The 57291-nt window shown below is 66.6% G+C and carries 53 protein-coding genes, 1 rRNA gene and 1 riboswitch (1 of these 55 only partly in view); of the genes, 25 read left to right on the forward strand and 29 right to left on the reverse strand.

Features of this window, described 5'->3' with window-relative positions; translation table 11 throughout:
- Positions 1-83 (reverse strand): 16S ribosomal RNA (locus ACFC0O_RS22215); the annotation flags it as partial.
- 498 nt (positions 84-581) lie between these two features.
- Here ACFC0O_RS22215 and ACFC0O_RS22220 point away from each other — a divergent pair.
- Complete coding sequence (locus ACFC0O_RS22220; RefSeq protein WP_375960810.1) at positions 582-863, forward strand: hypothetical protein; 282 nt, start codon at positions 582-584, stop codon at positions 861-863.
- A gap of 82 nt (positions 864-945) precedes the next feature.
- Here ACFC0O_RS22220 and ACFC0O_RS22225 read toward each other — a convergent pair whose 3' ends face one another.
- A complete protein-coding gene (locus ACFC0O_RS22225; protein ID WP_375960812.1) occupies positions 946-1377 on the reverse strand; it encodes a DUF4189 domain-containing protein in 432 nt (143 codons plus the stop codon).
- A gap of 208 nt (positions 1378-1585) precedes the next feature.
- Between ACFC0O_RS22225 and ACFC0O_RS22230 the strand changes: the two genes are divergently transcribed.
- Positions 1586-1996, forward strand: coding sequence for a VOC family protein (locus tag ACFC0O_RS22230; RefSeq protein ID WP_375960814.1), 411 nt, complete (start codon positions 1586-1588; stop codon positions 1994-1996).
- Positions 1997-2052: 56 nt separating this feature from the next.
- Here the strand turns inward: ACFC0O_RS22230 and ACFC0O_RS22235 are convergent, their stop codons facing one another.
- The 8 genes from ACFC0O_RS22235 to ACFC0O_RS22270 form a co-directional block, all read right to left on the reverse strand.
- Positions 2053-3357 carry an RNA polymerase sigma factor gene (locus ACFC0O_RS22235; protein ID WP_375960816.1) on the reverse strand — a complete coding sequence of 435 codons (1305 nt, stop codon included), beginning with the start codon at positions 3355-3357 and terminating at the stop codon, positions 2053-2055.
- Positions 3358-3369: 12 nt separating this feature from the next.
- The gene (locus tag ACFC0O_RS22240; protein WP_375960818.1) at positions 3370-3789 is read right to left on the reverse strand and encodes a YciI family protein; all 420 of its coding nucleotides are present in this window, start codon (positions 3787-3789) and stop codon (positions 3370-3372) included.
- 201 nt (positions 3790-3990) lie between these two features.
- Positions 3991-5613, reverse strand: a complete 1623-nt coding sequence (groL, locus tag ACFC0O_RS22245) for a chaperonin GroEL (RefSeq protein WP_375960820.1) — start codon at positions 5611-5613, stop codon at positions 3991-3993.
- A gap of 235 nt (positions 5614-5848) precedes the next feature.
- On the reverse strand, positions 5849-6148 hold the full coding sequence (locus ACFC0O_RS22250) for a hypothetical protein (RefSeq protein ID WP_364649566.1): 300 nt from the start codon (positions 6146-6148) through the stop codon (positions 5849-5851).
- 46 nt (positions 6149-6194) lie between these two features.
- Complete coding sequence (locus ACFC0O_RS22255; RefSeq protein WP_375960822.1) at positions 6195-6929, reverse strand: Clp protease N-terminal domain-containing protein; 735 nt, start codon at positions 6927-6929, stop codon at positions 6195-6197.
- A gap of 64 nt (positions 6930-6993) precedes the next feature.
- Positions 6994-8082, reverse strand: coding sequence for an NAD(P)/FAD-dependent oxidoreductase (locus tag ACFC0O_RS22260; protein WP_375960824.1), 1089 nt, complete (start codon positions 8080-8082; stop codon positions 6994-6996).
- A 182-nt stretch (positions 8083-8264) separates the two neighbouring features.
- Positions 8265-9164: an RNA polymerase sigma-70 factor gene (locus ACFC0O_RS22265; RefSeq protein WP_375960825.1), complete on the reverse strand. Its 900-nt coding sequence runs from the start codon at positions 9162-9164 to the stop codon at positions 8265-8267.
- 52 nt (positions 9165-9216) lie between these two features.
- The gene (locus tag ACFC0O_RS22270) at positions 9217-9645 is read right to left on the reverse strand and encodes a hypothetical protein (protein ID WP_375960827.1); all 429 of its coding nucleotides are present in this window, start codon (positions 9643-9645) and stop codon (positions 9217-9219) included.
- Between the two features lie 177 nt (positions 9646-9822).
- Here ACFC0O_RS22270 and ACFC0O_RS22275 point away from each other — a divergent pair, with 177 nt between their 5' ends.
- Positions 9823-10632: an alpha/beta hydrolase gene (locus ACFC0O_RS22275; protein ID WP_375960829.1), complete on the forward strand. Its 810-nt coding sequence runs from the start codon at positions 9823-9825 to the stop codon at positions 10630-10632.
- Between the two features lie 84 nt (positions 10633-10716).
- Here the strand turns inward: ACFC0O_RS22275 and ACFC0O_RS22280 are convergent, their stop codons facing one another.
- Genes ACFC0O_RS22280 through ACFC0O_RS22290 form a run of 3 tightly spaced genes read right to left on the reverse strand, consistent with a single transcriptional unit; the run spans position 10717 to position 14254 of the window.
- Positions 10717-11079 (reverse strand): UBP-type zinc finger domain-containing protein, encoded by a 363-nt coding sequence (locus ACFC0O_RS22280; RefSeq protein WP_375960831.1) that lies wholly within the window; start codon positions 11077-11079, stop codon positions 10717-10719.
- A 15-nt stretch (positions 11080-11094) separates the two neighbouring features.
- Positions 11095-12570 (reverse strand): ATP-binding protein, encoded by a 1476-nt coding sequence (locus ACFC0O_RS22285; protein ID WP_375960833.1) that lies wholly within the window; start codon positions 12568-12570, stop codon positions 11095-11097.
- Positions 12571-12580: 10 nt separating this feature from the next.
- Positions 12581-14254, reverse strand: a complete 1674-nt coding sequence (locus ACFC0O_RS22290; protein ID WP_375960834.1) for an FAD-dependent oxidoreductase — start codon at positions 14252-14254, stop codon at positions 12581-12583.
- A gap of 532 nt (positions 14255-14786) precedes the next feature.
- Between ACFC0O_RS22290 and ACFC0O_RS22295 the strand changes: the two genes are divergently transcribed.
- Both ACFC0O_RS22295 and ACFC0O_RS22300 read left to right on the forward strand, forming a co-directional pair.
- Positions 14787-15239: an SRPBCC family protein gene (locus ACFC0O_RS22295; RefSeq protein WP_375960836.1), complete on the forward strand. Its 453-nt coding sequence runs from the start codon at positions 14787-14789 to the stop codon at positions 15237-15239.
- Between the two features lie 48 nt (positions 15240-15287).
- Positions 15288-15971, forward strand: a complete 684-nt coding sequence (locus tag ACFC0O_RS22300) for an SIMPL domain-containing protein (RefSeq protein WP_364649597.1) — start codon at positions 15288-15290, stop codon at positions 15969-15971.
- Here ACFC0O_RS22300 and ACFC0O_RS22305 read toward each other — a convergent pair.
- On the reverse strand, positions 15968-17026 hold the full coding sequence (locus ACFC0O_RS22305) for a beta-ketoacyl-ACP synthase III (RefSeq protein ID WP_375960838.1): 1059 nt from the start codon (positions 17024-17026) through the stop codon (positions 15968-15970). The genes ACFC0O_RS22300 and ACFC0O_RS22305 overlap by 4 nt on opposite strands.
- Positions 17027-17310: 284 nt before the next feature.
- Between ACFC0O_RS22305 and ACFC0O_RS22310 the strand changes: the two genes are divergently transcribed.
- The 4 genes from ACFC0O_RS22310 to ACFC0O_RS22325 all read left to right on the forward strand — a co-directional run bounded on the left by ACFC0O_RS22310 (position 17311) and on the right by ACFC0O_RS22325 (position 22687).
- Entirely contained in the window at positions 17311-18027 is a 717-nt protein-coding gene (locus tag ACFC0O_RS22310; protein ID WP_364649842.1) for a phosphatidylserine decarboxylase, read from the forward strand.
- Complete coding sequence (pssA, locus tag ACFC0O_RS22315; protein WP_375963719.1) at positions 18027-18905, forward strand: CDP-diacylglycerol--serine O-phosphatidyltransferase; 879 nt, start codon at positions 18027-18029, stop codon at positions 18903-18905. Before ACFC0O_RS22310 ends, pssA begins: the two co-directional genes overlap by 1 nt.
- Positions 18906-19008: 103 nt before the next feature.
- Complete coding sequence (locus ACFC0O_RS22320; protein WP_375960840.1) at positions 19009-21243, forward strand: AAA family ATPase; 2235 nt, start codon at positions 19009-19011, stop codon at positions 21241-21243.
- Between the two features lie 88 nt (positions 21244-21331).
- Positions 21332-22687, forward strand: a complete 1356-nt coding sequence (locus tag ACFC0O_RS22325; RefSeq protein WP_375960842.1) for a hypothetical protein — start codon at positions 21332-21334, stop codon at positions 22685-22687.
- On the opposite strand, the gene ACFC0O_RS22330 is transcribed toward ACFC0O_RS22325, so the two are convergent.
- The 5 genes from ACFC0O_RS22330 to ACFC0O_RS22350 form a co-directional block, all read right to left on the reverse strand.
- On the reverse strand, positions 22653-24008 hold the full coding sequence (locus tag ACFC0O_RS22330) for a DUF5933 domain-containing protein (RefSeq protein WP_375960844.1): 1356 nt from the start codon (positions 24006-24008) through the stop codon (positions 22653-22655). The two genes, ACFC0O_RS22325 and ACFC0O_RS22330, sit on opposite strands and share 35 nt — an antisense overlap.
- Positions 24009-24170: 162 nt before the next feature.
- On the reverse strand, positions 24171-25316 hold the full coding sequence (locus ACFC0O_RS22335; RefSeq protein ID WP_375960846.1) for a glutamate--cysteine ligase: 1146 nt from the start codon (positions 25314-25316) through the stop codon (positions 24171-24173).
- A gap of 14 nt (positions 25317-25330) precedes the next feature.
- Positions 25331-26011 carry a superoxide dismutase family protein gene (locus tag ACFC0O_RS22340; RefSeq protein WP_364649621.1) on the reverse strand — a complete coding sequence of 227 codons (681 nt, stop codon included), beginning with the start codon at positions 26009-26011 and terminating at the stop codon, positions 25331-25333.
- Between the two features lie 147 nt (positions 26012-26158).
- The gene (locus ACFC0O_RS22345; RefSeq protein WP_364649624.1) at positions 26159-26740 is read right to left on the reverse strand and encodes a LytR C-terminal domain-containing protein; all 582 of its coding nucleotides are present in this window, start codon (positions 26738-26740) and stop codon (positions 26159-26161) included.
- 37 nt (positions 26741-26777) lie between these two features.
- On the reverse strand, positions 26778-27047 hold the full coding sequence (locus ACFC0O_RS22350; protein WP_375963722.1) for a DUF3263 domain-containing protein: 270 nt from the start codon (positions 27045-27047) through the stop codon (positions 26778-26780).
- Positions 27048-27314: 267 nt separating this feature from the next.
- Here ACFC0O_RS22350 and ACFC0O_RS22355 point away from each other — a divergent pair, with 267 nt between their 5' ends.
- Genes ACFC0O_RS22355 through ACFC0O_RS22365 form a run of 3 tightly spaced genes read left to right on the forward strand, consistent with a single transcriptional unit; the run spans position 27315 to position 29726 of the window.
- Positions 27315-27905 carry a peptide deformylase gene (locus ACFC0O_RS22355; RefSeq protein ID WP_364649630.1) on the forward strand — a complete coding sequence of 197 codons (591 nt, stop codon included), beginning with the start codon at positions 27315-27317 and terminating at the stop codon, positions 27903-27905.
- Positions 27895-28863 (forward strand): GNAT family N-acetyltransferase, encoded by a 969-nt coding sequence (locus ACFC0O_RS22360; RefSeq protein ID WP_375960849.1) that lies wholly within the window; start codon positions 27895-27897, stop codon positions 28861-28863. Before ACFC0O_RS22355 ends, ACFC0O_RS22360 begins: the two co-directional genes overlap by 11 nt.
- A 47-nt stretch (positions 28864-28910) precedes the next feature.
- Positions 28911-29726, forward strand: coding sequence for an exodeoxyribonuclease III (locus ACFC0O_RS22365; RefSeq protein WP_375960851.1), 816 nt, complete (start codon positions 28911-28913; stop codon positions 29724-29726).
- A gap of 15 nt (positions 29727-29741) precedes the next feature.
- On the opposite strand, the gene ACFC0O_RS22370 is transcribed toward ACFC0O_RS22365, so the two are convergent.
- The 4 genes from ACFC0O_RS22370 to ACFC0O_RS22385 form a co-directional block, all read right to left on the reverse strand.
- A complete protein-coding gene (locus ACFC0O_RS22370) occupies positions 29742-30380 on the reverse strand; it encodes a hypothetical protein (protein WP_364649639.1) in 639 nt (212 codons plus the stop codon).
- 166 nt (positions 30381-30546) lie between these two features.
- Positions 30547-32373 carry an acyl-CoA dehydrogenase gene (locus ACFC0O_RS22375; protein WP_375960853.1) on the reverse strand — a complete coding sequence of 609 codons (1827 nt, stop codon included), beginning with the start codon at positions 32371-32373 and terminating at the stop codon, positions 30547-30549.
- 186 nt (positions 32374-32559) lie between these two features.
- The gene (locus ACFC0O_RS22380) at positions 32560-33510 is read right to left on the reverse strand and encodes an oxygenase MpaB family protein (RefSeq protein WP_375960855.1); all 951 of its coding nucleotides are present in this window, start codon (positions 33508-33510) and stop codon (positions 32560-32562) included.
- Positions 33511-33530: 20 nt separating this feature from the next.
- Positions 33531-35447 (reverse strand): acyl-CoA dehydrogenase family protein, encoded by a 1917-nt coding sequence (locus ACFC0O_RS22385; RefSeq protein ID WP_375960857.1) that lies wholly within the window; start codon positions 35445-35447, stop codon positions 33531-33533.
- A gap of 192 nt (positions 35448-35639) precedes the next feature.
- On the opposite strand from ACFC0O_RS22385, the gene ACFC0O_RS22390 reads away from it, so the two are divergent.
- The 4 genes from ACFC0O_RS22390 to ACFC0O_RS22405 all read left to right on the forward strand — a co-directional run bounded on the left by ACFC0O_RS22390 (position 35640) and on the right by ACFC0O_RS22405 (position 41145).
- On the forward strand, positions 35640-36266 hold the full coding sequence (locus ACFC0O_RS22390; RefSeq protein WP_375960859.1) for a TetR/AcrR family transcriptional regulator: 627 nt from the start codon (positions 35640-35642) through the stop codon (positions 36264-36266).
- 74 nt (positions 36267-36340) lie between these two features.
- Positions 36341-37546, forward strand: a complete 1206-nt coding sequence (locus ACFC0O_RS22395; protein ID WP_375960861.1) for a homogentisate 1,2-dioxygenase — start codon at positions 36341-36343, stop codon at positions 37544-37546.
- Between the two features lie 28 nt (positions 37547-37574).
- Positions 37575-38747: a fumarylacetoacetase gene (fahA, locus tag ACFC0O_RS22400; protein WP_375960863.1), complete on the forward strand. Its 1173-nt coding sequence runs from the start codon at positions 37575-37577 to the stop codon at positions 38745-38747.
- 121 nt (positions 38748-38868) lie between these two features.
- Positions 38869-41145, forward strand: coding sequence for an MMPL family transporter (locus ACFC0O_RS22405; RefSeq protein WP_375960865.1), 2277 nt, complete (start codon positions 38869-38871; stop codon positions 41143-41145).
- On the opposite strand, the gene ACFC0O_RS22410 is transcribed toward ACFC0O_RS22405, so the two are convergent.
- Positions 41112-41810, reverse strand: a complete 699-nt coding sequence (locus ACFC0O_RS22410) for a TetR/AcrR family transcriptional regulator (protein WP_375960867.1) — start codon at positions 41808-41810, stop codon at positions 41112-41114. The two genes, ACFC0O_RS22405 and ACFC0O_RS22410, sit on opposite strands and share 34 nt — an antisense overlap.
- A gap of 95 nt (positions 41811-41905) precedes the next feature.
- Here ACFC0O_RS22410 and ACFC0O_RS22415 point away from each other — a divergent pair, with 95 nt between their 5' ends.
- The 4 genes from ACFC0O_RS22415 to ACFC0O_RS22430 all read left to right on the forward strand — a co-directional run bounded on the left by ACFC0O_RS22415 (position 41906) and on the right by ACFC0O_RS22430 (position 47475).
- Positions 41906-43303: a lipase family protein gene (locus ACFC0O_RS22415; protein WP_375960869.1), complete on the forward strand. Its 1398-nt coding sequence runs from the start codon at positions 41906-41908 to the stop codon at positions 43301-43303.
- A 77-nt stretch (positions 43304-43380) separates the two neighbouring features.
- A riboswitch (TPP riboswitch) is annotated at positions 43381-43507 on the forward strand.
- Entirely contained in the window at positions 43499-45166 is a 1668-nt protein-coding gene (thiC, locus tag ACFC0O_RS22420) for a phosphomethylpyrimidine synthase ThiC (RefSeq protein WP_375960871.1), read from the forward strand. It overlaps the preceding riboswitch by 9 nt.
- 182 nt (positions 45167-45348) lie before the next feature.
- Positions 45349-47073, forward strand: coding sequence for a hypothetical protein (locus ACFC0O_RS22425; RefSeq protein ID WP_375960873.1), 1725 nt, complete (start codon positions 45349-45351; stop codon positions 47071-47073).
- Between the two features lie 12 nt (positions 47074-47085).
- Complete coding sequence (locus ACFC0O_RS22430; protein WP_375960875.1) at positions 47086-47475, forward strand: hypothetical protein; 390 nt, start codon at positions 47086-47088, stop codon at positions 47473-47475.
- On the opposite strand, the gene dmpI is transcribed toward ACFC0O_RS22430, so the two are convergent.
- Genes dmpI through ACFC0O_RS22450 form a run of 4 tightly spaced genes read right to left on the reverse strand, consistent with a single transcriptional unit; the run spans position 47476 to position 50403 of the window.
- Entirely contained in the window at positions 47476-47742 is a 267-nt protein-coding gene (dmpI, locus tag ACFC0O_RS22435; RefSeq protein WP_364649677.1) for a 4-oxalocrotonate tautomerase DmpI, read from the reverse strand. It lies immediately after the preceding gene.
- Between the two features lie 33 nt (positions 47743-47775).
- Positions 47776-48678, reverse strand: a complete 903-nt coding sequence (locus ACFC0O_RS22440; RefSeq protein ID WP_375960877.1) for a LysR substrate-binding domain-containing protein — start codon at positions 48676-48678, stop codon at positions 47776-47778.
- A gap of 34 nt (positions 48679-48712) precedes the next feature.
- The gene (locus ACFC0O_RS22445; protein WP_375960879.1) at positions 48713-49720 is read right to left on the reverse strand and encodes a peptidylprolyl isomerase; all 1008 of its coding nucleotides are present in this window, start codon (positions 49718-49720) and stop codon (positions 48713-48715) included.
- A gap of 32 nt (positions 49721-49752) precedes the next feature.
- The gene (locus ACFC0O_RS22450) at positions 49753-50403 is read right to left on the reverse strand and encodes a TetR/AcrR family transcriptional regulator (protein ID WP_375960881.1); all 651 of its coding nucleotides are present in this window, start codon (positions 50401-50403) and stop codon (positions 49753-49755) included.
- An 87-nt stretch (positions 50404-50490) separates the two neighbouring features.
- Between ACFC0O_RS22450 and ACFC0O_RS22455 the strand changes: the two genes are divergently transcribed.
- Positions 50491-51627, forward strand: a complete 1137-nt coding sequence (locus ACFC0O_RS22455) for an epoxide hydrolase family protein (RefSeq protein WP_375960883.1) — start codon at positions 50491-50493, stop codon at positions 51625-51627.
- 119 nt (positions 51628-51746) lie between these two features.
- Positions 51747-52370, forward strand: coding sequence for an NAD(P)-dependent oxidoreductase (locus ACFC0O_RS22460; protein ID WP_375960885.1), 624 nt, complete (start codon positions 51747-51749; stop codon positions 52368-52370).
- A 3-nt stretch (positions 52371-52373) separates the two neighbouring features.
- On the opposite strand, the gene ACFC0O_RS22465 is transcribed toward ACFC0O_RS22460, so the two are convergent.
- Entirely contained in the window at positions 52374-53522 is a 1149-nt protein-coding gene (locus tag ACFC0O_RS22465) for a GTP-binding protein (protein WP_375960887.1), read from the reverse strand.
- 77 nt (positions 53523-53599) lie between these two features.
- On the opposite strand from ACFC0O_RS22465, the gene thiD reads away from it, so the two are divergent.
- The 3 genes from thiD to ACFC0O_RS22480 form a co-directional block, all read left to right on the forward strand.
- Positions 53600-54451, forward strand: a complete 852-nt coding sequence (thiD, locus tag ACFC0O_RS22470) for a bifunctional hydroxymethylpyrimidine kinase/phosphomethylpyrimidine kinase (RefSeq protein WP_375960889.1) — start codon at positions 53600-53602, stop codon at positions 54449-54451.
- A 63-nt stretch (positions 54452-54514) separates the two neighbouring features.
- The gene (locus ACFC0O_RS22475; protein WP_375960891.1) at positions 54515-55756 is read left to right on the forward strand and encodes a glycosyltransferase; all 1242 of its coding nucleotides are present in this window, start codon (positions 54515-54517) and stop codon (positions 55754-55756) included.
- Positions 55757-55885: 129 nt separating this feature from the next.
- Positions 55886-57291 carry the 5' portion of a glycosyltransferase family 39 protein gene (locus ACFC0O_RS22480; RefSeq protein ID WP_375960893.1) on the forward strand. 676 nt of this gene lie beyond the right edge of the window, so only the first 1406 of its 2082 coding nucleotides appear in the window; its start codon is at positions 55886-55888; its stop codon lies beyond the right edge, outside the window.

Genomic DNA, 57291 nt, shown 5'->3' on the forward strand with positions numbered 1-57291 from the left:
CCCGAAGGGCCTTACCGCTCGACTTGCATGTGTTAAGCACGCCGCCAGCGTTCGTCCTGAGCCAGGATCAAACTCTCCGTTGAAGACTCTCAATCGCTGCCGAAGCAGTAATTGGAAGAATTAACCAGAGTCCGAAAACCTTGGCAAAATCAAACGCCAGCAAAAGTATTTGCTGACTAAATGTCCGAACCTCCTCACACGGGGGTGTGGAAGGCCGGAACCAATAAATTATTGGCACTGACATTCATCGACACACTATTGAGTTCTCAAAGAACACACGCACACAGAACTTCGCGGGCTCTTTGTCCCGGTCAGTCTCTGAGGCAACTTTTACAGCTTAGCTCTTACATCGCAGCAGAACCAAATCCGCTGGTCAGTGGAGCTAGTGTGACTGTCAGGCGCTCCTCGTACAACCTCGTTTCCCAGGCCCTTGGGGCTCCGGGTCGGTGTCCGTGTCGCTCTGACCTGGAATAAGTTACGTGTCGCTACGAACGAAGTCAAATCGGCTGGTCAGAGGCTTGAACCGGGCAATCCGAACGAATGGTCTTACCGATGCGCGGCCGAAGCGCACCCTTGTTCGTGTGTACGTCTGCGATTGGTCGATAACGAGCGGTGTCATCGGCGAGTTCGCGGAGCGAATACATCGCGAGGGTGAGGCACAGTGGCGAGTCAGCTGGCTGCCCGGGCGACTGCTCACCCGGGAACAGGCGCTCGCCGCGATCGAATTGGTGGAACTGCTCTACGACACCACCCGAGCGGATGACGCTGACGCCCGCACCGGGATCGCGGCGGCCGCCACCCTGCTCGGCATCCGGCCCATCGACGCCGCGGCCGCACTCTCCGAACGACATCCCGGACGATGACTCCCCCGGCAACGCCGAAGGCCGGCTCACCCAGTGGGTGAACCGGCCTTCGTGGAAACGCGAAAATCAGATCCAGCTGAGATCAGTTCGCGTTACCCGTGCACTTGGAGACAACCAGGATGCCCTGGCTGCCCGCGGAACTCATCGTGCCCGGGCGAGTAGCGCCCGCGATCGCCTGACGCTCGGCCTCGAAGCGGGTCGGCGCGGTGCCCCAGAAGTAGCGCGCGTTCGAACCGGAGGTCTTGGCGACGGCGCCGCAACCATCCTTGAAACGCACCGCGATGTGGCAGTACGTGGAATCGCCGCAGTCGCTGAGCGCGTCGCGGTCCGCCTCTTCCCAGTTCGGGTAGTTGTAGGCGGCGTGCCAGTCCTCGGTGTCATCGGTGTACTCGAGGATGGCGATCGAACCGTAGAGGCTGCCGTCCGGGCCAGCCTCGGCGTTGGCGGACCCAGCGCCAACCATGGCTCCGGCCAGCGTCGCGACGGCGGCCAGGCCCAGGGCAACCTTGCCCATTGCAAACATTCAGTACTCCCCATCAGAAACGGCCTCATTTGCAAGACCGGATCTGATCTTGACCGCTCGTATCACGAAAAGTCCAGCGGAATCTCATTCCCAGGGAACTCATCGGGAATTCAGAGAAAGCTCGAGTGCACCGATTAGTTTCGGCAGGGTCGGACGTCAGTACCGATGTTCCCAGTTCGAGCACAGAAAAGAGCAGCCCATGAGCACCGACCTCGCCCTCACCCACGTCTCACTGCTGGTCGACGACCAGGACAAGGCCCTCGAGTTCTACCGCGATGTCATCGGCCTGGAAGTCCGGCAGGACATGGCGTTCCCCGGCGGCCGCTGGCTCACCGTCGGCCCCGCCGCCCAGCCCACCATCGAATTCATCATCGAGAACCCGGCGATGAACCCCACCCCCGAAGCGTCGGCGGCCGCCGCGGCCCGGCTCGCCAGCGGTGCGCAGGGCACCCTGATCTTCCGCGTCGAGGATGTCACCGCACTGTTCAACCAACTCCAGGAAGCGGGCGTTCGGGTCGACCAGCCCCTCATCGACCAGCCGTACGGCATGCGCGACTGCGGCTTCCTCGACCCGTGGGGCAACCACCTGCGCTTCTCCCAGGTGCTCTGAAACCTATCCGAGAACTCAATACTGTTGCCCTGCAACGATTTACAACGGCGCAGGCATCAATCGAGAGCGGTGACCTTGCGTAACAGCAGGTCCCGCTCTCGGTCGTTCGCGCAGAGTTTCGCGGCCCGCTCGAGCTCATCGCGCGCCTCATCGGTCCGATCCAGGCGGATGAGCAGCTCGCCGCGGACGGCCGGGAGCAGATGCGAATTCGGCAGCGCGTCGGCGGCCAGCAGTTCATCGACGATCGGCAGGGCCGCCGCCGGACCCTGCGCCATCGATACCGCCACCGCACGATTGAGATCGACGATCGGGGACGGCATGAGCCTGCCGAGCGCCTCGTAGAGCAGCACTGTGCGCTCCCAATTCGTGGCATCGACGGTCGGTGCGACGGCATGGCATTCGGCGATCGCGGCCTGCAAGCCATACGCACCCAAACCCCGGCCGAGCTGACCGGCGCGCGCCAATGCGGCCCGGCCGCGGCGGATCGCGGCTCGATCCCAGCGGCGGCGATCCTGATCCTCCAGCAGCACCGGCTCACCGTCCGGGCCGGTGCGAGCCGGAAAACGCGCCGCCGTCAATTCCAGCAGCGCCGAAAGACTGTGCGCCTCAGGCTCATTCGGCACCAGATGGGTCAGCACGCGCGCCAGCCGCCGCGCCTCACCAGCCAGATCGAAGCGGATCAGATCGCCGCCCGAACTGGCCGAGGAGCCCTCGGTGAAGATCAGATAGACCACGCTCAGCACCGATCCGAGGCGTGCCGCCCGCTCGGCGGCGGGCGGCACCTCGAACGGAACCCGCGCCGCCCCGAGGGTTTTCTTCGCCCGGGTGATGCGGGCCTGCACGGTGGCGGTTGGAACCAGGAACGCCTTGGCGATCTCATCGCTGGTCAGACCGCCCACCACCCGCAGGGTGAGCGCCACCCGGGCCTCACGGGACAGCACCGGATGACAGGAGATGAAGATCAGCGCCAGCACATCGTCGTCGATCTGGTCCGGATCCCACAGCACATCGGCATCCGCCGCCGGTTCTGTCGCGGCCGCGCCCGATACGGCCTCGCCCTCACCCAGGTCACGGGCCAGCGCGGAGTACCGCTCATCGAGTGCGGACCTCCGGCGGAAGCCGTCGATCGCGCGGCGGCGGCCGACGGTCAGCAACCAGGCCGCCGGATTGCGCGGCACTCCCTCGCGCGGCCAGGTCACCAGCGCTTCGGCCAGCGCCTCCTGCGCGAGATCCTCGGCCAGCGCGAAATCGCCGGTATAGCGCGCGAGCGCACCGACGATTCGCGCCGACTCGATCCGCCAGATGGCGGCGACGGCCTCGCGGCCCGTGGCGGTGGGCTCGCGGCCTGCGGGATCGGTCATCAGCGGTGTCGCTCAGAGCTGACCGGTGGCCTCACGCCACTTGCGTTCCTTCTGAATCCACTCGTTGTCCTGCGGAAACTCATCGATGGTGGTGACCCGGCGAATCTCGGTCTTGAACCCCGGACCTGTCATCGGCGATCGCTTGGCCCATTCGATGGCCTCCTGCTTGGACGCCACATTCAGGATGTAGAAGCCGCCGAACAGTTCCTTGGTCTCGCCGTACGGACCGTCGGTGATCACCGGGGTTTCGGAGGAGAAGTCGATGACCACGCCCTCGGACGGATCGTCCAGGCCCTCGGCGGCGAGCAGCACACCCGCGCGGATCATCTCGTCGTTGTAGGCGCCGACGCTGTTGATGACCTCGGTGAAATCGGCGGTCATCATGCTTCCCAGCGCTTCGTCGGTGGCCCGGAAAATCAGCATGTACTTCATGGCTCTGTACTCCTCAGGTCGACGGGTCCCGTTCGGACCCTTTCACCACAAGGTCGAATAGGGAAGGACGCGGATCGACACAGCCGGTGAAGTTTTTTCCACGAATTTTTTCGCCGGGTCCGTGACCCGGAAACGCCGGAAGCCGGCTCGCCCGCAGGCGAACCGGCTCCCAGTTCGAAAAGTGTTGCCGGAAGGCAGGACTCAGAAGTCCATGCCACCCATGCCACCGGTCGGGTCGCCCGCGGGGGCGGCCTTCTCCGGCTTGTCGGCGACAACGGCCTCGGTGGTGAGGAACAGCGCGGCGATGGACGCGGCGTTCTGCAGCGCCGAGCGGGTGACCTTGACCGGGTCGGCAACGCCGGCGGCCAGCAGGTCCTCGTACTCGTTGGTCGCGGCGTTCAGGCCGTGGCCGTCGGGCAGGTTGGTGACCTTCTCGGCGACGACGCCGGGCTCCAGGCCCGCGTTGAAGGCGATCTGCTTCAGCGGCGCGGACAGCGCGACGCGAACGATGTTCGCGCCGGTGGCCTCGTCACCGGTCAGCGACAGCTCGTCCAGAGCCGGAGCCGACTGCAGCAGGGCCACGCCACCACCGGCGACGATGCCCTCTTCGACGGCGGCCTTGGCGTTGCGCACGGCATCTTCGATGCGGTGCTTGCGCTCCTTGAGCTCGACCTCGGTGGCGGCACCGGCCTTGATGACCGCGACGCCGCCGGCCAGCTTGGCCAGCCGCTCCTGCAGCTTCTCACGGTCGTAATCCGAGTCCGAGTTCTCGATCTCGGTGCGGATCTGCGCCACGCGGCCCTTGATGGCCTCCGGGTCGCCCGCGCCCTCGACGATGGTGGTCTCGTCCTTGGTGATGACGACCTTGCGGGCCTGGCCCAGCAGCTCGATGCCGGCGGTCTCCAGGGAGAGGCCGACCTCTTCGCTGATGACCTCGCCACCGGTGAGGATGGCGATATCGGCCAGCATGGCCTTGCGACGGTCACCGAAGCCCGGCGCCTTGACGGCGATGGACTTGAAGGTGCCACGGATCTTGTTCACGACCAGGGTCGAAAGCGCTTCGCCCTCAACGTCTTCGGCGATGATCAGCAGCGGCTTGCCGGCCTGGATGACCTTCTCCAGCAGCGGCAGCAGGTCCTTGACGGTCGAGATCTTCGAACCGACGAGCAGGATGTAGGGATCCTCCAGGGAGGCTTCCTGACGCTCCGGGTCGGTGACGAAGTAACCCGAGATGTAGCCCTTGTCGAAGCGCATGCCCTCGGTCAGCTCCAGCTGGAGCCCGAAGGTGTTGCTCTCCTCGACGGTGATGACACCTTCCTTGCCGACCTTGTCCATGGCCTCGGCGATGAGCTCACCGATGGACGAGTCGCCGGCCGAGATACCGGCGGTAGCGGCGATCTGCTCCTTGGTCTCGACCTCCTTGGCGGTGGCGAGGAGGCGAACGGTGACGGCCTCGACGGCCTTCTCGATGCCACGCTTCAGACCCAGCGGGTTCGCGCCGGCCGCGACATTGCGCAGGCCTTCGCGTACCAGCGCCTGGGCGAGCACGGTGGCGGTGGTGGTGCCGTCGCCAGCGACGTCGTCCGTCTTCTTGGCAACTTCCTTGACGAGCTCCGCGCCGATCTTCTCGTACGGATCCTCGAGCTCGATTTCCTTGGCGATGGAGACACCATCGTTGGTGATGGTGGGGGCGCCCCACTTCTTCTCCAGCACGACGTTGCGGCCCTTCGGGCCCAGCGTCACCTTGACAGCGTCGGCCAGGGCGTTCAGACCCCGCTCGAGACCGCGGCGAGCCTCTTCGTCGTACGCAATTGTCTTGGCCATTGCGTTGAGATCCTCCAGATCAGGGGATTGACACGATCTGGCCAGGCGCGGTGCCCGCGACGGACGACCTTGTTGGGCCTCACCGTCCCGACCTAGCACTCACAGGTCAGGAGTGCCAAAGCCATTTCTAGCACTCACACCCCTGGAGTGCAAGGTCGGGGAGGGCGCTGACGCCAGGTCCCGGGGGCTACGCCCCCAAACCCCCGGGAGGGGGATGGGAGATTCCGGGAGTGCGCTAGCGCACCAGACGGTCGTCGACCCGTAGGAGAAGGGCGATCAGGGCGTCGGTGCGGCGTTCCTCGGGGGTGCGCGGCTCGCCCTGATCGATGGTGACCAGTTCGGCGTCGTTCAGCAGGAGCTCGGCTTCGATGCGCATGATGGCCCGGACGAAGGCCGGGGCGATGTCCGGTGGGAGGTCGCCGTTGACGATGGTGCCGCCGTCAGGAGCGTCTTCCATGGAGACATAGGAGAGCGCGCGCACCAGATCGCTGCGCTTTTCCCCGGCAACCAGGTCGGAGATTTCCTCGTCCGCCATACCCACATGGTATCGGGCGTGGCCACTGGGACGGGTGAGGCGGGGTTTATTGCGAGTCTTCGGCCGGAACGGGCAGCGAGGCGAGCAGTTGCGCGAGGTCCTCGGACACGCCCTCCTTCTCCAGACCCAGACCGGACAACACACCGCTACCGGCCTCCGTTTCGAGCAGTGCGAGCAGCAGATGCTCGGTGCCGACGTAGTTGTGGCCCAGGCGAAGTGCCTCGCGGAAGGTGAGTTCCAGAACCTTCTTGGCCTGAGAATCGAAGGGAATCAACGCCGGGATGGCGTCCGCGCTCGCGGGCAGGGCCGCGGTGGCCACCCGGCGGACGGCGTCGACGCTCACGCCCTTGCCCTGAATGACATGCACGGCAAGCGATTCCGGCTCGTGCAGCAGACCGAGCACGAGATGTTCGGGGGTGATCTCGGCATTGCTCGCATCGCGAGCTTCCTCCTGCGCACCGACCACGACCTTGCGGGCGCGCGGGGTGAAGCGGGCGAAACCGGCGCTCGGATCCATGGTCGCGGCGGCCGCGTCGCCCGGGTTCTTCGGGACGAAACGCTTCTGCGCGGCCTGCTTGGTGACGCCCATGCTGCCGCCGATATCGGTCCAGGAGGCGCCGGAGCGGCGGGCCTGATCGACGAAATGGCCGATCAGATGATCGGCCAGGTCACCGAGGTGTCCAGCGAGCACGACCGCGTCGGAGAGCTGTTCCAGGGCGTTGTCGGGGCGGGCTTTCTTGATGCCGTCGATCAGATCGTCGAGGCGGAAGGGATTCGTCATGCGTCAACTGTAGGTTGACCACGCGATTGTGGTCAACCTTTGGTTGACGAAATATTCGGCGAATTCAGGGCTTCGCCGCCATGCGGATCGCACCGTTGACGATCTGCTCCTTGACCCAGGCCCCGGTCCGGCCGGTCAGCACCGTGCGAGCTGGGGAATCATCGGCGCGGACGAATTGGACGACCCCGTCGCGGCGACCCAGGCTGATGCACTGGAGGTGGTAGCGGAAACTCCACGGCGCGGGCGTCTTTCCGGCCAGGCGAGCGGTAAGCGCGGTGGCCGCGTACTTCCCGGTGGGCAGCGCGGTGGCGCACGCCATGCGGAGATCACGCTCGGCGGGACCGGCGACCACCGCGGCATCGCCCGCGACGTAGATCTCCGGATGCGACCGGGAACGGAGTTCGGCGTCGACCAGCACCCGGCCGCGGGCGTCCACCGCCAGGCCCGAATCCGCCGCGACCGCGGGGACCGCGAAACCCGTTGTCCAGAGCACTGTTTCGGCGGGCAGCTGGGTGCCGTCGACCAGTTCGAGACCGCGCGCGGTGACCGCCGCGACCTTCGCACCGGAATGCACTCGCACGCCGAGCCGATCCAGCACCGCGCGAATGTGCTTGTGCGCCTTGGGTGAAAGCCAGGCTCCCGGCTCCTCCGCGCTGACCAGGTGCACCTCCAGATCCGGGCGGGCCTCGGCCAGTTCGGTGGCGGTCTCGATACCGGTGGAGCCGCCGCCGACCACCGCGACGCTGCCGGACAAGGCCGGAATCCGCGCCACATCCTCCGGGGTCGCGATCGGATACGCGTATTCAGTGGCTCCGGGAACCGCGCTGGTATCGGCGTGACTGCCCAGGGCGTAGATGAGCGAGTCGTAGGACACCGACCAATCACCCTCGAGGCGCACGACGCGCTCGGCGGTGTCGATGGTGCGCACCCTGGCCTGCACGAACTCGATACCTTTGCGCTCCAGCAGTTCTCCGAGATCCCAGCGGGCGATCTCCTGCCCGGTCAGCGCCTGATGCAGCCGCACCCGCTCCACGAGTTCCGGCCGCGCGTCGATGACGGTGACGCGCACGCCTTTCGCCTTCGCGGCCTGGCGTGCCGCCGACAAACCCGCGTATCCCGCGCCCAGGACGACGACTCGATGTGCTGTGGTCATGGGACCGACTCCTTCCGGCTGGACCGGCTCTCGCACCGGTTCCGACACCCTCTAGACCGGATAGGGGCGCGATCCCTGACAACCCCGGGGTGTGTGCCGCGTCACCGGGTGTGGATCCCGGGCCACAAGCACGCCGGGATGACGGGGTGCGCGGGGGCGATGGCCCGACGCGGCTGTGTAGGTCAGGCGGTGCGGGAGGCGATGTGGTCGGCGCGCTGGAAGTAGGCCAGTTTGTCGGGGTTGACGACCAAGTGGAGGGCGGATACCTGGCCGTCGGCGAAATCGACGCCGACCACGCCGATAACGGCATCGCCGGTGCGGGCGACCAGGGCGGGCGCGCCGTTGACATCCTCGGCGGTGAGGGACAGTCCCGGGAAATCGCGGGAGAGCAGGCCGACCAGGTAGCGGGCCACCCGGCTCGCCCCGACCACCGCGCGGCGGGCCGCGTTGATCTTGTCCCCGCCGTCCGCGACCGAGACGATATCCGCGGTGAACATCGCTTCCAACGCCCCCACATCACCGGATTGCGCTGCGGTCAGGAACTTTTCGATGAGGGCGTAGGCGTGCGCGGGCGCCGGATCGAAGCGGGTGCGGTCCTCGCGCACGTGCCGGGCGGCACGGCGGTACAGCTGCTGGGAGTTGGCCTCGGACAGCTCCAGCATGTCGGCGATCTCGCGGTGTGCGTAGCCGAAGGCCTCACGCAGTACGAAGACCGCGCGCTCGGCGGGCGTGAGGCGTTCGAGCAGCGTGAGGAAGGCCAGCGAGACCAGTTCGCGCTGCTCCACCGATTCCAACGGGCCGAGTTCGCCCGCACCGGTCGCCACCGGTTCCGGAAGCCACGAGCCGACATAGGTTTCGCGGCGGGCGCGGGCCGAATCCAGGGCATTGCGGCAGATATTCACCAGGATGGTGGTCAACCATGCTTCGGGGGAACGGATTTCGGCGTTGGCACTGCCCGCCCAGCGCAGATAGGTCTCCTGGACGGCGTCCTCGGCCTCGCTCGCGGAGCCGAACATGCGGTACGCGAGCGCGAACAGGCGCGGCCGGTGCCGCTCGAACTCCACCACTGCACCGGCGTCCATGGGTTCACCTGTCCTCGCCCAACCTGATTGGACTTGGACATTACGCCCTGTGCTATTTCGCCGCCCCGATGGCGTTGGCGACGGGGGTGTCGGTGTAGGCCGAGGCCAGGCAGGCGAGTTTGGCGGTGCCGAGGGCGACATTGGGGCTGCCGTCGAATTTGGAACCCGGGTTGGCGGCCAGCACCTGCTGGATGACCTGCTTCTCGGTGTCGCCGTCCAGGTTCCGGAATTCGCCGCAGGTGGTCTTCGCACCGTTGGGCGCGGTGGTCTGCTTGACCGCGGCGGTGCTCGCGGGAGCCGCGGTGGGCGGCTCGACCGGGGCGGCGGGGGTCGAGGCTATCGGGGCGGCGGATTTGACCGCGGCGGAGGTGGACGTTTCCTTGCGTAGCTCGCTCGCATCGGTGGACTTGTCCGATCCACACCCGGTGAGGCCCAGTACCAGCGCGCCCGCGGCGAGGGCGACGATCGCAATCTGTTTCATAACCCTTTTCCGAGACCGTTCGCGCACCGGTCCGGCCCGGCGCTCGCAGCAGAGTACCCGGACACGGCGGGGCGGCGCACCGGGGTGCGAGGCAATCCGGCAGTGCCGGCCATAGCCGTCACGTATCGTCATTACGAGGCGAAATGAGACGAATTACCTTCAACCAGAGGAGGTCTCATGCCCGCACCGAAAACCCCCATCATCTTCGTGCACGGTCTGTGGATGCATAGCGACAGCTGGACCCCGTGGCTCGAATACTTCGACCGCGCGGGATTCGCGACCGTCGCACCCGGCTGGCCCGGCGACGGACCCGATCCCGGCAGCACCCGCGCGAATCCGGACGCGATCGCGAATCGCGGCATCGCGGAGATCACCGACCAGTACGCGAAATACATCGCCGACCTGCCCGCACCGCCCATCGTGATCGGCCATTCCTTCGGCGGCCTGATCGCGCAGCGACTACTGGCACAGGGCAGCGCCATCGGCTGCGTCGCCATCGCACCGGCGCAGTTCAAGGGCGTCTACGCGTTGCCGCCCGCCCAATTGCGCAGTGCCGGGCCGATTCTCGCGCAGCCGTGGCTGCGGTCCAAGACCTGGTCGCATACCGCGGACAGTTACCACCGCTTCTTCGCCAATTCGGTGCCGCGCGCGGAATCCGATCAGCTGTTCGCGCAGTACGCGATTCCGGCTCCGGTGAAACCGCTGTTCCAGGCGGCGCTGGCGAATGTGAGCCCGAAATCCGAGGCAACCGTGGACGTGCTCGCCCCGCGCGGGCCACTGCTGCTGATCGCGGGCACCGAGGACCGCACCGTTCCGGCGGCCATCGTGCAGTCGGAATACACACTGCAGCAGAAGAATTCGGGTGTCACCGAGTTCAAGCTGCTGGAGGGGCGGTGTCATTCGATGGCCGCGGATCACGGCTGGCATTCGGTCGCGGATCTGGCGCTGGAGTTCCTATCCGATCAGAAGCTCGCGCCGCAGGAATGAGTCGCACGCTTCAGTAATGAGCAAAGCCCCTGGGAGACAGTATCTCCCAGGGGCTTTCACACGCCATCGATCGGAGCGGATCGCTCAGTTCAGGTGGCTCTGCCAATCCGCGGGCACCCGCTCGCGCGGGCCGGGGACCGTCTGCGTGGCCGGATGATGGTGCGGCGCGGCCAATTCCGGCCCGTCACCGTACATATCCTCGGTCTGATAGTTGTAGAACCAGGTCTCACCGGGCTCATAGCTCTGCGCGAACGGATGTCCGCTGCTCGCGGCGTGCTTGGAGGCGTGCTGCGACGGTGAACTGTCACAGCAGCCCACATGCCCGCACTGCGCGCAGCGGCGCAGGTGCAGCCACCAGCCCGCATTGGCGTCGCATTCCACGCATCCGGCACCGCTCGGGGGCACACCGGGATCGATGCCCTCGATCTCCGCCGACTTGTCCGACATCATTGGCCTCCTGTATCAGCTTGCCGGGCTTGCTGTTTCGATGTTCTCAGGTGCGACCGCATCCGATGAGCCTTCCAGCGGCAGGCGCACGATGAACCGAGTATCGCCAGGTTCGGATTCCACCCGGATATCGCCGTGATGCTTGTTCACCACGATGCGGAAGGAGATGTCCAGGCCCAGGCCGGTGCCCTCGCCGACCGGCTTGGTGGTGAAGAACGGTTCGAAGATGCGGGTGCGGATCTCCAGCGGCACACCCGGCCCGGTGTCGCCGATTTCCACTGCGGCGCAGTCACCTTCACGATAGGTGCGAATGGTGAGCGTGCCCCGCCCGGCCATCGCCGAGATGGCGTTGTCGATCAGATTGGTCCACACCTGATTCAGTTCCGCGGCGTAGCAGGGCACCGCGGGCAGAGCGTGGTCGTACTCCTTGACCACCTGGATATCGTCACCGATCTTGCGGCCCAGCATGACCAGCGTGCTGTCCAGCAGTTCATGGATGTCGACGACCTGGAAGGGCGCGCGATCCATCTGCGAATACTGCTTCGCCGCGTTCACCAGCGTGGAGATGCGGGTGGTGGAATCCGCGATCTCGTTCATGAGCAGTTCGGTCTCGACGGTGTAGTTGAGCCAGCGGATCGCGCCCTCGAAAACCGCGCCCTCACAACCGGTGAGCGTGCCGTGCACCTTCTCCAGCCAGTCGATATCGAATCCGGCCTGTACGAAGGTCGGCGCGATATCCCAGCCGTTGCGGATATCGTGCGCTTCGAGCCAATCGCCGAGTTCGTCCTCGCGGTCGGCCGCCTCCATGGGCGTGAGGGTGGGAGCCTTGGCCACCTGCGCGGCGGCCTCCTCCTGCAATCCGGCCAGCGCGTCCATGGTCGCGGAGTCGAACTTGCCCTGCGACATCATCTTCAGCTTGTGCCGCATTCCGGCCACGCGTTCGCGCAGGGCGGACGTGGCGCGCACAGCGGCGGCGGCCGGATTGTTCAGCTCGTGCGTCAGGCCCGCCGACAGCGAGCCCAGCGCGAGCAGCCGCTCCCGCTGGCCGATGCGCTCATTGGCATTGCGATTGCCGAAGAAGACGCCCTCCAGCAGATGCACCGCCATCGGGAACCATTCCTGCATCATCTTCGAGAAGACGCCCGCGTCCAGCACGAAGAATTTGGACGGCTTGGTGACGTAGAACGATCCGGCGTAGTGCTGGTCGACCTTATCGCCCATATACGCGGTCCACGCGCCCGAATAGGACCCGTGATGATCGGTGCGGACGAGTTCGATCTCCTCGCCGCCCGACATCTTGGTCAGCCGGACCTCGCCCTCCATGAGCACGTAGAAGCAGGTGCCCGGATCACCTTCGCGGTACACCAGACCGGGTTCGAAGCGTTCGACGCGGCCGTCCTTGCAGAGCCAGGCCAGCTGTTCGTCGTTCAGCTTCTCGAACAGGAATAGGTCCCGCAGTTCCTCGGGATCACAGATCAATGACTGTCCCACGGTTCAACTCCTACTGTTTCGCGATCCAGCGGTGCACCAGCATGACGGCCATCGCGCCCTCACCCACGGCCGATGCCACTCGCTTCGCCGATTCCGACCGTACGTCGCCCGCCACGAAAACTCCGGGAACGCTGGTCTCCAGATGTTGCGGCGACCTGGTCAGCTCCCAGCCCGCGGGCTTGTTGCCGTCGATCATGAGATCGGGTCCGGCGAGCACGTAGCCCTTGTCGTCGCGATGCACCACGCCGTCCAGCCATTCGGTTTCCGGCGCGGCGCCGATGAACAGGAACAAACGCTCGGCGTCGACCTTTTCTTCCACGCCCGTGGCGTTATCGCGCAGCACCAGGCGTTCGAGGTGATCGTCACCGTCGGCGGAGACGACCTCGGTGCGCGCGTGCACCTTGATGTTCGGAATCTGCTCGATCTGCTGAATCAGGTAGTGCGACATGGAATCCACCAGGGATTCCGCGCGCACCAGAATGTGCACGGTGCGCGCGTGCCGGGACATGTAGACCGCCGCCTGCCCGGCCGAATTCGCGCCGCCGACGATATAGATATCCCGATCGGTGCAATCGGACGCCTCGGTCATGGCCGAGCCGTAGTAGACGCCGCGCCCGGTGAAATCGTCAACGCCGGGAGCGGGGTGATGCCGGTAGTTGACGCCGGTGGCGATGAGCACGCTGTGCGCGGAGATGCTGCCGCCGTCGGCGAATTTCACCACTCGCGCCGAACCGCACGGTTCCAGCGAGACCACTTCACGCGCGGTGATGAGTTCGGCCCCGAATTTCACCGCCTGCCGCCGGGCGCGATCGGCGAGCTGCGCGCCGGAGAGTCCGTCCGGGAAGCCCAGGTAGTTCTCGATGCGCGAACTCTGGCCCGCCTGGCCGCCGGTGGCGGTGCGTTCCACCAGCACCGTGCGCAGGCCCTCGGACGCGCCGTACACGGCCGCGCCCAGTCCGGCGGGTCCGCCGCCGACCACGATGAGGTCGTAGAACTCGTCGACGGGCGCGATATTCAGTCCGACCGCCTCGGCGAGCTGCGCGTCGGTCGGCGTGCGCAGTACCTCGCCGCCCTGGTTGATGATCACCGGGCAGTCGTCCTCGGTGGCATCGGCCGCGGTGAGCAGGCGTGCGCCCTCGGGCTCGTCGACCTGGTACCAGCGGTAGGGCAACTGGTTGCGCGCCAAGAACTCCCGCACCTCGGAGCAGCGGGCCGACCAGCGGTGCCCGACCACCTTGGTCTCGGTGACGGGCTTGTGGTCATCGCTGCGCCAGGCGTCGAGCAGCGCGTCGATGACCGGGTAGAGCTTCTCCTCCGGCGGATCCCACGGCTTGAGCAGGTAGTGGTCGAGGTCGACCACATTGATGGCCTCGATGGCCGCGTCGGTGTCGGCGTACGCGGTCAGCAGCACCCGCCGCGCGTACGGGTGCAGGTCCATGGCCTGCTCCAGGAATTCGACGCCGTTCATATTCGGCATGCGATAGTCCGCGATCAAGACCGCGACCGGCTGGCCGCGCAGTTTCAATTCCCGAAGTACCTCGAGCGCGTCCGCGCCCGACTCCGCCCGCAGAATCCGGTAATCGGCCCCGTACCGGCGGCGCAGGTCACGGACCACGGCACGTGAGACGCCCGGGTCGTCGTCCACGCTGAGGATGGCCGGCTTGGCGGCAGCTGGTGAAGTCACCTAACGAGTATGAGCCGCGTAGGCAAGTCGGATCGGTCCTGTATGTCCGCCATGCGCGAACGGTGCTGCGGGGCGGGGCTGCGCTCGAGGGTGCTCACCCGGTCAAATCCGGTGGTGCTGAACCAGATCCAGCTCGTTCGGGGTGAGCAGTCGTTCCAGTCGTTCTTCGGACTGACCATTCGGTTTTGATCGCCCGGGTCGCCGGGGAAGCTGGGAAGCATCGCGCTCATCGAAGGGCAGGAGCGGGACCGTCTCGGCATTTCCGCCGGAGACTCTGGTCTTGCGATGCAGGAGCGAACGCAGTTTCACGGCCGATCACCTCACGTTTCGCATCGGAAGCTGGTGGCCTTGTCTGTTATTTCGTCTATCCCACATTGTGCGCTGCCCATTACATTCGCCAGTACGGCAACACCGGAATGTGATCTAGTTGATTTTCAGTGTTCGGATGGTCGCCCGATGTTCGATTGACCCGATATGTCGGTACAGAACTAGGATTCGTAGTACTGACAGTCACATCTTCTCGGAGGCAGCGTTGCCGAACACTCTCGAAGCCACCATCGACATCGCCGCGGCGCCCGAACAGGTCTGGAACGTAGTCTCCGACCTCAAGCGCATGCCGGAATTCAGCCCCGCGACCGTGCGCATGCAGCCGCTCGGCAAGACCAAGACCGGCACCTGGACCCTCAACCTCAATCGTGACGGGGCCAAGTTCTATCCGACCACCTCGCGGATCGTGCGCTTCGAGCCCAATCGCGCGATCGCCTTCCGGATGAACGAGAACCGCACCATCTGGAGCTTCACCCTGGAGCCCACCGCCGACGGCGGCACCCATCTGGTGCAGCGCCGCGATATCCCCAACGGCGTCAATCCGATCGTGCGCAAGATGATCGACGCCGTCCTCGGCGGCGAACAGGTATTCGAGGCGAACCTCGTCAGCGGTATGAACGAAACCCTCGGCAGGATCAAGCAGACCGTCGAGAAGTGATGTGCGTGTTTACCCCTCGACCGCGGGGCTGATGCGTAGGTTCGCGTTATGCGACGACGTATAGGGATCTGCGCCGCGGCCACCGGACTCGCGCTGCTGCTCACCGGATGTGGTTCCGACGGCGACCGTTCGGTGACGGTGGTCGGCAATGGCAAGGTGTCCGGTGTGCCGGACGTGCTCAATGCCGATCTCGGCGCCGAGGTGAGCGCGGCGGATGTGTCCACCGCGGTCGACGGGGTGAACGACAAGGCCAAGGCCATGACCGACGCCATGGTCAACGCCGGGGTCAAACGCGAGGACGTGAAGACCAGCGAACTCTCCGTGCAGCCCACCTATGGGCCGGAGGGACGCACCGTGATCGGTTATAAGGCAAGCAATTCCGTGCATATCGCGGTGCGCGATCTGCCCAAGGCGTCGGCCATCCTGGACGCGGCGGTGAAGGCGGGCGGCAATGACACTCGCATCTCCTCGGTCGCGTTCGGGCTCGAGGACAATACGAAACTGCTCTCGGACGCGCGGGCGCGCGCCTTCGACGATGCCAAGGCGCGGGCGCAGCAGTACGCGGATCTGGCCGGGCTGAAGTTGAAGAGCGTCAAGACGATCAACGAGGGCAGCAGCGGCGGGCCCACCCCGATGTTGCGCCAGGCCGCCCCGAGCGCCGGTGATTTCGCGCTGGAACCGGGCCAGCAGACGGTGACCTTCGATGTCACCGTCGTCTGGGAACTCGGCTAGCCCTCCCGGGTGCTCAGTTCCGGCTGGCTCCGCCAATTCGGCAGTGTCACAACCTGTGCCGCGTAGGACAGGCCCGCGCCGAAGGCGATGAGCAGGGCGGTGCCGCCGGGTTTGGCATCGCCCTGGCGCAGCAGCGCCTCCATGGCCAGCGGAATCGAGGCGGCCGAGGTGTTGCCGGTCTCCTCGATGTCGTTGGCGAGGGCGCAGTGGTCCGGCAGGTGCAGCACCCGGGCCATGATCTCGATGATCCGCCCGTTGGCCTGATGCGGGATCATGGCGTCCAGCTCATCCGGGGTCAGGCCCGCGCGGTCGATGGCGTCCCGGCAGACCTTCTCCAAAGAGTGTGCGGCCCAGCGGAATACGGCCGTGCCCTCCATGGCGAGATACGGGCGGACGGCGTCGAGGCCCTTCGCGTCGATCTCGCGGAAGAATTCCATCCAGTCCTTGTCCTGGCGGATGGCGTGATGCTGGGTGCCGTCCGAACCCCAGACCGTCGGCCCGATGGCGGGTTCCTCGGACGCGCCGACGATCACCGCGCCCGCACCGTCCGCGAACAGGAACGCGGTGCCGCGATCGGCCGGATTGATGGTGTCGGTGAGCCGTTCCACGCCGATGACCAGGACATTGCGCGCGGTGCCGCCCTTGACCAGGTCCGAGGCCACCGCCACCGCGTGACAGAACCCGGCGCAACCGGCCGAGATGTCGAATGCGGCAATGCCGTTGAGCCCGAGTTCGGTGGCGATCTGCGGTGCCGCGGCCGGGGTGAGTAGCAGCCAGGTCGAGGTGGCGACGATGACGCAGTCGATCGTGCTCGCGTCGATCTCGGCGGCTTCGATGGCGTCACGCGCGGCGGCGGCGCTCATGCTGATGATCGTCTCGTCTTCCGACGCGAAGCGCCGGTTGCGGATGCCGGAGCGGGTCCGGATCCACTCGTCAGTGGAATTGATCGGCCCGGCGACCTCATCGTTGCTGACGATTCGAGCCGGGCGGTACACGCCGAGCCCGAGCATTGCGGTGTGCTCTACCCCGCTGATCGAGGCAATTCGAGCAGCCATGGTGCATCTCCTATGTACTGCGCGTCGAACATGACCTTCATCGGGTTCCCCACCCCCCGCGGGACGCGAATGCCGCAGACATGAGGCCCCCTCATATTAATCGGAACAGCCTCTCATGGTTGTGCGTTCCCTCACAATTCGCCGCCGATGCCGGACCGGTCACCATGGTGTAGGGGACGGAGAACGCGAGTGCTGGGCCACCTTCCCGTATCGTGTGAGCGCGGTGCGCACAGTGTGGATATCGCGGTGCGCAACCCACCTACCCGCGCATGAAAGAGGAGCTTGTGGCCCGCCGTCCCACCCCGCCCGGCACTCCCGAAACCACCGGACTCGGCCACGTCGCCGACCTGGTCCGCTCCGCCATCCCGCCGCTGCACCCGGCCGGTCTGCCCTTCGTGGCGGCCCCGCTCGCGGTCGCCGTGCTGGGTTTCCGGCGTAAGTGGGTGCGGCGCACGGGATTGTTCGCGGCCGCGGCGACCGCGACCTTCTTCCGGCATCCGCATCGGGTGCCGCCGAATCGCCCCGGCGTGGTCGTCGCGCCCGCCGATGGTGAAGTGGCGCTGGTGGATACGGCCGTGCCGCCCGCCGAGTTGAATCTCGGTGATCAGCCGCTTCCGCGCGTGAGCATCTTCCTGTCGGTGCTGGACGTGCACGTGCAGCGCATGCCGATCTCCGGCAGCATCGACAACATCGTCTACAAGAAGGGCGAGTTCCTCTCCGCGGACCTGCCCGAGGCCAGTGACGCCAATGAGCGCAACTGCATGGTGGTGCTGACCGAGAACGGGCAGCGCCTGGTGGTGGTGCAGATCGCCGGACTGCTGGCGCGGCGCATCGTCTGCGAGCCCAAGATCGGCGACAAGCTGTCCATCGGCGAGACCTACGGGCTCATCCGGTTCGGCTCGCGCGTGGACACCTACTTCCCGGCCGGGACCAAACTGCTGGTGGTGCCCGGGCAGCGCACCATCGGCGCGGAAACGGTACTGGCCGAACTGGATTCATGATGGAACAACTCGCGCCGACACCGGCGCTGCGCCGCTCGGCTCGCAATCGCACCGTGCGGCTGCTGCCGAGCATGGTCACCATTCTGGGACTGTGCTCGGGGCTCTCGGCGGTCAAGTTCGCCATGCAGGGTCAGTTGGCGATCGCGCTGGCGCTGGTCGGCGCGGCCGCCATCTTCGACATGCTGGACGGGCGCATCGCCCGCATGCTCGACGCCACCACCAAGATGGGCGCGGAACTCGATTCGCTCTCCGATGCCATCGCGTTCGGCGTCGCGCCCGCCCTGGTGCTGTATGTGACGTTCCTGCACGCGGACAGCATCGGCTGGATCGTCGCGCTCATGTTCGCGGTCTGCATGGTGCTGCGGCTGGCCCGCTTCAACACCCTGATGGACGATGACAGCCGCCCGGATTGGCAGCGCGAGTACTTCACCGGTGTGCCCGCGCCCGCGGGCGCGCTGATCGCGCTGCTGCCCATCGCGCTGTCCGAGCAGTTCGGCGACGGCTGGTGGGTGAGCTTCCCTGCCGTGGCGGTGTGGGTGGTGCTCACCGGCCTGCTGTGTGTGAGCACGCTGCCGACGCTGGCGATCAAATCGGTCTCGGTGGCCCCGCGCACCGCGCCGGTGCTGCTGGTGCTGGTGGCGCTGGCCGCCGCCCTGCTGGTCACCTACCCGCTGATCCTGATGATGGCGCTGGTGGTGCTGTATCTCGGGCATATCCCGTTCGCCGTGCATTCGGCGCGCTGGGTGGCGGCCCGCCCGGAGACCTGGGATCACAAGCCCGCCGAACGCCGGGCGCAGCGGCGCGCCCAGCGCCGCAGGCCGATTCGCAGCATCTCCACCGCGCGCCTGCGCCTGCGCCGCCCGGGCGGACGGCTCTAGTCACACCTGTTTCCGAATGCCCCCGGTTCTCGTGAACCGGGGGCATTCGGCTTTTCGGACCGAGGACGGGTGCTTGCCCGCGCGGTTCCAGCACAATGGTGGCGTGCCCGAACTCTCGTTGACCGCACGACTCAATATTTCCGCCGCCGACGCCCGGAGGGGGTTGGTGCGGCTGCATCCCGAAGCGCTGGCGGCGCTGGGGTTGCGGGAGTGGGATGGGATAGCGCTGATCGGGGCGCGGCGCACCGCGGCGGTAGTCGCCGTCGCACCCGCCGGAACGCCGACCGGGGTGGCGCTGCTCGATGATGTGACGCTGTCGAATGCCGGCGTGCGCGAGGATTCGATGGTCACCGTCGCACCCGCGACGGTATTCGGAGCCAGGCAGATTTCGGTGACCGGTTCCACCCTGGCCACCGGGTCCATTCCGGAGACCACGCTGCGGCAGGCGCTGCTGGGCAAGGTGGTGACAGTCGGCGATACGGTCTCGCTGCTACCCCGCGATCTCGGCCCCGGCACCAGCACTTCGGCTGCGGCGCAGGCGCTTTCGCGGGCGTTCGGAATCGCCTGGACCTCGGAGCTGCTCACCGTGACCGCGACCGACCCCTCCCCCGGGCCGGTGAGCGTGCAGCCCAATAGCGCGGTGGTGTGGGGTCCGGGCATCGCGGCGACGGATTCGCCGCGTTCGCTCATGGGCGATACGGCGGCGCAGGCCCCGGATCGCCGCGATCGCCCGATCGACCCGACGCGTGCGGCCTCGCCCGCACCGGTGACGGCGGTGGCGGTGGCCGATCTGGCGGGCGTGCAGGCGCAGGCCGCCAAGCTGACCGAATGGCTGAACCTGGCCCTGGACGAGCCGGAACTGTTGAAAACCCTTGGGGCGTCCTCACATCTGGGCGTGCTGGTCACCGGCCCGGCCGGGGTCGGCAAGACCACCCTGGCGCGCGCGGTGACGGGTTCGCGGCGGCTGGTGGAGTTGGACGGGCCGTCGGTCGGGGCGACCGAGAGCGGCACCCGGCTGCGCGAGGTGAATCTCGCGGTATCCGATATCTGTTCGGGTGCGGGCGGGGTCCTGCTGATCACCGATATCGACGCGCTGCTGCCCGCGACGGCGGAACCGGTGGCCACGCTGATCCTCGATCAATTGCGGGCGGCGGTGGCGTGTCCGGCGGTGGCCCTGCTGGCGACCACCTCGCATCCCACCGGCGTCGATGCCCGGCTGCGCGGGCCGGAACTGTGTGATCGTGAGGTGTCCCTGCCGCTGCCGACGGCGGCCGTGCGCGCGGCGCTGCTGGAGCAGCTCTTGCGCCGAGCGCCGACCGCGGAGTTGCAACTGGACAAAATCGCCGCGCGCACACCGGGTTTCGTGGTGTCGGATCTGGCGGCGCTGGTGCGCGAGGCAGCGCTGCGGGCGGCGTCGCGGTCGAGCCGGGAGCATTCGGAGCCCATGCTGCGGCAGGAGGATCTCGAAGGGGCACTGGAGGTGATCCGCCCGCTGTCTCGTTCGGGTTCGGAGGAATTGGCCATCGGCTCACTGGGTCTCGACGATGTCGGCGATATGGTCGAGACGAAGCAGGCGCTCACCGAAGCCGTGCTGTGGCCGCTGCGGCATCCGGATTCGTTCGCGCGCCTGGGCATCGATCCGCCGCGCGGTGTGCTGCTCTACGGTCCGCCGGGCTGCGGCAAGACCTTCCTGGTGCGCGCGCTGGCGAGCACGGGTCAATTGAGCGTGCACACCGTCAAGGGTGCCGAGCTGATGGATAAATGGGTCGGCTCCTCCGAGCGCGCGGTGCGTGAATTGTTCCAGCGCGCACGCGATTCCGCGCCCTCGCTGATCTTCCTGGACGAGGTGGACGCGCTGGCCCCGCGCCGGGGCCAGAACAGCGATTCGGGTGTGACCGATCGGGTGGTGGCGGCCCTGCTCACCGAACTCGACGGGGTGGAGCCGCTGCGCGATGTGGTGGTGGTCGGTGCGACGAATCGGCCGGAATTGATCGATCCGGCGCTGACTCGTCCGGGCCGGTTGGAGCGCCTGGTTTTCGTGCCGCCGCCCGATGCCGCGGCGCGCGCGGAAATCCTGCGCACGGCCGCGAAATCGGTGCCGTTGGCGAAAGAGGTGGATCTGCGCAAACTCGCGAAGGATTTGGATGGATATTCGGCCGCGGATTGTGCGGCCCTGCTGCGGGAATCGGCGTTGTCGGCGATGCGGCGCGATGTGGACGCGGCCGATGTGACCGCGTCGGATGTCGCGGCGGCGCGGGCCGCGGTGCGCCCGTCGCTGGATCCGGTGCAGGTGGAGACGTTGCGGTTGTTCGCGGCGCAGCGGGCGGCCTCGGGATAGCCGGAATTGGTAACTGGATCTTCCACTCGAATTGTTAATTAGGCGAGTCGGACTGATCGGTACGCGATAGCACGGTATTTTCACCCAGGTGAGGCCGTATCAGGTAGCGACCGAGACGATCACCGCACTGGTCGCGACGACGGTTGCTGGACTTTCGCTAGCCATGCCGATCGATTTCGGCTGGACCTCCAATACCTCCGCGCTGCAATTGGATCTGATGGCATATACGCTGCCGCGCGCCATCGGTGCGGGCGTGCTCGTCGCCATGATCTCCGCGGTGCTGATCACCACCCTCGGCAGCATTGTCATCGCCTGGTCCACCGCGCTCGGCGGTCTGCTCGCGCTGACCGTGAACCACATCTTCGGGCATGAGAGCCCACCGGTCGGCGCGCTGTCCACCATGAATTTCATCGACGCGCTGGCGGGCGGGCTGGTGCTGGGCTCGCTCGGCGCGGCGGTGCTGCATCACCGTTTGCCCGCGTACGGCTGGACGCTCGGGGTCATCACCAGTGTGCTGCTCGGCTCGGTCAGTCCGATCCCGCATCTGGGCGGGGTGCTCAAGGACGGCTCGGGCGACAGCGCCTGGGAGGCGATGGATATGCCGCCGCTGTGGATGCTGGAGACCGCGCTGGTGCTGGTGGCCATCGGCACGCTGAGCAATCGCAATCGCAAACCGGCCGAACGCCCCTCGATCGAATTGCCGCTGGCGCCGATTCTGGCGGGTGTGGTGCTGGTGCTGGTCACGGTGGCCAGTGCGGAATGGCTGTCGCGGCACGGTGACAGTTTCGCCGGTGTCGGGCTGGCGGTGCTGACCACGGTGGCGACCGCGCTCATCGCGGCCATGCTGCTGCCGGGTCGCGATGGTGAATTGGTGCTGGTGATCGTGGGTTTGGCGGCGGTGGGTTCCTCCGCGCTGGCGGCGGAATTGCCCGCCTGGACCATTCCGGTCGCGGTCGCCATCACGGTGTTCGGCATGTGGTACGGCACCCGCCGGGGTGCGCCGATGACGTGTCTGGTGCTGATCCTGCTGCTCGGCCTGTTCACCGCGATGACCGCGGATTCGGATTGGGCGGTGCTGACGGTCGGCGGTACGGCGGTGCTGGCCTGGCTCACCGGCTACGGATTGACCTCGGCGAACCCGCGTTTCGTGCCGAACCGGGTACTGGCCACCATCATCGTGTTCATTCCGTCGGCGGTGCTGGGCCTGCGCGACTACGTGGCCCGCGGGCACTACGCCATGCAGGATTCCAGCCGGGCGGTGGTGTGCACGGTGGTCTCGGAGGACACCTCCGCGCCCGCGTGGACGGCGAGCCTGATCGTGATCGGCTGCATCGTGGGCCTGTATGCCCTGCGCCGCAATCGTTCCGCGGCGACTCCCGAAGCCGAGGCGAGTGCCGCGGGTACCCCGGTTACCGAGCCACCTGGTTCAGCGGCAGCGGATTGACCGCGGGTTCGGCCGCGAACCAGGTGCGATAGAACAGCGTGACGTATCCGGCGAGCAGGCCGAGGATGACCACTCCGGCGGGTACCGGGTTCTGCGCGATCTCCAGCGACAGGTACCGGTAGCCGAGCAGCAGCAGCGCCACCAGAGCCGCACCGCCCGCGACCAATTGCACGCGGGCGCGATCCCAGCCGCGCTCGGGTTCGCGCAGCGCGGATTCGATGGCCAGGCACAGCACCGCGCCCGCGACCAGATCCGCGCCGTAGTGGTAGCCGAAGCCGAGCGTGGCCGAGAGGGTGGCGATGAGCCAGAAGGTGCCGCCCCAGCGCAGCCAGGTCGGTGCGGGCGCGCCGTCGGCGTCGCGGCGGGAGTGGATGAAGATGGTCAGCGCCCACGCGGTGTGCAGCGAGGGCATGCAGTTGCGCGGTGCGAGGTTGCCGAACGGGAGCGCGCCGGGGTGAAGATCGATGGGCGGCACCACATTCGGCCAGTAGTCGCCGAGCGCGAAGCCCTTGCCGTCCGCGCCGTAGGCGAAGATGGGGCCGACCACGGGGAAGATCACGTAGAACAGCGGGCCGATGAGCCCGACCACCAGGAAGGTGCGAACCAGGTAGTGCCCCGGCCATTTTCCGGTGGTGACCACGCCGCGCAGCTGCCAGATGGTGACGATCATCGCGCCGACGGGCAGTTCGATGTACACCCAGTGCAGGACGAAACTCGCTATCGGCCCGAGGAATTCGAGCACCTGCCCCATCACCCAGGACGGATTGCCGAGGGCGTGGTCGACCAGCACCACGTGTTCGTCGAGCACCTTGGGCCCGGCCATCATGGTGACCATCAGCCAGACTTCGGCGACCTTGCTGGACAGCGTGAGCAGGATGCCGAGCGCGGCGGCGTGCAGGGCATTGCGTTTATCGGTGCCCTCCCAGCCGAAGTTCGCGATCAGCACGATGGCGGTGAGCACGATGACCGGACCGTTGCCCAGGGCCAGCGGTCCGCCGCTGAGGCTGCGCACCACCTGGTAGACCAGGTCGATCCCGGCGGCCGCGCCGACGGCGATGAAGCGCCGTCGCCAGTTCAATCCGATCAGGGCCAGGCCGAGTCCGGCCCACGGCACGGTGACCGATTTGGGGGTGCCCGCGTAGTCCGCCCAGAGGCTTTCCAGGGGGCCGAGGAAGTCATTGCGGGCCGCGACGATCTGCAGTGCGATGAGCAGCACGGGGACGGCGGTCAGCAGCGCCGTGAGCTGGAGGCGCCGCGAGGGCAGCCATGAGGTCCGGCGTGCTCCACCCACCGTTTCGGGACGCGGACCGTCGAGCAACACCGGACCATAGTAAACGCCGTGTGAACGCCAGCCCCCGGGCCCGCTGAACACGAGCGGTCATCCCCGCCGCACAGCTCCCGGTCAGCCCTGGCCAGCGCATACGCCGTTCAACCTGGCGTAACCGAAATCACACCCGCGCGAAACGGGCGCGGTGCGCGAAACCTACTGTGCCAGTTCCTTGACGAGGGAGTCGACGACGCTGACCAGATCGCCCTGATTGGCCGCGGCGACCCGGCGCTGGCGCTGATACGAGGCACCGCGCTTGGGGATATCGGCGACCAGTGCCAGCTCGTTCTCACAGCCCAGGCTCTTGGCGGTCGGTTCCAGCCGGTTCAGCAGTTCCGTCAGGTCATCGGTGACCAGCCGCTCATTGCTCGCGGCGTCGGTGATGATGATGGCGTCCAGCCCGTAGCGGGCCGCGCGCCACTTGTTCTCCTGCACATGCCACGGCGGGATGGTCGGCAGCGTTTCCCCGGCTTCGACGCGGCGGTCCAGATCCACGATGAGGCAGTGGATGAGCGCCACGATGGCGGAGAGTTCGGATCGGCTCGGGGTGCCGTCGCAGATGCGGACCTCGATGGTGCCCCATTTGGGCGCGGGGCGGATGTCCCAGTGCATGCCGCCGATCTGTTCGAACACACCGGTTTTCATCTGGTCGTGCGCGAAAGCCTCGAACTGCGTCCAGTTTTCGAATTGGAAGGGCAGTCCGGCGGTGGGCAGCTGCTGGAACATGAGGGCGCGATTGCTGGCGTAGCCGGTGTCGACGCCCGCCCACATCGGGGAGGAGCTGGACAGCGCGAGCAGGTGCGGATACGACAGCAGCAGGCTGTTCAGGATCGGGAAGACCTTCTCCGGGTGCGAGATTCCCACGTGCACGTGCACGCCCCAGATCAGCATCTGGCGGCCCCACCACTGGGTGCGCTCGATCAGTTCGTCGTAATGCGGACTGCGCGTGAGCTGTTGGGTGGACCACTGCGCGAACGGATGGGTGCCCGCGCAGAAGAGGTCGACGCCCAGCGGATCGGCGGCGCGGCGCACGGCATCCATGGTGGCGTGCAGTTCGTCCACCGCTTCGCCCGCGGTGTCGTGCTTACCGGTGACCAGCTCGACGGTATTGCGCAGCAGTTCCTTGGTGATCTGCGGATGGCCGTCCCACGAGCGGAGATCGCCGCACGCCTCGAAAACCGCTGCGGCCGTGTTGGAAAGGTCGCGCGTCTGCTTGTCGACGAGCGCGACCTCCCACTCCACGCCGAGCGTGGGCCGAGGCGAACTGTTGAAGTGGACCTTCGAAATGCCTGCCCCGGCCATGGTTCACCTATGGGTTATGCGATCACGCCGCAGGCGACGCGAGCGCCAGCGTCACCGGTCGCCAGTGTTTCGGCGTCCGGCCCGGCGGCGCCACCGGCCTGGGTGTATCGACTCGGAATATTGCCGAAGTTGTCCGCACCCGCGTGGATGATCAGGGCCTTGCCCTTGAGCTCGTCCAGTGTCACGGAGTCGGTGGTGGTGACCAGCTTGGCCGTACCGTCGTTCTTGACCTCGAGCGAGGTGAGGTCACCGCTGGCCGGATGGGTATTGGCGTCGCCGGCCTGGAAGTGCCCACCGGCGGAGAGGAAGTCACCGGCAGCGCCGCCGGTGGGTGCCACGGAGTTCGGCTCGCACTTGCCGACCTGATGCACGTGCAGACCGTGGAAGCCCGGCTTGAGGCCGTGCGCCTCGACCGTGACCTCGAGGTGGTTGCCGACCTTGCCGAAGGTGACGGTGCCGACGGCCTGGCCGTTCGAATCCTTCAGCGTGGAGCTGACGGAATCGGTGGGCGGGGTGGTGAGGCCACCGTGTGCCGCGCCCGCCGGTGCGGGAGAGCTGGTGAAGACCGGCGGGGTCGTCCCCTTGACGTCACTCGATTCCTGGCCGTTCGAGCATCCTGCGATGCCGAAGACCGCGACCGCGAGCACCGGGGTCACAGTCCACCAGGACGGGCGACGAGTTGTGGACGGGGCCATCGGGGAACTCCTTTACGAGTCCGAGTTTACGAAAAGCTGGACGGACATGATTACTACTCGGACAAGATGATGCCAGAGCCGTGACCCACTCCCCCGCAGGGGCTGGCGGGGTGTTCGAGCGCCGTGCGGTTGCCGCCGGCAAGCGGGTCAGTTGCCGGTCACTATGACGATGACACCGGGCGGGCTGTCCAGTATTCCGGCGAATCGCGGTTCCGCGGCGACGCCGAGCTGCGCGGCGATGGCCTGCGCGGCGGCCTTCTCGCCGGGCGAAGTGCCGTAGTACACAGTGGTTTTCGGGATGACGCCGGAACCGTAGTTGCCGGTCTCGGCGATATTCCAGCCGTTCGCGACGAGATCACCGGCGGTTTTGGCGGCCAGGCCCGCGACCATGCTGTTGTTGAAAACCCTTACGGGAACGGACTTGTCGACCGCGCCCGCCGGCGGGGTGGTGGTCACCGGGGGCGGGGTGGTGGCCGGCGGAGTGGTCTCCGGGGCGGCGCTGCTCACCGGTGGCGTGGTCACCACCGGCGGCAATGATGATGAAAGTGCCGGTGCGAGTGTGGTACTCGGCACAGTCGTGGAGGGTCCGGTCGAGGCGTCGGCGTCGGAGGAGTCCGAACTCGACAGCGACATCGCGCCGATTCCGGCGAAGACGATTGCCAGCGCGATCAACACCATGGCCAGCGCCCGCAGCGGCGGACCGCCGGACGGCGAATTCGGAGTGCTCACGGCGTGGAGCCTAATCGCTGCGTCGGCTCGGGGCGGTTCACACCTGGAATCCGAGACGGCGTGCGGCCCTGGTCTTCTGACGACTGGCCCGCAACCGGCGCAGGCGCTTCACCAGCATGGGGTCCGCGGCCAGGGCTTCGGGCTTGTCGACGACGGCGTTGAGCACCTGGTAGTAGCGGGTGGCGGAGAGGTCGAACAGCTCCCGGATGGCTTCTTCCTTGGCGCCGGCGTACTTCCACCATTTGCGCTCGAAGTCGAGGATGTCGAGTTCGCGTCGCGAGAGGCCGTGCGCGCCATCCGCGCTCATCGCCGTGGCGCCGGCCGCGCTGTCCGCGCTCACGGAAAGGTCGTCCCCGCTTGCGGAAATGTTCCGGGCCGCTGCGCTGTCCATAGTGCTCCCTCGCCGAGTGGTCACCAGACGAATATGGTGCTTGTGTCCGTCGCCCATTCAACCACGCGGCGCAGACTTCCCGGCGCGTACCGTTCGGCGTGTTTTGGTGAACAAACCCCCGGCGTGTCGGGCTGTCGGAAGGTCGTTTCAAGGGGCCCGTAACCTCCCGGTAGGGTGTTCTACATGGCTATTCTCCCGATCGTCATCGTCGGCGACCCGGTTCTGCACAACCCGACCGAGAAGGTCGAGCAGACACCCGAGGAACTGGCCGAGTTGATCGCGGACATGTACGAAACCCTCGATGCCGCGCACGGTGTCGGCCTGGCCGCCAATCAGGTCGGCGTCCCGCTGCGACTGTTCGTCTACGACTGCCCCGACGAGGGCCCGGACGGCAAGATGGTGCGCCGTCGCGGCGCGGTGATCAATCCGGTGCTGGAAACCTCCGCGCTGCCCGAGACCATGCCCGATCCGGATGACGACGAGGAGGGCTGCCTCTCGGTTCCGGGCGAGCAGTTCCCCACCGGTCGCGCCGACTGGGCCCGGGTCACCGGTATCGACGAGCACGGCGAACCGGTCGATATCGAGGGCGAGGACTTCTTCGCGCGCATGCTCCAGCACGAGGTCGGCCACCTGGACGGCTTCCTGTACGTGGATGTGCTGATCGGCCGCAACGCGCGCGCCGCCAAGAAGGCCATCAAGCGGAACGGCTGGGGCACACCGGGTTTGAGCTGGATCCCGGGCACCGTCCCGGATCCGTTCGGGCATGACGACTGACCCCCCGTCGCCCGATCCCACGCTGCCACCACTCGGACGCCGGGTGGTGGTGCGCTATCGGCTGCCCGAGGGTTATCCACAACCGCTCACAGATGTGATCGGTGAACTCGTCGCGACCGATCCCCTCACCGTGCGCACCGGCGACGGTCAGGTGGTCTCGGTGGCCTGGGATCGCGTGGTGGCGTGGAAGGAATTGGGCCCCAGGCCCATTCGGACCAGTGAGATCCGCGCGCTGGAGGCCGCGGCCGCCGACGGCTGGCCCGGGGTGCGGCGCGCCTGGATCGACGGCTGGCTGCTGCGCGCCGGCGACGGTTACACCGGGCGCGCGAACTCCGCTGTGCCGCTGGGCGGTTCGGACGGTCCCGCGCTGACCTCCACCGAGACCGTGCACAAGATCGGCGAGTGGTACACCGCGCACGGGTTGCCGCTGCAATTGCTGCTGCCGGATCGGCTGGCGCTGGTGCCCGCGGGCTGGCGCACCTGGAGCGAAACCCTGGTGCTGGCCGTCGATATCGCGACCATGGTGCTGCCGCCCGGTCCGCCCATGGTGCGGATCGCGAGTGAGCCCGATGGCGCGTGGCTGTCCATGCATCGGCATCGCGGCGGCGACAACACCATCGGCTCGACGCCGACGGTGGATGTGCTCACCGCCGTGCGCGATGGCGAATTGGGTTTCGCCACACTGGGTTTGCCCTCACCGCTGGCCATCGGCCGGGCCGCGGTCACCACCGCGCCGGACGGCCGCCGCTGGGTCGGGCTGACCTGTCTCACGGTCGCGGCCGAACATCGCAGGCACGGACTCGGTGCGCTGGTGTGCGCCGAACTGATCCGCTGGGGCGCGGCGCGCGCGGCCACACACGCGTACGTTCAGGTGGAGGCCGGTAATGAACCGGCGCTGGCGCTGTACCGCGAACTGGGTTTCGTCGACCACCATCGCTACCGGTACGCCGCGCCCTGAATTTCCGAAAGTACATAGCTCAGTACATATTTCCGAAAGGCTTTGCTGTGCGTCTCGCGACCTGGAACGTGAATTCGATTCGCTCCCGGCAGGATCGGGTGCTGGCCTGGCTGGATCGGTCGGATATCGATGTGCTGGCCATGCAGGAAACCAAGTGCAAGGACGAGCAGTTCCCGTTCGAGGCGTTCGAGGCCGCCGGGTACGAGGTCGCGCATGTGGGCTACAACCAGTGGAACGGGGTGGCCATCGCGTCGCGCATCGGTCTCGACGATGTCGAGATCGGTTTCCCGGAGCAGCCCGGCTTCGATAAGGACGCGGGCGAATCCCTGCTGAGCACACCGGTGGTGGAGGCTCGCGCCATCGGCGCGACCTGCGGCGGTGTGCGGGTGTGGAGCCTGTACGTGCCCAATGGCCGGGCGCTGGACGATCCGCACTACACCTACAAGCTGGAATGGCTTGCGGCGCTGCGCAATGCGGGCGGCAAGTGGCTCGCCGAGGATCCGGACGCGCGGATCGCGCTGGTCGGCGACTGGAATATCGCGCCCACCGACGCGGACGTGTGGTCGCCGGAGTTCTTCGAGGGCAAGACGCACACCTCCGCCCCGGAGCGCGATGCCTTCGAGGCCATGACCGAGGCGGGCTTCACCGATGTGATGCGTCCGTACCATCCGGGGCCGGGCGTCTACACGTACTGGGATTACACGCAGCTGCGCTTCCCCCGCAAAGAGGGCATGCGCATCGACTTCATCCTCGGCTCACCCGAGCTGTCGTCCCGGGTGAGCGATGCGAACGTGGATCGCGAGGAGCGAAAGGGCAAGGGCGCCAGCGATCACGCGCCCGTCGTCGCCGATATCGCGGACTGAGCCGATCGGCTCGGACTAGGCCGGGCGCGTCTTGATGGCGTCCCGGGAGATGAACACGTCGTAGCTGCCGCCGGTGGCGATGACGGCATTGCCGTACGCCGAGCGCACGAACGGCTTGGTGTACCAGGTCTGATCCTTCATATCCTTGAAGAAATCGCCGTCGCCGCCATTGAGGAAGATCTGGTTCTGCTTGGTGGCGATGCCGTCCAGGCGCTGACCGTAGAGCCGGGTGACCTTGTAACCGGAGTTGAAGCCGAGCGCGTTCACCCACGGTTCCAGTTCGACGATATTGGCCTGGAGCACCCACATATCGCCCTCCACTTGGTATTTCAGGTGCTGCTCGTCGTGATCCTTGTCCCCGTAGAGGGTGAGGTCGACGTCCATCAGATGTTCCTGCCCGGCGACGGGCGTGGTCACGATGTGCGCCGCCTTGATCTCACCGGTGAGGCCGAGGAACGTTTGCAACAGGGTGGTGATCCAAAGGATCACCACCGCAACGAGAATCAGCGAGACAGCGCCCGCGCCGCGCCCGGCGATGACTTTGAAGCCCACCTTGCGTGCCTTGAACAGCGCAGTAACCAACAGGGCGATCGCACCGATCGCGAGCACGGCAATCAGGATCTGAATCCAGCCGAAGGACACCGGGAAGACCATGCGGTAGTTGTACCCGGTTCTACCGACACATCACAGCAGGTAGGGCAGAGAAATGGCGTGTTGCGTCGGCGAGTCGCCAAACCCACCGCGCTGAAACACTTCTCAACCCCCATAACAGTCCGACCCCCGCACCTCGGGTGCGGGGGTCGGGAGAGTCGCAGAGAGGTCAGAAAGCCGCTTCGTCCAGCTTCATGATGTCGTTGTCGATGGCCTCGACGACCGCGCGCACGCCGGTGATGAGCGGCAGCTTGTTCTTGGCGAAGAACGACGCCACCGCGACCTTGCCGGTGTAGAAGTTCTTGTCCTTCTCGGCGGCTCCGGCATCCAGCGCCGCCTGCGCGATGGCCGCGTGCTCCAGCAACCGCCACGCGATGACGAGATCGCCTACGGCGTACAGGAATCGGACCGAACCGAGGCCGACCTTGTACAGCTCCTCCGGGTTCTGCTGCGAAGCCATCAGGTACCCGGTCAGCGCCGCCGCCATGGCCTGCACATCGGCGAGGGCGGTGCCGAGGAAGCCGCGCTCGACCTTGAACTGGTCCGGGCCGCCCTCGACGAACTTCTGGATGAGCCCGGCGACGTGCGCCAGCGCCACACCCTTATCGCGAATGATCTTGCGGAAGAAGAAGTCCTGCGCCTGGATGGCGGTGGTGCCCTCGTACAGCGAGTCGATCTTGCAGTCGCGGATGTACTGCTCGATCGGGTAGTCCTGCAGGTAGCCCGAGCCACCCAGGGTCTGTAGCGATTCGGTGAGCGTCTCGTACGCGCGATCGGAGCCGCAGCCCTTCACGATCGGCAGCAGCAGATCGTTGACCCGCTCGGCGGTTTCGGCGTCGATACCGTAATTCGCCTGTGCCACATCGGCGTTCTGGTAGGAGGCGCAGTACATGTACAGCGCGCGCAGGCCCTCGGCGTACGCCTTCTGGGTGGCCAGCGAGCGGCGCACATCCGGGTGGTGGGTGATGGTGACGCGCGGTGCGGCCTTATCGGTCATCTGGGTCAGGTCCGCGCCCTGGACGCGCTGCTTGGCGTACTCCAGCGCGTTCAGGTAACCGGTGGACAGTGCGCCGGTGGCCTTGGTGCCCACCATCATTCGCGCGTTCTCGATGACCTTGAACATCTGCGCGATGCCGTTGTGCTTATCGCCGACCAGGTAACCGACGGCCGGGATATCGCCGCCGAAGGTGATCTCACAGGTGGGCGAGGACTTGATGCCCATCTTGTGCTCGACACCGGTGACCAGCGCGCCGTTCTTCTCGCCGATCGCCATGGTCTCGGGATCGAAGTGGAAGCGCGGCACGATGAACAGCGACAGGCCCTTGGTGCCGGGGCCGGCGCCCTCGGGGCGGGCCAGCACCAGGTGGAAGATGTTGTCGGCGGTATCGCCGACGTCGCCGCCGGAGATGAAGCGCTTCACGCCTTCGATATGCCAGGTGCCGTCGGACTGCTGCACGGCCTTGGTGCGGCCCATGCCGACATCGGAGCCGGCATCGGGCTCGGTGAGCACCATGGTGCCGCCCCAGCGGTTCTCCCAGGCGTGCGCGGCCCAGCGCTGCTGCTGTTCGGTGCCCTCGTCGAAGATCACCTTGTGCATGAGCGGGCCCATGTTGAAGAAGCTGGCCGAGTTGTTGGCGGCCACGATCATTTCCTGGATGCCCCAGATGAGCGCGTTGGGCGCGGGCACGCCGCCCATGTCCTCGGACATGCCGAGACCGGAGTACCCGGCGTCATTGACCGCGGCGACGGTCTTGCGCAGCAGGTCCGGCACGATGATGGTGTTGTTCGCGGCATCGAATTCGACCGGGGTGCGATCGCCTTCGACGAAGGATTCGGCGACCGGGCCCTCCGCGAGCCGCAGCACCTCGGTGAGCATGTCGCGGGCGGTCTCGCCGTCGAGATCACCGTAGGCGCCCGTATCGAGCAGCGCCCCGATTCCCAGTACTTCGAACAAGTTGAACTCGATGTCTCGCAGGTTCGCCTTGTAATGGGACACGGGAATGGCCTCCTCGCCTAGGTCTTCTTTGATCAGAGCGAAGTTTGCCGTACGGCCGTTCGGCTACGCCACCGTAGCCATGAGTGCCGCCGGTCACGTCTTGCTTTTTCGAGAATTGGTCACCTGATCAGCGGGAACCGGTCGCGAAGCGTTCCCGGCCGGTTCCCATTGATCTTGGTAAAGAGGTTACGCGGTGCCCCGCGCGGCACGGCCGTACAGGGCGCGCGCCTGTGCCGGAGTCACCGTGACCGGGTTGGCCGGGACGCCCGCGGCGATGTGCTCGCGGAGCAGGCGGCCGGTCATCGGGCCCAGGACGCCGTGGGCGACACGGACTTTGAAGCGGTCGCTCCTGAGCATGGCCGTCACCAGGCGAACGGCGCGCGGGTACGCCCTGTCGAGAATGCCCGGCTGATCGAAACCGCCGGTCTCGCGCATCCACTTCGGCAGCGACGCGATGGCGGCCGGGGCCACGATGCGACTGCCGATCCACAGCTTCACGCCCTTGGCGCGCGGGGTGAAGAGCAGGTAGTGCATGCCTTCGCGCGCCCGCTCCGAGGTGCACAGCTTGGGCCGCATCATGGCGAAGTACTCGCGCACTTCCTCCCGCGAGGTCGGCACATCGGCGGGCTTGCAGGTCTGCAATTCGGCCGCGGTGACGCAGTCGGCCCAGTACTGCCGCTCCTCCTCCGGGGTCAGCTTGCCCGGCCCGTACATCTCGTAGCATTTGAGCACCGAATGCCAGCCGGTGACGTGGATCCACAGCTGTGAGTCGGGATTGTTTGCGCTGTAACGCTTTCCGCTGATCGGCTCGATGCCGTTCGCCTTGGCGTGCACCTGCATCAGATGTTCGGACGCCTCGATGCACATGCGGCTGTCGCCGACGGCGGCGATCAGGAAATACGCGAAGGTGTGGTCGAGCCGCCCGCGCGGATCACTGTAGATACCGCCGACATCCGCGACCGCCGCCGTGAGCGCGGGATCGAAATGCTCGAGGGTGACCGCGCGCTGGAATCCGATGATCGCGGTCGGTGCGGTCCACACCTTCCAGGTGGGCGAGTCCGGCCCGAAGAAGCCGTAGTCGACCTCCCGGATGGTGCGGGCGGGTGCGTCGAACTGGGGACGCTCGTTCACCGTCATCGTCTGCTCCTTTGCAGCGCTCAGGGGTTCATCTCATACTGCCCTGCGAGGGCTCTGACCTGCTTCAACACGGACTCGAAGCGGGTCGCGTCCGCGATCGGCCTGCGGACCAGATCGAGGGCGCGGGTCTGCTGCGCCTTGGTGGCGGAAGGCTTGGCGCTCAGCGCGACCGCGTGCTTGGAGAAGTCGCGCACGAAGATGTCGAAGAGCTGATCGAGGACCTCGGCGTCGGCTCCGGCGATATCGGCCTGCTCCAGGATGAGCTGGGCGTACGGGACCATCGTGAAGAGTTCGCCGAGACCGAAGAGGAAGTCGACATCCGCCTGCTGCGCGCGAGTCGGGGTGGCCGCGGCCAGCAGGGTCTGCAGGCCGAGGGCCTGCTCCAGGAAGACCGCGACATTCGGGATGTGCGCGAACTTCTCGAAGACCGGACGCCAGTCCGCGAAGCGAATGCGGCCCAGGCCCGAGCTCGGACCCTGCCGCCAGAGGAATTCGTCATCCGCGGCATCGCGCCGGGTCGGCACGGGAGCATATGCGGCACTGGACAATTCATCGCGCAGCTTGGGCACCAGGCTGCCCGCGCGCGGGGTGACGCGGCGGCTGGTCCAGCTCAGCGCCTCGGCGGCGGCGCGGGCCGCACCCTTGGGAGCGGCACCGGGCAGGTAGCGCAGCGCGGCGAGCGCGGCATCGGACGGATGGAACATGTAGTTGGGCATGAACTTCAGCGACAGCGCCATATTCACGTGCACGGTGCCCTCGAGCCGGGGCAGGCCGAACATGCCGACCATGGCCATCGGGAAGTACATATCGTTCTCGAAGCCGCGCGCGGCGATGACATCGGCGAGATCCTCGTAGATCTTCTGCCCGGTGCGGGTGACCGACATCTTCTCGATGGCGCTGACCAGCAGGTAACGCCGGTCGTTCGGGTTGGCCGAGCGCATGTAGTCGATGGCGCGCTCACTGTAGAGCTTCATGCCGATCAGGCGCGCGAAGCTGTCCGCGAGCAGCGATTTCACCTGCGGGAACTCGGTGACCTTGTGCCCGAACAGGATTCGGTTCTCGGCATGGGTGACGGCCTCGTACATGGCGTGCTCGCACGCGCCGACCGCACCGAAGCCGAGGTTGAACTTGCCGACGTTGACGGTGTTCATGGCGGCGTCGAAGGCGGCGCGGCCGGTGTGCAGGATATCGGCCTCGGCGACCGGGTATTTGTCGAGTTCGAATGCGGCGACGTACATCTGGGAGTCGACGACGTTCTTCTGCAGCTTGTAATTCTTGTGCCGGGAGTCGGCGGCGAAGAACAGATAACCCGAGTATTCCTCGTCGGTCATCTTCCGCTGGAAATCGGCGGAGTCGATGATCGGCTTGTCGGCGCGGCGGCCGAATACCGAAACCATCGCCGCCGCATTGCCATTGCCGATGTAGTACTTGCCGCCGGACGCGGTGAACCCGCCGCCGCGCGTCTTCGGCTCCAGGATCATGTCGGTGGAGTACACGTCCGCGCCGTGCGCCTGTTCGGACAGGCCGAAGGCGAAGATCTCACCGGAGTCGAGCGCGGCGGCCGCGCGCGCCTTGGCCTCGGCGTTCGCGCTCTGCCAGATCGGCCCGAGGCCGAGGATGGTGACCTGCCAGACGTACCAGTACTGCATGCCGTAGAAGCCGAGGATCTTGCTCATCATGGCGATGCGCGCGGTGTCCCAGCGCTTGTTCGGATCGCCGTTGCCCTCGGCGGCCGGGGTCAGGAAGGTCGCGAAAACCCGTTCGCTCTTGATGAAGTCGAGGAAATCGGAGTACCAGACGCGGTCGCGGCTGTCGGCGAGCAGCCGGACCTTGCCGTGGCTCTCGAACCAGTTGACGGTGGCGCGCAGCAGTCGACGGGTCTCCGCGTCGAACTCCGCGAACTCATGGGTCTTCGGGTTGAACAGGGTCTCGGTCATCTCGTCTTCCTCGGAGCGGCGGGCGCGGGCGAACCACGGCTTTCCTTCGTGAATGTAGCATTATTATTCACGCCTGTAGGAAATGATCTCGCAACCGCCTCGGCGCACGAAGTTCACATACCGGGCCACCGCGCGCGTATGCCCCGCGACCAGCCGTTCACCTGCTCGTGCGCGCTGCTATGGTCGGTGCTCATGGGCACCGAATCGGCTGTACGACCCCGCCAGCGCGCGCGGCATCTGGGGCCCGAACGCCGCCGTCCGCAGGTGCTCGACACCGCGCTCCAGATCGCCGCCGACGATGGCATCGCGGCGGTCACCATCGCCGCGGTCGCCGACCGGATGAAGGTGACCAGGCCCGTGGTCTACGCCTGCTTCGCCGATCGGGTCGAACTCATCGAGGCGCTGCTGCGCCGCGAGGAGGACCTCATGCTGGCGGGCGTGCTGGACGCGCTACCCCGCCGCCGGGTCGAAGCCGATGAGGCCGTTTTCGTGGAGGGCTTCCGCGCCCTGCTGCACACCACCTCCGCGCGACCCGATGGCTGGCGACTGCTGTACGGCAATCCCGATCCGGCCGTGGCGAGTTCCTTCGGGCGGGCCCGGGAATTGGCCGTGGAGCGCTGCACCCGCCGCCTGCGCCCGACGCTGCGCGCCTGGGGCACCGTCGATGCCGAGCGCAAACTCGCCGCACTGGTCGAATTATGGGTATCGGCCGGGGAGGGAGCGGTGCGCACCATGCTCACCGATCCGGGCGACTGGACCCCGGATACCCTCGGCGAATTCGTCGGCGCGGCGGTGTATCGAGCACTCCGCAACGCCTGAGCAATTCTCCAGCCGCACCGGCAATTCGGTGGCTACGATGGGCAAGGGACCATCAGTCAGCGGGAGGCTCGGCGATGACGTTCTATCGACAGGTCGGGTCGGTGCCGCCCAAGCGGCACACCCAGCACCGGAATACCGAAGGCAAGCTCTACTACGAGGAGCTGATGGGTGAGGAGGGCTTCTCCGGCGACTCCTCACTGCTCTACCACCGCGGATTGCCGCCCGCCATAGTGGATTCCAGCGTCTGGGCGCTGCCCGATCAGACGCTGCATCCGAATCATCCACTGCGGCACCGGCATTTGAAACTGCATGAGCTGTTCCCCGAGGGCAAACCCGCCGAGACCGATATGGTGGACGGACGGCGGCTGATCCTCGGCAATGCCGATGTGCGCATCTCCTATGTCGCGGCGCTGCGCGAATCCCCGCTGTACCGCAATGCCATCGGCGATGAGCTGGTCTATATCGAATCCGGCGGCGGCGTGGTCGAAACGGTATTCGGGACCTTGCGGGTGCATCGGGGGCATCAGGTGCTGCTACCCCGGGCCACCACGCATCGCTGGCTACCCGACGGTCCGGAACCGTTGCGCGCCTACATTATCGAGGGCACCCGGCATATCACCCCGCCCAAACGCTACCTGTCCAAGTACGGGCAATTGCTGGAGCACGCGCCCTATTGCGAGCGCGATCTACACGGCCCTGACGAACCGTTCGAAGCCACCGGAACCGATGTGGAGGTGCTGGTCAAACACCGGCCCGCCGGTGAAATCGTCGGCACCCGCATGATTTACGCATCGCATCCGTTCGATGTGGTGGGCTGGGACGGCTGCCTGTATCCGTTCGTCTTCGATATCGCCGACTTCGAGCCGATCACCGGCCGCGTGCATCAGCCGCCGCCCGCGCATCAGGCGTTCGAGGGCAGCAATTTCGTGATCTGCAATTTCGTCCCGCGCAAGGTCGACTATCACCCGCTGTCGATTCCGGTGCCGTACTACCACTCCAATGTGGACTCCGACGAGATCATGTTCTACTGCGGCGGAAATTACGAGGCGCGCAAGGGATCCGGGATCGGGCAGGGTTCGGTGTCGGTGCATCCGGGCGGATACGCGCACGGTCCGCAGCCGGGTGCGTACGAGCGCAGCATCGGCCTGGAGTTCTTCGACGAATTGGCCGTCATGGTCGACACCTTCCATCCGCTGCGACTCGGCACGGCCGCATTGGCCTGCGAGGACACCGGATATGCCTGGACCTGGTCCGGACGCGGACCGTCGGAATGGATTTGAGGCGACTTGACCCATACGAGAGGTGGATATGAATAGCCGGGTGCGGATCGATATCCCCGAGGGCTCCGGATTCGGCCTGGCACATCTGCCCTACTGCGTATTCCGTCCGCTGGGTGAGGAACCCCGGGTGGGAGCGCGCCTGGGTGACAGCCTGATCGATCTGGCGGTGGCGCTGGATGATCCGATGTTCGCCCAGCCCAGCCTGAACGCCTTCATGACCCAGGGGCCGCAGTGCTGGCGTGAGGTGCGGGAACTGGTGCGGGCGGCGGCCGAGGCCGAATTGCCCAATACCGCAGTGCATTCGGTGTCCGCGGTGCAACTGGATCTGCCCGTCCGCATCGGCGACTACGTGGACTTCTACGCCAGCATCGATCACGCCACCGCCATGGGCCGCATCTTCCGGCCCGATGGTGAAGCGCTGCTGCCGAATTGGCGGCATCTACCGGTCGGCTATCACGGCCGGGCGGGCACGGTGGTGGTATCCGGCACCGAGATCCACCGGCCCGAGGGGCAGTTGCGAACCGATTCCGGCACACCGGATTTCGGCCCGAGCCGACGGCTGGATATCGAAGCCGAGCTGGGGTTTCTGGTGGGCGCGGGATCACCGCAGGGCACCCCGATCCGGACCGAGGACTTCGCCGAGCACGTCTTCGGCGTCGCGCTGGTCAACGACTGGTCCGCGCGCGATATCCAGGCGTGGGAGGGTCAGCCGCTCGGGCCGTTCCTCGGCAAGTCCTTCGCAACCACCCTGTCGGCCTGGGTGACACCGCTGGAAGCCCTGGAACCGGCGCGCATCGCGGTGCCCGAACAGGATCCGGAGCCACTCCCCTATCTGCTGGAGAAAGCGCCGTGGGGTCTGGACATCGATCTCGAGGTGCGGTGGAACGGGCAGCGGGTCTCCACACCGCCGTTCCGGCGAATGTATTGGTCGCCCGCGCAGATGCTCGCGCATATGACGGCCAATGGCGCGTCCACCCGCACCGGGGATCTGTTCGCCTCCGGCACCGTCTCCGGTCCCGAACGCGATGAGCGCGGTTCGTTCATGGAGATGAGCTGGGGCGGCACCGAACCCATCGAATTGGACGGCGTGCAGCGCACCTTCCTGGAGAACGGCGATGAGGTGGTCATCACCGCCACCGCGCCCGCGGCCGACGGCGGGCGTTTGAGCCTGGGCGAGGTCAGGGGTCGCATCACCGGCTGACACCGCCCCATAGCCGATCGATAGCTGATGGATATGGCCATGACCATGGTCACTGTCCATCGCTTCGGCGAGATCTGGAACGCTACCGTTCCGAGGTCCAGACCTCGGAGGATGTGCGTCAATGTTGACCAGTCTCGCCCGGTTCGCCATGTCCCGGCCCCGCGCCGTCCTGGTGGCCGCCCTGTTGCTGATGATCGTGTGCGGTGGCTTCGGCGCCACCGCCAAATCGCATATGGTCGGCGGCGGCTACCTCACGCCCGAGCTGGAATCGGTGCGGGCCAATGACTTCATCGACGAGCACTTCCCGGGCGGCAATCCCAACCTGATCGTCATGGTCACCTCCGACGGCGGGGTGAACAGTCCGGAGTCGCGGCGCGAGGCGCAGAGCATCGCCGATGTGCTCGGCCGGGATTCGAATGTGACCGGCGTGCAGTCCTATTGGACGAACCTGACGGCCCGCCCGGATCTGGCGACCGCGCTGCGCAGCACCGACGGTAAACGCGGTCTCATCATGGCGACCGTGCTCGGCACCGATAACGAGGTGCAGAACCGGGCGGTGGCGCTGAGCGGGCGGCTGGACGGTGATCGCGACGGCGTGCAGGTGCGGGTCGGCGGTATGGCGGGCACCTTCGCCGATATCAATCATCAGGTCGAGAAGGATCTGATCCTGGCCGAGGCCATCGCGGTGCCGGTCTCCGGAATCCTGCTGGTGCTGGTGTTCGGCAGTGTGATCGCGGCGGCGCTGCCGCTCATGGTGGGCTTCTTCGCGATCGCGGCCACACTCGGCATTCTGCGGTTGATGACGCTGTTCATGGACGTATCGATCTTCGCGCTCAATATGACCAGCGCGCTGGGATTGGCGCTGGCCATCGATTACAGCCTGTTCATTGTGAGCCGGTATCGCGAGGAACTCGGCAATGGCCTCGATACCCGGGCCGCGATTCAGCGCGCGGTGCAGACCGCCGGGCGGACCGTGGTGTTCTCCGGGCTGACCGTGGCGCTCGCATTGGCGGCGCTGGCGGTGTTCCCGCAGCCGTTCTTCAAATCGTTCGCCTACGCGGGCGTCGCGGTGGTGGCGGCCGCCGTCGGCGCGGCGGTACTGCTGTTGCCCGCGGCGCTGATCCTGCTGGGCGATCGCGTGAATGCCTGGGATCTGCGCAAACCCCTGCGGCGCGTGCTCGGTCGCGGCGAGCGGACCGCGGTGCGACCGGAGGACAGCGGCTGGTACCGGCTGGTTTCCGGGGTGATGAAGCGTCCGCTGCCGGTCGCGGTGGCGACCACCGCCATTCTGCTGTTGCTCGGAACCCCGTTCCTGTCAGCGCATTTCGGCACCCCGGACGATCGGATGATCGGCACCTTCGCCTCCAGCCGCCAGGTCGGTGACGCGGTGCGCGAGGATTTCGGTGCGAATATGGCCTCCAGCGCGGTGGTGGTACTGCCGGGATTCCACGGCGACACCACCGAAATCCGCCAGTACGCCATGGAATTGGCGGCCGTGCCCGGTGTGCCCGCGGTGCTCTCCAGCGACGGCGTGTACGCCAACGGTGATACCGGCGTGCGCAAGGTGGCGGCGGGCATCGCGCAGATGGCCGGACCGGATGGCGCGTATCTGTCCGTCGGCACGAAGGAAGCGCCCTTCACCGAACAGGGCAAAGCCCAACTCCGTGCCCTGCGCGCGGTTCCGGCTCCCGGCGCGGTGCTCTTCGGCGGCGCGGCGGCGCTCAACGAGGACACCATGGATTCGGTCATCTCCCGGCTCCCGCTGGCGGCCGGTTTGATCGCGGTGATCACGCTCATCCTGCTGTTCCTGTTCACTGGCAGCGTGGTGCTCCCGGTGAAAGCGCTACTGCTGAACGTGCTTTCGCTGACGGCGACCTTCGGCGCGATGATCTGGATCTTCCAGAGCGGCCATCTCGCCGGTGTACTCGGCTTCACCCCCACCGGCAGTCTCGACCTGTTCATGCCGATCCTGATGTTCTGTCTGGCCTTCGGCATGTCCATGGACTACGAGGTCTTCCTGCTCTCCCGCATTCGCGAGGAGTGGCTCGCCTCCGATCGCGGCGCCGCCGCCAATACCCGCTCGGTCGCCCTCGGCGTCGCGCGCACCGGCCGAATCTTCACCGCCGCAGCGGGTTTGATGGCGGTCGTACTGCTCGCGGTCGCCACCTCCGAGGTGACCGCCATGAAGCTGTTCGGCATCGGCCTGGCACTCGCGGTGATCGCCGACGCCACCGTCATCCGCGGACTGCTCGCCCCGGCGCTCATGCGTCTGATGAGCACCGGCAATTGGTGGGCCCCCAAACCGCTCGCGGCGCTGCACAAGCGGATCGGGCTCGAAGAGGAGCCCGCGGAACACGCTCCCGCTCAGTCGGTTTCGACCCCGGTACTGGTCGACTGAGCCATCCGGCCGGTGTGCACGACGGCGATGAATCGGGTCAGATCCTCGGTGAGGGTCTCCACCGAATCCTGATTCCCGCCGTCGTCGTGGTGGTGCAGCCAATCCGCAACGAGTTCGAACATGCCGCCGATGGTGGCCAGGCAGAGCGCCAGCCCCTGCCGCTCGGTGAGCGAATCACCCTGGGGCCATTGCTGATTCAAGAAGGCCGCACCCCAGCGCCGGTTGCTTCGGCGCTGCGCCTCGACCGCGGGTGAGATGCCGCCCGCCTCACCGAAGGTCACCTTGGCCAGGCGCGGGTCGTCGGCGATGGCGTGCACGAAGGCCGCGACGAGGGCGCGCATGCGCTCATCCCAGTCCCGCCCGGCGGTTTCGGCGGCCGCCGTGGCGACCCGTTGCTGGATCTGTTCGGTGATCTGGGTCAGCAGCGCGGTGTAGCAGGCTTCCTTGCTCTCGAAGTGGTCGTAGAAGCCTTTGGTGCCGACGAATGCCGCCTGGCAGATCTGTTCGATGGAGGTGCCCGAATAGCTTTGCCTGGCAAAGAGTTCGGTGGCGGCGGCGAGCAACTGGCGGCGGCGCTGGGCGCTGCGCTCGTCCGCGTCGAGGCCGCGGATCCGGCGTCGCACGGGGGTTCGGTCCGGCGCCGCGGCTGGTTTGCTGCGGGTCATGCCCACACGATAGCCGTCAGTGTTTCAGAAAGGCATCTTGTTGGTAACTCGGCGTCGTGTTGTAATCGTCGTCACGTCGATGAAAGGGAATGGACGTGGCAATCAATGGGGATCGCCGAACGAGGGGGTGGCGGCGCTGGACCGCCGCCGCGCTCGCGACGGCAATGACGGCGTCGGTCGCGGTACTGCTGGGGAGCGCGGCGGCCGGAACCGCTGCGGCACAACCGCAACCGGTGAATATCGATCCGTTCTACAGTGCGCCGGACGGATTCGAGGCGGCCGATCCGGGCAGTATTCTGCGCTCGCGCCCGGTGCAGTTGGCGGTGCTCACCGTACTGCCGGTGCACATTCGGGCCTGGCAGCTGCTGTATCGCACCACCGATCTGTTCGGGCAGCCGACCGTCGCGGCGACCACGGTGGCAATTCCGGAGGGGGCCAACACTTCTCACGGCCGCCCGCTGGTTTCGCATCAGTTCTTCTACGACAGCACCTCGCCGAATTGCGCGCCGTCGTACATCCTGCAACAGGGTGGCGGGCTGCCCGCGCTGGAAGGCATTCACTCCACGGCCGAGTACCTCGAGCTGGCGGCATCTATCAGCCAGGGCTACGCCATCAATATCCCCGACTACGAAGGGCTTCACGGCCATCTCGCGGTCGCCAAGGAACCGGGATACATGATCCTGGACAGCGTGCGCGCGGCCGAGGCGTTCGAGCCCCTCGGACTGGACGGCGCGAATACCCCTGTCGCACTGTGGGGTTACTCCGGCGGCGGAATGGGCAGCGGCTGGGCCGCGGAAATGCAGCCGACCTACGCGCCCGAGTTGAATATCAAGGGCATCGCCATGGGCGCACCCGTGTCCGACGTGGAATCGCTTCTGCACGTGAATGGTTCGATGTTCGCGAGTCTGATCGGCGTCGGCATCGCGTCACTGCGCAACGCCTATCCGAAGTTCGCCGAGGCCACCGAGCGCTATCTGACGCCGGAAGGTAAAGCGGTCATGGATCGCACCGCCGACCAGTGCCTGGTGCGCAATGTGCTGAATCTGATGTTCACCGACTATCAGCGGCTGCTGACCATCCCGATCGCCGATTTCCTGGCGTTGCCGGAGGTCAAGGAGGTCTTCGATTCGACCGTGCTGGGCGACAATCCGCCCACCGCGCCGACCATGGTCTATCAGGGCGTCTACGACGAGGCCGTGCCCTGGTACACCAATGACCGCCTGGTGCGGCGCTGGTGCGACGGCGGCACCTCGGTCTACTACAAGCGCGATCACCTCAGCGAGCACCTCACCCTCACCACGCTCGGCATGGCCGATGCCTTCAACTGGATCAAGTCCCGGTTCGTCCCGGGCGCACCCGATCCGGTGGGCTGCCGCACCGAGAACGTGGTCACCATGCTCGCGAACCTGGACGCTCTCGCCACCCAGACCGAGATCAGCCTGAACGCTACGTTCGGGGCGCTCGGTTGGCCGATCGGACCACAGGAACGCTGATCGAGCGGTCCAGGACTGTGTGAATCCACGCCTCACGCGATTCGGCTACCCGGTAAGGTCGGCGGCGGTAATCAACCATTTTTGCCAACGGGGGCTCGCACCAGCGGGCTGAGAGGACGGCTAGCCCTATCGGGCGGAGCAGGGCCGTCGACCGTATGAACCTGACCGGGTAATGCCGGCGTAGGGAGGATTCACATGTCATCGAGTTCTGTCGTGTCCAAGGGCGGATCCGCCCCGGTCGACACCGTGACAACCGGCCCCATCCAGGGCAGCGTCAAGCACTACGAGCAGGTGGAGGCCGACGGCACGACGCTGCGGATTCCGGTGCGGCGCATCAACCTCACCAATGGCGAGAAGTTCGACGTGTACGACACCTCGGGGCCGTACACCGACGACAACGCCGTCATCGATCTGGAGGCGGGGCTACCCAAGCTGCGCGACTCCTGGACCAAACCCGATGTGCCCGGACCGCGCACGCAGCTGGCGTGGGCGCGGCAGGGGATCATCACCCCGGAAATGCGCTTCATCGCCGCGCGCGAGGGCGTCGATGTGGAGCTGGTGCTGGCGGAGGTCGCCGCCGGGCGCGCGGTGATTCCGGCCAACCACAATCACCCCGAGGCCGAGCCGATGATCATCGGCAAGAAGTTCGCGGTGAAGATCAATGCGAATATCGGCAATTCGGCGGTGAGCTCCTCCATCGCCGATGAGGTGGAGAAGATGGTGTGGGCGACCCGGTGGGGCGCGGACACCATCATGGATCTGTCCACCGGTAAGAACATTCACGAGACCCGCGAATGGATTCTGCGGAATTCGCCGGTTCCGGTCGGCACCGTACCGCTGTATCAGGCGCTGGAGAAGGTGAACGGCGATCCCACCAAGCTCACCTGGGAGCTGTACCGCGACACCATTATCGAGCAGGCCGAGCAGGGCGTGGATTACATGACCGTGCACGCGGGCGTACTGCTGCGCTATGTGCCGCTCACCGCCAAGCGCGTCACCGGCATCGTGTCGCGCGGCGGCTCGATCATGGCGGCGTGGTGCCTGGCGCATCACCGGGAATCGTTCCTGTACACCAACTTCCGCGAACTCTGCGAAATCCTGGCGAAGTACGACATCACCTTCTCACTCGGTGACGGCCTGCGCCCGGGCTCCATCGCGGACGCCAATGACGAGGCGCAGTTCGCCGAATTGCGCACCCTCGGCGAACTCACCACCATCGCGAAATCCTATGGCGTGCAGGTGATGATCGAGGGCCCCGGCCACGTGCCGATGCACAAGATCGTGGAGAACGTGCGGCTGGAGGAGGAGCTGTGCGAGGAGGCTCCGTTCTACACCCTCGGCCCGCTGGCCACCGATATCGCGCCCGCGTACGACCACATCACCTCGGCGATCGGCGCCGCCATCATCGCGCAGGCGGGGACCGCGATGCTGTGCTACGTCACGCCGAAGGAACATCTCGGTCTGCCCAATCGTGATGACGTGAAGGTCGGCGTCATCACCTACAAGATCGCCGCGCACGCCGCCGATCTGTCCAAGCAGCATCCGCGCGCACAGGAACGCGATGACGCGCTGTCCAAGGCGCGCTTCGAATTCCGCTGGCACGATCAGTTCGCGCTGTCGCTGGATCCGGACACCGCGCGCGAATATCACGATGAGACCCTGCCCGCGGAGCCCGCCAAGACCGCGCACTTCTGTTCCATGTGCGGTCCGAAGTTCTGCTCCATGCGCATTTCCGCGGATGTGCGCGAATACGCGGAGAAGCAGGGGCTGACCGATGTCGCCGCCATCGAGGCGGGGATGGCGGAGAAGTCGGCGGAATTCGCGACGACCGGCAATCAGGTGTATCTGCCCGTCGTTTCCTGATTCGGCCTGGATTCGAATCGGTGCGGGCGGTTGCCGCCCGCACCGGTTTTCCGGAAACAGCGCAGCTCGCGAATGACCTTGCTACCGTCGATATGCAAACGCACCACGGTAGGGGGACTGGTTGTGGGCGAAGGCTTTTCGCATTTCCCGGTAAACGGACATAACGCCGCGGCAGGTCGATTATGACCCGCCGGGCCACCACTGCCACCGACGAGGCGACGCGTTATCTCGCCTCGGCGGTACACCTGAATGACCGGCTCGCCGACGATCTCATCGACGAGCACATCAGCGAACCGCTGCGCGCGATACCGCCGACCACCGGGCTGCGCTCGGAATTGGTCCTGCGGGAGGCGCTCACCGCGCGGGTGCGGCGGGTCGTCACCAATGCCGTTCTGCTGCTGCTACTCATCGTGCTCGCGGTCCTCGCGCCGCCGGTGGCCGCGTTATGGCTGGCCTCGGCGCTGGCCTGGAAACTCGCGGCGGCCGCGGTGACCCTGCTGGCCTGGAAGATGCTCGGCGACGATCGGGGCCGGGTGCCGCGCTGGGTGCACTGGTGGCTGACGTACCTGCTGTGGGGCCTCGCCTTCCTGGTGGTGGGGATCGCCGTGCTCGGGCCCACCCTGCTGGCGAGCGGCGGCTCCGATACCGGGCTGTCCTCGGACAGCGTCGGCGTCGCCACCGATGACGCCGTCTTCGCGGCGGTAATCCTGGTGCAGCTCATACTGTTCGGCACGCTGTTGACCCAGGCGCTACTGCGCCGCCTGGTACTGGACAACCATTTCCGATTCGGCGTCTTCGATCCGGATGCGACACCGCGTCCGGCGGTGCAGCGCGCCTGCGGGGCGTTCACCGATCGGCTGCGGCGCTACGGTGAGGCCGATGCCCGCGCCACATCGTTCGGCCCGGCCGAACTGGTGGTGTATCGCGGCTACGATCCGTTCGTGGGCAGCGGGATTCACCTGCCCAAATGGTCCTGGTCCATCACCCTGGAGCTGTATCCGGCGGACCGGTCCGCCGCCAACGGCACCGTGCCCGAGGTGCCCACGTTCGCGCCCATCGCACTACAGGATTACGTCACCGCCGATCTCATGGCGCTGCGGCAGACGCCCACGCTGACGCCGGGCTGGCGTTTCGAGGATCTGCACATCGCGCACTGGGCGGTGCTGTCCTCGGATTTCCTACTGCACTATCCGGCCGCCGAACCGCTGCGGCGGCAACTGCTCGAACATACGAATCCGCAACTGAGCCTTACTGATTGGGCGACATTGGCGGACAGTTCACCGGAATGGCTGCGCTACTACCGCTGCTTCCGGGTGGAGGGCTGGGAACGGCAATTGGGCGTCTCCGGATTCCTGCACGTCGGTTATCAACAGCGCACCCTGTATCTGGAATGGCAGACCTACGCGCTGCCGCCGATCGATCCGGCGCATCGCGCGGTGGACACCATTCGCCCGCTGCTGCTGCCCGAACTGTGGCAGGCGCTGTGCGAATTCGCGCTGCTGCCGCTCAGTGTGCCGGGGCGAATCGCCATGCTGTGGCGCTGGTTTCGGGATATGACCGGAATGGGGCGCGGGAATTGGCGCACCCCGGGTGAGGCGGCGTTCGCGTTCGGCACCGATCGCAATGTGCGCGAGGCCGGGGCCGGTACCGAGTACACGCATTTCTTCGAAGCCACCGATGTGGAGCGGTATCACCGCATCATGCAGAGCCGCATCTTCGACGCGGTGCAGCGCTTTCTCGGCGAAAAGGGTATCGCCACAGGAGGATTCGAATCCGCGGTGGTGCAGATCAATAATTCGACCCATGTCAGCGGCGGCACGTTCGTGGGCAGCGCGGTCGGCGGACAGCAGCACACCGTGGGGGTCGGCAGCGCCGTCGTCGGCACTCCCGCGCCCGCACACACCTAGAAGGAGCAGGCCATGCCGGACAATCTCGCGGGCGGAACGAATGTCTCGGGCGGAACCTTCATCGGTTCCCCGGTCGGCGGGGCCGGCCACACCAGCGCCATTCAGGGGCCGGTGACGGTCAATATCGGAACCGATTCCGAACAGCTGGTCACGCTGCTGGCGCAATTGCGGTCCGAACTCGACCGTTTGCGCGCCCGGCTGCCCGCCACCGGGGGCCCGGACGCACATCCCGATGAGGTGGCCGAACTCATCGAGGAGCTCGACCGGCCCGAGCCGAATGTGGCTCGGGCCGCGAGCAAATGGGAACGCCTGATGCGGCGCATCCCGGCTTCGCTGCGCAGCGTCGACGGCATTTCGCGCATCGTGACGCTGTTCGGTCAGGTACAGGAGCTGACCAGCTGACTACTTGTCGGCGGTGAGGGTGCCCCCGATGGCCCAGCTGTCGGTGGGCACCTCCTGAATCCACACCTGGACGGCCTCGGCCGGAATCTGCAGCGCGTCCACGAAGGCGTCGGTGACGCGGCGCACCAGATCGCGCTTGAGTTCGACGGTGCGGGGACCCTGCTGAATGGTGACGATGGGCATGACTGTTCTCCTCGATACGCGATGGTGAATTCGATTGGCCGCCTCCGGTTTTCCGGATCTTCCGGCGGCCTGAGAACAGTTCACCGCAGTGCGGGCGCCCGGCCAAGGGCCAGTGCGTTAGCGCTGCGATAAGCGATCCTTATCGTGAATCAGCTCGACGAGCAGGTTCAACTGCGGCGAGACCGCGTCCGCCCGCACCGCGAGTCCGATGGGCAGGCTCATCCCCGGCTCAGCGAAGGGCCGGAACGCCACGCGCGAGTTGTGCACAAGTCGCGCGTTGGACGCGTAAATCACTGTCCACATGGGGATTCCGGTGCCGACCGCCGCGAGCGTGTCCTGCAAATTCCCCGCGGCCGGTGCGGGCGTCGGCTCGAAACCCGCACGCTGACAAGCGGATAGCACCAGATCAACGAGCGCCGGATGGTTCCGCCGCTCGGTCATCCGCAATGGCAAGGCGGCCAGATCGGCGATCCGCACCGCCTCCTGTTCGGCCAGCGCATGCCTGGCGGGCAAGGCCACCACCAGCGGATCCTCCCAGGCGGGCAGGAAATCCAGCTCCGGACTCTCCCCCGGTGCGGGCGACCGCACGAACGCCACATCCAATCGCCCGTCCGCGACCTGCCGCATGCGCTCCTGCACCGGCACCGCGACCAACTCCACCCGCACCTGCGGCGCGCGCTCGGCGAATCCGTCCAGCACCGCGTCGAGCCGCTCCCCCAGCCCGCTCACCGTCCCGATCCGGAAAACCGTCGCCCGCTCCCCCGCCAACTCCGCCACCGAGGCCCGCGCCTGATCCGCCGCCGCCAGCACCGCCCGCGCCCCCGGCAGAAACCTGATCCCCGCCTCGGTCAGACTCACCTTGCGCGGAGACCGTTCCAGCAGTTGAACTTTCAGCTCCCGCTCCAACCGCTGCACCTGCTGACTGACGGCGGGCTGCGCGATATGCAACCGCTCCGCCGCCCGCCCGAAATGCAATTCCTCCGCCACGGTCACGAAGTACCGCAGTTGCCGCAGCTCCACCTCGAACCTCCCGAACTTCTGACGGTTACGAAACCTATTTGGCGGCAATCGAATTGATCTGGACGGCCAAGCTCGGCGTGCCATCCGAACCGCCGCCCGCGACTCCGGCGGCGGCGACCCTGTCCAGGATCGCCATGCCGGGCGCGTCCACCGTTCCGAAGACGGTGTATGCGGGTGGGAGTTCGGAATCGGCGTAGACCAGGAAGAATTGGCTGCCATTGGTGAATGGTCCGGCATTGGCCATGGCGAGGGTGCCGCGAGGGTAGATGATCGGAGTCACCAGGGTCGGGTCGGTCAGGCCGCTGTAGCTGTCGACCGGGTATTCGTCGTCGAATTGGTAACCGGGGCCGCCGGTTCCGGTGCCGGTGGGGTCGCCGCACTGGAGAACCTTCAGACCCTCCGAGGTGGTCAGCCGATGGCAGTTCGTGCCGTCGAAGTAGTGCTGTGCCGCCAAGCTGGTGAAACTGTTTACCGTGCAAGGTGATTCGGCGCTGTTGAGCAGGAGACCGATCGGGCCCTGCCCCGTTGCCATCTCGTATCCGATGCCGGTCTTGTTCGCCGGGACGCCATCGGTTTTCGGCGAGTCCGTAGCTTTCTGTCCCGGGAACGGGCTGGGGAGATAGCTACAACTCACCGTGGCAGGTCGCTGCGGAGGCGCGGGCAGGGTCGTTCCCGTCGGCAGCGTCAGCACGGGCGTGCTGGTCACCGGCAACGCCGCGGTCTCATCATCGCCGCGGCTGACGTAGATCACGGCCGCGGCCGCGATGACCACTACGACGACCAGCAAAATCGGCAGCGCGACCAACAGCCACAACGGAACCCTGACACCACCACCGGGTCGGGGCTCCTGCACCGGATAACCGGGGGCGGGTCCATATACGGGTGGTCCGTATCCGGGCGGAACCTGTGGATAGGAGCCCGGCGGATACGCACCCGCCTGCTGCGTGCCCGGCGGATAGGACCCCGGTGGCGGCGGCGGATAGCCGTCCTTGGCCAGATGCACCGGTTCCTGCGGCGGGATTCCGGCCGGGTCCTGATTCACGCTTTCCCCTCACACTTCGAGTCGCCGCGACCTTACCGGCTGTTCGGACGCCAGCGGTGGGCGAATTCGCCGGGGGCGGGTGGGGGGCCGGGGAGGGGTCCGGGGGTCGCGAGGCCGTCTATGAGGAGGGCGAGGATGCGGCGGCGGAGTTGGGCGGTGCGGGTGGGGTCGGGGAGGGTGATGGCGGCGCAGGATTCCAGGATGAGGCCCAGGTCGGCGGTGGTGATATCGGGGCGGAGGCGGCCGGATTCGCGGGCGCGGCGCAGGATTTCGTCATTGAGTTCGCCCGAGCGCATGACCGCGGGCAGGATCGAATCGTCGGGGGTGAAGGTGCCCGCGAGATGTGTTGTCAGCGAATGCACGTCGGCGTCGACCACGCGCTCGAGGAAACCGACGAGTCCCTGCCAGCCGTCCGAATCCTCCAGGGCCGCTTCGGCTTCCACGTTGTAGCGATTCAGCCCGGCATAGCAGAGGGTACGGAGCAGATCCTCCTTGCCGGGGTAGCGGCGGTAGAGGGCGCTGATACCGACCCCCGCGCGTTCGGCGACGGCCGCGATGGGGGCCTTGGGATCGGCGAGGAAGACATCGCGGGCGGCGGCGAGGATGAGTTCGTCATTGCGGGCGGCCTGCGCCTTGCGGCCCGGCAAGGGGCGCTGAGCTGGGGCTTCGACTGACTTCGGCATGATTTCAGAATAGCACTTGAACGGAATGATCCCTTCCGCTATGGTTGGTAACAGAACGAAACATTCCGTTCCACCAAGGAGAGAATGATGAACGCCATCCGCCCCTTCCGCATCGACGTCCCGCAGGCCCAGCTCGACGATCTGGCCGACCGGCTGCACAAGGCGCTGTGGCCCAACGAGCTGCCCGGCGTCGCCGACGCGTACGGCGTGCCCAACGGCCGCGTCCGCGATCTCGCGGAGTACTGGGCCGGAACCTTCGACTGGCGGGCGCTGGAGGCGAAGCTGAACGCGTACCCGCAGTTCACCACCGAGATCGAGGGCGAGGACATTCACTTCCTGCACATTCGCTCCGAGCGCGAAGATGCCACCCCGGTCATCCTGACGCACGGCTGGCCGGGCTCGATCCTGGAATACCTGGATGTCATCGCCCCGCTCACCGCACCGGAATCGGCCGAGGATCCGGCCTTCCACCTGGTCATCCCGTCGCTGCCCGGTTTCGGTTTCTCCGGCCCGACCCGCAGCACCGGCTGGAGCCGGTACCGCACCGCCCGCGCCTGGGTCGAGCTGATGGATCGCCTCGGCTACCAGCGCTACGGCGCCATCGGCAATGACGGCGGTTCCATGGTCGCCCCCGAAATGGGCCGCATCGCCCCCGACCGGGTGCTGGGAGTGCATGTGACGCAGCTGTTCTCGTTCCCGTCCGGCGATCCGGCCGAGATGGCGGACCTGTCCGAGGAGGACATGGCCGGCCTGGCGCATCTGCAGTGGTTCTACGAGAACAAGATGTCGTTCAACAACCTGCACAGCCAGCAGCCGCAGACCATCGCCTTCGCGCTGGCGGATTCCCCGACCGGCCTGCTGGCCTGGAACGCACAGCTTTTCGGTGAGTCACTGGATTACGACTTCGTCATCGGGAACGTGGCCATCTACTGGCTGACCGGCACTTCCGGTTCGGCGCTGCGCTTCTACTACGAGGACGCGCACAGCGAGCAGCCGACCGAACCGACCACCGTCCCGACCGGTTTGGCCATGTTCAAGGGTGATTTCCAGTCCATCCGGCGGTTCGCCGAGCGCGATCACAAGAACATCGTGAGCTGGAACGCCTACGACGTGACGTCGGTGCATTCGACCAGCGCGAACGACGCGGCCGGACATTACGCCGCGCACGAGGCCCCCGAGGTGCTGATCGCCGATATCCGCCAGTTCTTCGCCCGGCTGAGCTGATCCGATATCCCGCGTGGAGCCTCTCGCATGTCGGCGAGAGGCTCGACGATGGTTCCGGCGCGCGCCCGTTGATGTACTGAATTCACCTTCAAGACAACGAATTACACGAGGTGAACACAATGCGAATCGCACTCTTCGGAGCCACCGGAACCATCGGCCGTCAGGTCGTCACCCAGGCCCTCGCGGCCGGTCACGAGGTCACCGCACTGACCCGCGACGCCGCGAATATGCCCGTCACCCACGAGCGTTTGCACGTGGTGGTCGGCGATGTGCTCGATCCGGCCGCGGTCGAACAGGTCGTACTCGGCCAGGAGGCGGTCATCGTCGCCCTGGGCGCGGGCCGCAAGGGCGTGGTGCGCGCCGAGGGCACCCGCGTCATCATCGAGGCCATGCAGCGCACGGGGGTGAAACGGCTCATCTGCCAGTCCACCCTGGGCGTCGGTGACAGCAAGGGCAATCTGAACTTCCTCTGGAAGTACGTCTTCTTCGGCATGCTGCTGCGGCAGGCGTTCGCCGATCACGTCCGGCAGGAACAGTATGTGCAGGCGAGCAATCTGGACTGGATCATCGTGCGGCCCAGCGCCTTCACCGACGGACCGGCCACCGGCGCCTACCGGCGCGGGTTCGGACCTTCGGAACCCGGTCTGTCCCTGAAGATCTCGCGCGCCGATATCGCGGCGTTCCTGCTCGAACAGTTGACCGACGACACCTACGTGCGCCGCACGCCCGGCATCTCCAATTGAGAATCAGGCGTGCTCATGCGCCTCGCCCCAGTGCGGGAAGGGATCCGGGAACGACAGCCACGCCTGTCGCCCGGATTCCATCTCCGCATCGGTGAGCAGGGCCGAATACAGCAGGTCCCGCACATGCGGGCGATCGAGCTTGATGCCGATGAAGACGATCTCCTGTCCCGGCTGCATATCCAGGGACGTCCAGTACGCGCCCGCCTCGAAGGTCAGATTCGGGCCCGCTTGCGACCAGATGGCGGCCAGATCCGGGCGGCTCGCCAGCCAGAAGAAACCCTTGCTGCGCAACAGTCTCTGCAATTGCGCCAGCGCCGCCTCGAGGCGTTCGGGATGGAAGGGGCGATCGGCGGTGAAGGTGATGCTGCTGATCCCGTATTCCTCGGTCTCGGGGGTGTGCCCGCCCGCGAGTTCCTCATCCCAGCCGTCGAATTGGGCGGCCAGATCCGGATTGTAGAGTCCGGTGCCGAGCACCTCGGCGAGATCGACCACTCCGTGCGCCGAATACACAAGGCGCGCAGTGGGATTGAGTCGCTTGAGCGTGGCCTCCACCGTCCCCACGGCTGTCGCGCTCACCAGATCGGTTTTGTTGAGCACCAGCACATTCGCGAACTCCACCTGATCCACCAGTAGATCGGCGATGGTGCGCGCGTCCCCCTCGCCCGCCTGCATATCGCGGTCGGCGAGCGCCTGACCCTTCACCACCTCGGCGAGGAACGTGGAGGCGTCGACCACGGTCACCATGGTGTCCAGCCGGGCCACGTCACCCAGCTTGAAACCGTCCTCGAATTCCCATTCGAAGGTGGCCGCCACCGGCATCGGCTCGGAAATGCCCGTGGATTCGATGACGAGCTGATCGAATCGCCCCTCCCGCGCCAGCTTGCCCACCGATTCGATGAGGTCCTCGCGCAGCGTGCAGCAGATGCACCCGTTGGTGAGTTCGACCAGTTTCTCCTCGGTCCGATCGAGATGCCCCTGCCCCGCGACCAGCGCCGCGTCGATATTCACCTCGCTCATGTCATTGACGATCACCGCCACCCGGCGACCGTCCCGATTGGCGAGGATGTGGTTGAGCAGGGTCGTCTTGCCCGCGCCGAGGAACCCGGACAGCACGGTCACGGGCAGCTGGGCGGGGCGCTGAGCTGAAGTCATACGTAAATGATAATCGTTTTCAATAATGCCGGAAGGGTCGGGTCCCGCACGCGGCGCGGAGATCGTAGGGTCGTCTCGTGAAGTTGCTGCCGCTCGCCCCTAACGGGCAGACCCCAGTCCGCGCGCTCACCATCGCGGGCACCGACTCCGGCGGCGGTGCCGGAATTCAGGCCGACTCGCGCACCATGGCCATGTGCGGGGTGCACGCGTGCGTGGCCGTGGCCGCGGTGACCGTGCAGAACACGGTGGGGGTCAGCGGTTTTCACGAGATTCCGCCGGAGATCGTGGCGGGGCAGGTGCGAACCGTGGTGAGCGATATCGGGATCGGGGCCGCCAAGACCGGCATGCTGGCCTCCACCGGGATCATCGAGGCCGTCGCCGCGGTGTGCGCGGAGGTCGGGATCGGGCGGGACGGGCATATTCCGCTGGTGGTGGATCCGGTGGCGGCGTCCATGCACGGTGATCCGCTGCTGCACGCCTCGGCACTGGATGCGCTGCGGGACACGCTGATTCCGCTGGCCACCGTGATCACGCCGAATCTGGACGAGGTACGGCTGCTCACCGGAATCGAGGTGGTGGACGATCTCACCGCGCACAAGGCCGCCGAGGCGCTGCACGCGCTCGGGCCGAAATGGGCCATCGTCAAGGGCGGGCATCTGCGCACCTCCGCGGTCAGCACCGATCTGCTGTTCGACGGGGAGACCTTCCACGAGCTGACCGCGCCGCGCATCGCCACCGGCAATGACCACGGCGGCGGGGACACCCTGGCGGCGGCCATGACCAGCGCTTTCGCACACGGATATTCGGTGCCGGACGCGTTCGCCTTCGCCAAGGAGTGGACGCGGCGGTGTTTGGAGGCGTCGTACAACTTGGGCGCGGGGCACGGGCCCGTGTCGCCGCTGTGGCGACTGCATGAAGGTCCTCGGTAGCTCCCAGGAACCTCCCAGCTCCGCCGCAGGGGCGGCCCAGCGTACCGGACGACCGTAGTGATCATGTCCGACACCGTGACCGCCGTCCGGGCGGCGGAACCAGCCGAGTCCGTGACCACGCCCGTTATCGACGTGGTCGTACCCGTCTACAACGAAGAACGCGATCTCGGTCCGTGCGTGCAGCGCCTGCACGCCTTCCTCAATGACAATTTCCCCTTCACGGCGCGAATCACCATCGCCGACAACGCATCCACCGATGCCACCCTGCAGGTGGCGGAGTATCTCGCCGAGCAACTCGACGGGGTGCGGGTGGTGCATCTGGATCGCAAGGGCCGCGGTCGCGCACTGCGCGAGGTGTGGCAGGGGTCGGACGCTCAGGTCGTCGCGTACATGGACGTCGACCTGTCCACGGATTTGAACGCGCTGCTGCCACTGGTCGCGCCGCTGGTGTCCGGACATTCGGATCTGGCCATCGGCACCCGGCTCGCCTCCTCCTCGCGGGTGGTGCGCGGACCCAAGCGGGAGATCATCTCGCGCTGCTACAACCTGATCCTGCGCACCTCGCTGCAGGCCAAGTTCTCCGATGCGCAATGCGGTTTCAAGGCCATGCGCAGCCAGGTGGCGCGCATGGTGCTGCCGCTGGTGGAGGACGGCGAATGGTTCTTCGACACCGAACTGCTGGTGCTGGCCGAACGCATCGGGCTGCGCATTCACGAGGTGCCGGTGGACTGGATCGACGATCCGGACAGCCGCGTCGATATCGTCGACACCGCGCGCAAGGATCTGCAGGGCATCTGGCGGGTCGGGCGGGCGCTCGGGTCGGGGCGGCTGCCCATCAATGAACTGCGCGCCGCCATCGGACGCGAACCGCTGGTGGAGGGCGTACCGCTGGGCATGGTCGGACAGCTGGTGCGATTCGGCATCGTCGGCGTGGGGTCCACGCTCGCGTATCTGCTGCTTTACGTTGTGCTGCAATCGATTACCGGTGCACAGGTGGCGAACTTCCTGGCGCTGCTGATCACCGCCGTCGGAAATACCGCCGCCAATCGCGCCTTCACCTTCGGTGTGCGCGGATCGTCGCAGGCGGTCTCGCATCAGTTGCAGGGCCTGTTCATCTTCGGCATCGGGCTCGCACTCACCAGCGGATCGCTTTTCGCACTGCATCATTGGGCACCGGACTCGGCCGTGCACGTGGAGCTGCTGGTGCTGGTGATCGCGAATCTCATCGCCACCCTGATCCGCTTCGTCGGCCTGCGCTGGGTGTTCCGCAAAGCGGGAGCGCATGATTCGGCGGGCAGCCGGTGACGGCGGCCGACGAACGGGCCGCGAAAGTCGCGGCGGTGACTCCGCCGCGCTATGGCCATGGGCAGTTGGCCCGCTGGCTGCACGCATCCACAGCCACTCTCACGAATCGCATGCCGGAGGAGGTGCATGATGACCGCGACATTGACTGAGCGACAGGTGGTTCCGCCGCCCGAGCGGGATACCGTCTCGAAGCCGCGCTGGGAGTATCCGGCGGTGGCGGCGCTGCTCATCGGCACCGCGATCGCGTATCTGTGGAATCTGTCGGTGAACGGCTGGGCGAATTCGTTCTATGCCGCTGCCGTACAGGCGGGTTCGGTGTCGTGGAAGGCGTTCTTCTTCGGCTCCTCCGACGCCGCCAACTCCATCACGGTGGACAAGACGCCATTGTCGCTGTGGCCCATGGAGATCTCGGTGCGGATCTTCGGACTGCACAGCTGGAGCATGCTGCTGCCGCAGGCGCTGATCGGCGTGGCCTCGGTGGCGCTGCTGTGGGCCACGGTGCGGCGGGTGTTCGGCGCGCACGCCGGACTGCTGGCCGGGCTCGCGCTCGCGGTGACTCCCGTTGCGGCGCTGATGTTCCGGTTCAACAATCCGGACGCGCTGCTGGTGCTGCTCATGATCGCGGCGACCTGGGCCATGACCCGCGCGGTCGAGGACGGGCGCTGGCGCTGGCTGCTGTACACCGGCTTGTTCATCGGTCTGGGCTTCCTCACCAAGCAGTTGCAGGTGCTGCTGGTGGTGCCCGCGCTGGCGCTGACCTATCTCGTCGCCGGACCGCCGAAGCTCGGCAAGCGCATCGCGCAGCTGTTCGCGGCGGGCGCGGCCATGATCGCGGGCGCGGCCTGGTGGGTGCTCATCGCCGAATTCTGGCCGGTCGACGATCGGCCGTACTTCGGTGGCTCACAACATAATTCGATTCTCGAACTGACCTTCGGCTACAACGGGCTGGGCCGGTTGAACGGCGATGAGACCGGCAGCGTCGGCCCGGGCGGGGAACTGCCCGCCGGTGGCAACGGCATGTGGGGCACGACGGGCATCACCCGCATGTTCGAACCGCAGCAGGGCGGGCAGATCGCCTGGCTCATCCCCGCGGCGCTCGTGCTGATGGTCGCCGCACTTGTACTGCGCGGCAAGGCCGCTCGCACCGATCAGCGGCGCGCCGGGCTCATGCTGTGGGGCGGCTGGCTGCTGGTGACCGGACTGGTCTTCAGCTTCATGAAGGGCATTTTCCACCAGTACTACACGATCGCCCTGGCTCCCGCGATCGCCGCATTGGTCGGCATCGGCGCGGTGATGCTGTGGCAGGAACGCGAAAAGCGCTGGGTACGTGTGGCATTGGCGCTCGCCCTGGGCGTCACCATCGCCACGGCGTGGATGCTGCTGTCCCGCAGCAGCTCCTTCCAGCCCTGGCTGCGCTGGACCGTGGCGACGATAGGCGTCGTGGTCACCCTGGCGCTGCTGGTCCGGCTGCCCCGCAAGGTGGAAATCGCGGCCGCGAGTGCCGCGGTGCTCATCGGCCTCGCCGGACCGATCGC

The organism is Nocardia sp. NPDC056100, assembly GCF_042266325.1.
Classification (GTDB): domain Bacteria; phylum Actinomycetota; class Actinomycetes; order Mycobacteriales; family Mycobacteriaceae; genus Nocardia.

Excerpts from the sequence above, each read along its gene's own strand:
- groL (WP_375960820.1), bottom strand. The coding sequence starts at position 5,613 with ATGGCCAAGACAATTGCGTACGACGAAGAGGCTCGCCGCGGTCTCGAG.
- ACFC0O_RS22250 (WP_364649566.1), bottom strand. The coding sequence starts at position 6,148 with ATGGCGGACGAGGAAATCTCCGACCTGGTTGCCGGGGAAAAGCGCAGC.
- ACFC0O_RS22450 (WP_375960881.1), bottom strand. The coding sequence starts at position 50,403 with ATGCCGAAGTCAGTCGAAGCCCCAGCTCAGCGCCCCTTGCCGGGCCGC.
- fahA (WP_375960863.1), top strand. The coding sequence starts at position 37,575 with ATGAATAGCCGGGTGCGGATCGATATCCCCGAGGGCTCCGGATTCGGC.
- ACFC0O_RS22275 (WP_375960829.1), top strand. The coding sequence starts at position 9,823 with ATGCCCGCACCGAAAACCCCCATCATCTTCGTGCACGGTCTGTGGATG.
- ACFC0O_RS22305 (WP_375960838.1), bottom strand. The coding sequence starts at position 17,026 with ATGGCTGCTCGAATTGCCTCGATCAGCGGGGTAGAGCACACCGCAATG.
- ACFC0O_RS22230 (WP_375960814.1), top strand. The coding sequence starts at position 1,586 with ATGAGCACCGACCTCGCCCTCACCCACGTCTCACTGCTGGTCGACGAC.
- ACFC0O_RS22370 (WP_364649639.1), bottom strand. The coding sequence starts at position 30,380 with ATGGTCTTCCCGGTGTCCTTCGGCTGGATTCAGATCCTGATTGCCGTG.
- ACFC0O_RS22300 (WP_364649597.1), top strand. The coding sequence starts at position 15,288 with ATGCGACGACGTATAGGGATCTGCGCCGCGGCCACCGGACTCGCGCTG.
- ACFC0O_RS22350 (WP_375963722.1), bottom strand. The coding sequence starts at position 27,047 with ATGAGCGCGGATGGCGCGCACGGCCTCTCGCGACGCGAACTCGACATC.
- ACFC0O_RS22240 (WP_375960818.1), bottom strand. The coding sequence starts at position 3,789 with ATGAAGTACATGCTGATTTTCCGGGCCACCGACGAAGCGCTGGGAAGC.
- thiC (WP_375960871.1), top strand. The coding sequence starts at position 43,499 with ATGTCATCGAGTTCTGTCGTGTCCAAGGGCGGATCCGCCCCGGTCGAC.
- ACFC0O_RS22430 (WP_375960875.1), top strand. The coding sequence starts at position 47,086 with ATGCCGGACAATCTCGCGGGCGGAACGAATGTCTCGGGCGGAACCTTC.
- ACFC0O_RS22385 (WP_375960857.1), bottom strand. The coding sequence starts at position 35,447 with ATGACCGAGACCCTGTTCAACCCGAAGACCCATGAGTTCGCGGAGTTC.
- ACFC0O_RS22380 (WP_375960855.1), bottom strand. The coding sequence starts at position 33,510 with ATGACGGTGAACGAGCGTCCCCAGTTCGACGCACCCGCCCGCACCATC.
- ACFC0O_RS22395 (WP_375960861.1), top strand. The coding sequence starts at position 36,341 with ATGACGTTCTATCGACAGGTCGGGTCGGTGCCGCCCAAGCGGCACACC.
- pssA (WP_375963719.1), top strand. The coding sequence starts at position 18,027 with ATGGAACAACTCGCGCCGACACCGGCGCTGCGCCGCTCGGCTCGCAAT.
- ACFC0O_RS22475 (WP_375960891.1), top strand. The coding sequence starts at position 54,515 with ATGTCCGACACCGTGACCGCCGTCCGGGCGGCGGAACCAGCCGAGTCC.
- ACFC0O_RS22405 (WP_375960865.1), top strand. The coding sequence starts at position 38,869 with ATGTTGACCAGTCTCGCCCGGTTCGCCATGTCCCGGCCCCGCGCCGTC.
- ACFC0O_RS22355 (WP_364649630.1), top strand. The coding sequence starts at position 27,315 with ATGGCTATTCTCCCGATCGTCATCGTCGGCGACCCGGTTCTGCACAAC.
- ACFC0O_RS22465 (WP_375960887.1), bottom strand. The coding sequence starts at position 53,522 with ATGACTTCAGCTCAGCGCCCCGCCCAGCTGCCCGTGACCGTGCTGTCC.
- ACFC0O_RS22260 (WP_375960824.1), bottom strand. The coding sequence starts at position 8,082 with ATGACCACAGCACATCGAGTCGTCGTCCTGGGCGCGGGATACGCGGGT.
- ACFC0O_RS22280 (WP_375960831.1), bottom strand. The coding sequence starts at position 11,079 with ATGTCGGACAAGTCGGCGGAGATCGAGGGCATCGATCCCGGTGTGCCC.
- ACFC0O_RS22360 (WP_375960849.1), top strand. The coding sequence starts at position 27,895 with ATGACGACTGACCCCCCGTCGCCCGATCCCACGCTGCCACCACTCGGA.
- ACFC0O_RS22390 (WP_375960859.1), top strand. The coding sequence starts at position 35,640 with ATGGGCACCGAATCGGCTGTACGACCCCGCCAGCGCGCGCGGCATCTG.
- ACFC0O_RS22460 (WP_375960885.1), top strand. The coding sequence starts at position 51,747 with ATGCGAATCGCACTCTTCGGAGCCACCGGAACCATCGGCCGTCAGGTC.
- ACFC0O_RS22425 (WP_375960873.1), top strand. The coding sequence starts at position 45,349 with ATGACCCGCCGGGCCACCACTGCCACCGACGAGGCGACGCGTTATCTC.
- ACFC0O_RS22235 (WP_375960816.1), bottom strand. The coding sequence starts at position 3,357 with ATGACCGATCCCGCAGGCCGCGAGCCCACCGCCACGGGCCGCGAGGCC.
- ACFC0O_RS22455 (WP_375960883.1), top strand. The coding sequence starts at position 50,491 with ATGAACGCCATCCGCCCCTTCCGCATCGACGTCCCGCAGGCCCAGCTC.
- ACFC0O_RS22410 (WP_375960867.1), bottom strand. The coding sequence starts at position 41,810 with ATGACCCGCAGCAAACCAGCCGCGGCGCCGGACCGAACCCCCGTGCGA.
- ACFC0O_RS22335 (WP_375960846.1), bottom strand. The coding sequence starts at position 25,316 with ATGGCCGGGGCAGGCATTTCGAAGGTCCACTTCAACAGTTCGCCTCGG.
- ACFC0O_RS22255 (WP_375960822.1), bottom strand. The coding sequence starts at position 6,929 with ATGACGAATCCCTTCCGCCTCGACGATCTGATCGACGGCATCAAGAAA.
- ACFC0O_RS22340 (WP_364649621.1), bottom strand. The coding sequence starts at position 26,011 with ATGGCCCCGTCCACAACTCGTCGCCCGTCCTGGTGGACTGTGACCCCG.
- ACFC0O_RS22270 (WP_375960827.1), bottom strand. The coding sequence starts at position 9,645 with ATGAAACAGATTGCGATCGTCGCCCTCGCCGCGGGCGCGCTGGTACTG.
- ACFC0O_RS22265 (WP_375960825.1), bottom strand. The coding sequence starts at position 9,164 with ATGGACGCCGGTGCAGTGGTGGAGTTCGAGCGGCACCGGCCGCGCCTG.
- ACFC0O_RS22225 (WP_375960812.1), bottom strand. The coding sequence starts at position 1,377 with ATGGGCAAGGTTGCCCTGGGCCTGGCCGCCGTCGCGACGCTGGCCGGA.